General features: G+C 64.4%; 36 protein-coding genes. 17 read left to right on the forward strand and 19 right to left on the reverse strand.

Annotated elements, in window-relative coordinates:
* Positions 1–225 precede the first annotated feature (225 nt).
* Positions 226–1596: a TIGR03808 family TAT-translocated repetitive protein gene (locus tag JQ632_RS30575; RefSeq protein WP_212406372.1), complete on the forward strand. Its 1371-nt coding sequence runs from the start codon at positions 226–228 to the stop codon at positions 1594–1596.
* Between the two features lie 87 nt (positions 1597–1683).
* Complete coding sequence (locus tag JQ632_RS30580) at positions 1684–1998, forward strand: GIY-YIG nuclease family protein (RefSeq protein ID WP_212406373.1); 315 nt, start codon at positions 1684–1686, stop codon at positions 1996–1998.
* 151 nt (positions 1999–2149) lie between these two features.
* Here JQ632_RS30580 and JQ632_RS30585 read toward each other — a convergent pair whose 3' ends face one another.
* From JQ632_RS30585 to JQ632_RS30600, 4 genes are all read right to left on the reverse strand, one after another.
* On the reverse strand, positions 2150–2626 hold the full coding sequence (locus JQ632_RS30585) for a TIGR03809 family protein (protein ID WP_212406374.1): 477 nt from the start codon (positions 2624–2626) through the stop codon (positions 2150–2152).
* Between the two features lie 599 nt (positions 2627–3225).
* Positions 3226–4944: a S8 family serine peptidase gene (locus tag JQ632_RS30590; RefSeq protein ID WP_212406375.1), complete on the reverse strand. Its 1719-nt coding sequence runs from the start codon at positions 4942–4944 to the stop codon at positions 3226–3228.
* A gap of 14 nt (positions 4945–4958) precedes the next feature.
* Entirely contained in the window at positions 4959–5666 is a 708-nt protein-coding gene (locus JQ632_RS30595; protein WP_212406376.1) for a hypothetical protein, read from the reverse strand.
* Positions 5663–6232: a sigma-70 family RNA polymerase sigma factor gene (locus JQ632_RS30600; RefSeq protein WP_212406377.1), complete on the reverse strand. Its 570-nt coding sequence runs from the start codon at positions 6230–6232 to the stop codon at positions 5663–5665. The genes JQ632_RS30595 and JQ632_RS30600 overlap by 4 nt, the downstream gene beginning before the upstream one ends.
* 430 nt (positions 6233–6662) lie before the next feature.
* Here JQ632_RS30600 and JQ632_RS30605 point away from each other — a divergent pair, with 430 nt between their 5' ends.
* Both JQ632_RS30605 and JQ632_RS30610 read left to right on the forward strand, forming a co-directional pair.
* A complete protein-coding gene (locus JQ632_RS30605; protein WP_212406378.1) occupies positions 6663–7820 on the forward strand; it encodes a GGDEF domain-containing protein in 1158 nt (385 codons plus the stop codon).
* A 62-nt stretch (positions 7821–7882) separates the two neighbouring features.
* Complete coding sequence (locus tag JQ632_RS30610) at positions 7883–9007, forward strand: DUF2336 domain-containing protein (RefSeq protein ID WP_212406379.1); 1125 nt, start codon at positions 7883–7885, stop codon at positions 9005–9007.
* Positions 9008–9014: 7 nt separating this feature from the next.
* Here the strand turns inward: JQ632_RS30610 and JQ632_RS30615 are convergent, their stop codons facing one another.
* Together JQ632_RS30615 and JQ632_RS30620 are read right to left on the reverse strand one after the other, a co-directional pair.
* Entirely contained in the window at positions 9015–9653 is a 639-nt protein-coding gene (locus JQ632_RS30615; protein WP_212406380.1) for an NrsF family protein, read from the reverse strand.
* Between the two features lie 2 nt (positions 9654–9655).
* Entirely contained in the window at positions 9656–10201 is a 546-nt protein-coding gene (locus JQ632_RS30620; RefSeq protein ID WP_212406381.1) for a sigma-70 family RNA polymerase sigma factor, read from the reverse strand.
* Between the two features lie 288 nt (positions 10202–10489).
* On the opposite strand from JQ632_RS30620, the gene JQ632_RS30625 reads away from it, so the two are divergent.
* Complete coding sequence (locus JQ632_RS30625; protein WP_212406382.1) at positions 10490–11140, forward strand: hypothetical protein; 651 nt, start codon at positions 10490–10492, stop codon at positions 11138–11140.
* 111 nt (positions 11141–11251) lie between these two features.
* Positions 11252–12031: an enoyl-CoA hydratase gene (locus tag JQ632_RS30630; RefSeq protein ID WP_212406383.1), complete on the forward strand. Its 780-nt coding sequence runs from the start codon at positions 11252–11254 to the stop codon at positions 12029–12031.
* A gap of 4 nt (positions 12032–12035) precedes the next feature.
* Here JQ632_RS30630 and JQ632_RS30635 read toward each other — a convergent pair whose 3' ends face one another.
* Positions 12036–13892 (reverse strand): acetyl-CoA hydrolase/transferase C-terminal domain-containing protein, encoded by a 1857-nt coding sequence (locus JQ632_RS30635; RefSeq protein ID WP_212406405.1) that lies wholly within the window; start codon positions 13890–13892, stop codon positions 12036–12038.
* 231 nt (positions 13893–14123) lie between these two features.
* On the opposite strand from JQ632_RS30635, the gene JQ632_RS30640 reads away from it, so the two are divergent.
* The 6 genes from JQ632_RS30640 to JQ632_RS30665 all read left to right on the forward strand — a co-directional run bounded on the left by JQ632_RS30640 (position 14124) and on the right by JQ632_RS30665 (position 20727).
* Positions 14124–15554 (forward strand): TolC family outer membrane protein, encoded by a 1431-nt coding sequence (locus tag JQ632_RS30640; RefSeq protein WP_212406384.1) that lies wholly within the window; start codon positions 14124–14126, stop codon positions 15552–15554.
* A 366-nt stretch (positions 15555–15920) separates the two neighbouring features.
* Positions 15921–16889, forward strand: a complete 969-nt coding sequence (locus JQ632_RS30645) for an alpha/beta fold hydrolase (protein WP_212406385.1) — start codon at positions 15921–15923, stop codon at positions 16887–16889.
* Between the two features lie 132 nt (positions 16890–17021).
* Complete coding sequence (locus JQ632_RS30650) at positions 17022–17441, forward strand: hypothetical protein (RefSeq protein WP_249152647.1); 420 nt, start codon at positions 17022–17024, stop codon at positions 17439–17441.
* Entirely contained in the window at positions 17434–18534 is a 1101-nt protein-coding gene (locus JQ632_RS30655; RefSeq protein ID WP_212406386.1) for a hypothetical protein, read from the forward strand. Before JQ632_RS30650 ends, JQ632_RS30655 begins: the two co-directional genes overlap by 8 nt.
* Positions 18535–18759: 225 nt before the next feature.
* Positions 18760–19107 carry a hypothetical protein gene (locus JQ632_RS30660; RefSeq protein ID WP_212406387.1) on the forward strand — a complete coding sequence of 116 codons (348 nt, stop codon included), beginning with the start codon at positions 18760–18762 and terminating at the stop codon, positions 19105–19107.
* A 72-nt stretch (positions 19108–19179) separates the two neighbouring features.
* On the forward strand, positions 19180–20727 hold the full coding sequence (locus tag JQ632_RS30665) for a winged helix-turn-helix domain-containing tetratricopeptide repeat protein (RefSeq protein WP_212406388.1): 1548 nt from the start codon (positions 19180–19182) through the stop codon (positions 20725–20727).
* A 114-nt stretch (positions 20728–20841) separates the two neighbouring features.
* Here the strand turns inward: JQ632_RS30665 and JQ632_RS30670 are convergent, their stop codons facing one another.
* The 4 genes from JQ632_RS30670 to JQ632_RS30685 all read right to left on the reverse strand — a co-directional run bounded on the left by JQ632_RS30670 (position 20842) and on the right by JQ632_RS30685 (position 24118).
* Entirely contained in the window at positions 20842–21465 is a 624-nt protein-coding gene (locus tag JQ632_RS30670) for a TerC family protein (protein ID WP_212406389.1), read from the reverse strand.
* Positions 21466–21601: 136 nt separating this feature from the next.
* Positions 21602–21955, reverse strand: a complete 354-nt coding sequence (locus tag JQ632_RS30675) for a hypothetical protein (RefSeq protein ID WP_249152648.1) — start codon at positions 21953–21955, stop codon at positions 21602–21604.
* Between the two features lie 93 nt (positions 21956–22048).
* A complete protein-coding gene (locus JQ632_RS30680) occupies positions 22049–22315 on the reverse strand; it encodes a hypothetical protein (protein WP_212406390.1) in 267 nt (88 codons plus the stop codon).
* Between the two features lie 207 nt (positions 22316–22522).
* Positions 22523–24118 carry an FAD-binding oxidoreductase gene (locus tag JQ632_RS30685; protein WP_212406391.1) on the reverse strand — a complete coding sequence of 532 codons (1596 nt, stop codon included), beginning with the start codon at positions 24116–24118 and terminating at the stop codon, positions 22523–22525.
* A gap of 260 nt (positions 24119–24378) precedes the next feature.
* Between JQ632_RS30685 and JQ632_RS30690 the strand changes: the two genes are divergently transcribed.
* Positions 24379–25344 carry an amidohydrolase family protein gene (locus JQ632_RS30690; RefSeq protein WP_212406392.1) on the forward strand — a complete coding sequence of 322 codons (966 nt, stop codon included), beginning with the start codon at positions 24379–24381 and terminating at the stop codon, positions 25342–25344.
* On the opposite strand, the gene JQ632_RS30695 is transcribed toward JQ632_RS30690, so the two are convergent.
* The 5 genes from JQ632_RS30695 to JQ632_RS30715 all read right to left on the reverse strand — a co-directional run bounded on the left by JQ632_RS30695 (position 25332) and on the right by JQ632_RS30715 (position 33773).
* Positions 25332–26213, reverse strand: coding sequence for a hypothetical protein (locus JQ632_RS30695; RefSeq protein ID WP_212406393.1), 882 nt, complete (start codon positions 26211–26213; stop codon positions 25332–25334). The two genes, JQ632_RS30690 and JQ632_RS30695, sit on opposite strands and share 13 nt — an antisense overlap.
* Before the next feature lie 13 nt (positions 26214–26226).
* Positions 26227–27651: a hypothetical protein gene (locus tag JQ632_RS30700; protein ID WP_212406394.1), complete on the reverse strand. Its 1425-nt coding sequence runs from the start codon at positions 27649–27651 to the stop codon at positions 26227–26229.
* Between the two features lie 120 nt (positions 27652–27771).
* On the reverse strand, positions 27772–30888 hold the full coding sequence (locus JQ632_RS30705) for an efflux RND transporter permease subunit (protein ID WP_212406395.1): 3117 nt from the start codon (positions 30886–30888) through the stop codon (positions 27772–27774).
* 87 nt (positions 30889–30975) lie between these two features.
* On the reverse strand, positions 30976–32223 hold the full coding sequence (locus JQ632_RS30710) for an efflux RND transporter periplasmic adaptor subunit (protein WP_212406396.1): 1248 nt from the start codon (positions 32221–32223) through the stop codon (positions 30976–30978).
* A 152-nt stretch (positions 32224–32375) separates the two neighbouring features.
* The gene (locus JQ632_RS30715; RefSeq protein ID WP_212406397.1) at positions 32376–33773 is read right to left on the reverse strand and encodes a CoA transferase; all 1398 of its coding nucleotides are present in this window, start codon (positions 33771–33773) and stop codon (positions 32376–32378) included.
* Between the two features lie 133 nt (positions 33774–33906).
* Here JQ632_RS30715 and JQ632_RS30720 point away from each other — a divergent pair, with 133 nt between their 5' ends.
* Together JQ632_RS30720 and JQ632_RS30725 are read left to right on the forward strand one after the other, a co-directional pair.
* The gene (locus JQ632_RS30720) at positions 33907–34194 is read left to right on the forward strand and encodes a hypothetical protein (protein ID WP_212406398.1); all 288 of its coding nucleotides are present in this window, start codon (positions 33907–33909) and stop codon (positions 34192–34194) included.
* A gap of 203 nt (positions 34195–34397) precedes the next feature.
* A complete protein-coding gene (locus JQ632_RS30725; RefSeq protein WP_212406399.1) occupies positions 34398–35168 on the forward strand; it encodes an SDR family NAD(P)-dependent oxidoreductase in 771 nt (256 codons plus the stop codon).
* A 207-nt stretch (positions 35169–35375) separates the two neighbouring features.
* Here the strand turns inward: JQ632_RS30725 and JQ632_RS30730 are convergent, their stop codons facing one another.
* The 3 genes from JQ632_RS30730 to JQ632_RS30740 are packed head-to-tail and all read right to left on the reverse strand — an operon-like array spanning position 35376 to position 41210.
* On the reverse strand, positions 35376–38930 hold the full coding sequence (locus JQ632_RS30730) for an error-prone DNA polymerase (RefSeq protein WP_212406400.1): 3555 nt from the start codon (positions 38928–38930) through the stop codon (positions 35376–35378).
* Complete coding sequence (locus JQ632_RS30735; protein WP_212406401.1) at positions 38927–40528, reverse strand: DNA polymerase Y family protein; 1602 nt, start codon at positions 40526–40528, stop codon at positions 38927–38929. Before JQ632_RS30735 ends, JQ632_RS30730 begins: the two co-directional genes overlap by 4 nt.
* Positions 40419–41210, reverse strand: coding sequence for an ImuA family protein (locus JQ632_RS30740; RefSeq protein ID WP_212406402.1), 792 nt, complete (start codon positions 41208–41210; stop codon positions 40419–40421). Before JQ632_RS30740 ends, JQ632_RS30735 begins: the two co-directional genes overlap by 110 nt.
* Before the next feature lie 165 nt (positions 41211–41375).
* Between JQ632_RS30740 and JQ632_RS30745 the strand changes: the two genes are divergently transcribed.
* Positions 41376–42770: a UdgX family uracil-DNA binding protein gene (locus JQ632_RS30745; RefSeq protein ID WP_212406403.1), complete on the forward strand. Its 1395-nt coding sequence runs from the start codon at positions 41376–41378 to the stop codon at positions 42768–42770.
* 97 nt (positions 42771–42867) lie between these two features.
* Positions 42868–44496, forward strand: coding sequence for an inorganic phosphate transporter (locus JQ632_RS30750; RefSeq protein ID WP_212406404.1), 1629 nt, complete (start codon positions 42868–42870; stop codon positions 44494–44496).
* Positions 44497–44601: the final 105 nt, after the last annotated feature.

Here is a 44601-nt window from a genome sequence, read left to right on the forward strand (position 1 = left end):
CTCCCTGGAACACTGAAGCTTCGCAACCTCAGCTTCCTCGGTTCAGACCAGATGGACAACCTCCTGAGAGACCAAAGCTAACCCACCCTACGGCACCTCTCGTGGGGTAAACATTTAACCCTACCGGCAACTATCACCCCTCTCCCTCCTCGCCTCCGGCCGCCCTGCCCCATTTCTGCGCTACCTAACGCTCGCGGACGCCCCGCGTCCGCCGGAGGACGCGCCATGAACGTCAATCGCCGCCATCTCATCGGAGCCACGGCCGCCGGCGTCGCCGGGGCGGTCGCCATGCCCACTGACGCCGCACGCGCGGCACCGCTGACGTCGCTGCTTGGCCGCGACGCGACGCAATACGGCGTGCGTCCCGGCAGCAACGAGGATCAGACGCGCCCCCTGCAACGCGCCATCGACGAGGCCGCGCGTGCGCAAGTCCCGCTGGCGCTGCCGCCCGGTGTCTACCGCACCGGGCTCTTGCGCCTGCCGAGCGGCGCGCAACTGATCGGGGTGCGCGGTGCGACCAAACTGGTGTTCACCGGCGGCCCCTCAATCATTCTCAGCGAAGGCGCCGACAGCATCGGTCTCACCGGGATCACCTTCGACGGCGGCGCCATTCCGCTGCCGACGCGACGCGGGCTGATCCATTGCCTCGGCGGACGCGACGTCCGCATCACCGATTGCGAGATCAAGGGCAGCGGCGGCAGCGGCATCTGGCTCGAGCAGATCTTTGGCGACATCTCCAGCAACATTTTTAGCAACATCGCGGTAACGGCGGTGGTGTCGTTCGACGCCAAGGGCCTGAGTGTGTCGCGCAACACGATTCAAGGCACCAACGACAACGGCATCGAGATCCTGCGCACCGCCATCGGCGACGACGGCACGCTGGTGGCCGACAACCGCATCGAGGACATCAAGGCGGGCCCCGGCGGCTCCGGCCAGTACGGCAATGCCATCAACGCGTTCCGCGCCGGCAACGTGATCGTGCGCGGGAATCGCATCAAGAATTGCGACTATTCCGCCGTGCGCGGCAATTCGGCCTCGAACATCCACATCACTGGCAACAGCGTCAGCGACGTGCGCGAGGTCGCGCTCTATTCGGAATTCGCCTTCGAGGCCGCCGTGATCGCCAACAACACGGTCGATGGTGCGGCAGTCGGCGTCTCCGTCTGCAATTTCAACGAAGGCGGCCGCATCGCGGTGGTCCAGGGCAACATCATCCGCAACCTGATCCCGAAACGGCCGATCGGCACCGCGCCCGACGACGACGCCGGGGTCGGGATCTATGTCGAGGCGGACAGTTCCGTCACCGGCAACGTGGTCGAGAACGCGCCGTCCTACGGCATCGTCGCGGGTTGGGGCAAATATCTCCGGGACGTCGTGATATCAGGCAACGTCGTCCGGAAGGCGCTGGCAGGCATCGGCGTGTCCGTCGTGTCGGGCGCCGGCACCGCGCTCGTCAACAACAACATGATCTCGGAGACGCCGCTCGGCGCGGTCGTCGGCCTCGACCACGCCCGCACCGTCACGACGGATCTCTCCGCCGACGGCGCACAGCGCTTTGCGCAAGTGGTAGTCGGCGGAAATGTGGTGCGGCGCTAGGCGTTGACAACACGCATGCTGCCGTCATCCTGAGGTGCGAGCCGTGCGGTGCGCAGCACCGCGCGGGGAGCCTCGAAGGCTGACGTTGTGGGCATCTATGTCTACATGTTGCGATGCGCGGACGGCTCTTTCTACATTGGAAGCGCTACCGGCGATGACGTTTCCAAGCGGGTCGACGAGCACAACGCGGGTGCGTATCCGGGATATACCCACTCGAGACGTCCGGTCGTCCTGGTGTGGTCGGAGCACTTCGACCGAATTACCGACGGCATTGCCGCAGAGCGGCAGCTCAAGGGCTGGAGCCGCGCCAAGAAGGAGGCGCTCATTCGCTCGGATTGGAAAACCGTGAGCCAACTCGCGCGACGGCGAGCAGGTGCACCCAGACCGAGGAAGCAATGTTGAGCGCTGTTGTTGCTGACGGGCCGTTCATCCTTCGAGGCTCGCCCTGCGGTGCCCTGCACCGCAGGGCTCGCACCTCCAGCGACAACGGCTTCGCCGTTGCGCGGGGATGACGGGACCGGAGAGGACGCCTGAAGCCTTGATGAGCTGCCCCTCAGAACGCGTTCCTGAGCAGCGGGTACCTTGCCTCGATGCCGTCGAGGTTGAAGGTGAATTCGACCACGCTCTCCGGGATCGGCGGCGGCTCGATGGCTGGCGCGATCGGCGCTTCGGCAATTTCGGCCAGACGATGGGCCATGCTGTCCAGTTCGACCGGCACCGCCTTGTCCGGCTCGATATGGATGGCCTTCGGCTGCACGGTATGCGCTTGCTCCAGCGGCTGGGCCAAGCGCGAGGTCGCCGCCGGGAACCACCCCAGCGAGACTGGCCCGGGCGGCGGGGGCACCTCCTCGCCCGTGGCAAGGGCACGCCAGGTCTGCACCGCGCGCTTGGCTTCCTGGATGTTTTCGAGAAAGGCGAGTTCGGAATGGTAGCGACGCCAGCGTCCGGTCTCGAACATTTCGGTGAGATGTTCCAGTCGCTGTTCGGCGAGCGCGCACCAGCGCGCGGCGACAGCGCGGCCGCGAGCCACGTCTTGGCGATGTGTCATGAGTCAGCCCGTGAGGAGAGAACTACGGACGCGAGACGCAACGCACACGAATCACTTTGGACGCGACGGGATTATTTTGTGGAAAAGTTTTGACTTGTCCAGCAAGGACGCAATTTGCGTCACCGAAAACCGTAGTCGTGCGGAGTTTTCAGGATCTTACGAGTCAAGCCACCCACAGGCATGGAAGCGTTGCGGCGCGGCACGCGCGGCGGCGGGCAAGGCCTTCGCGCGTACGGATCAACTTTGGGCTGAAAAGCGAATTGAACCCTCTCCGTTCCGATGGGACCGGAGCGGGGCTCTAGATTCTTTTTGACGCGTTTTCTTGACGCGAACCGGAGTCAACTTCGCTCGAAAACGCTCTCGCTCTGAAAGGCAGCCCCAAAAAGAAAAGACCCGTCCGGGGGGACAACCGGACGGGTCGAGCCATATGGGCGCTTGGGGTGGATGGGCGCTCGCGCCTAATATGACTGATGGGGAGGGATGACCGCTCCCACATTATTTGGTCGTGGCACTGAGCCGAACGTTCAACGGCGTGGTGGGATTTCTTAAGACTTCGCGGCGCGCGCAGACGCTTGCGGCGACTATCGTGTCGCAGGCCTATCCGCCTGAGAAACCGTGGATTTATCGGACGCCATGGTCGGCGACGGCTGTTCCAGCGCGCGCGTTCCCGGCTCTTCGCGACGTTCCGACGCATCTTCACGTTTAGTTGTACCGGGTGCTGCCGCCATCGGTGTTGCACCGTCGACCGGAACGGCCATCACGGCGGCGTAAGCATCGGCCTGGCCGTCGCCGAACAGATCATCACGCCCCGGTGTTCCCAGGTCGCGGGCCGTCTTCGCAAGCGTCATGCGCAGCGCTTCCGGCTTCAGCGCATAATTGCGTTCCAGGAGAAGCGCCGCGACGCCACTGACATAGGCGGCCGAGAACGAGGTGCCCGAAGTCATCTGATATTTGCCATCAGGTGCCGGCAGGAAGATATCGACGCCGGGAGCCGCGAGCGCGATGTAGTTGCCGCGATTCGACGCCGTGAACAGTTTGTCCTGCGCGTCGGTCGCGCTCACCGCGATCACGTTCGGATTGGCGGCCGGATAGAGCGGCGGCGATTTTGCGCCGGCGTTACCGGCGGCCGCAATCAGCACCAGCCCGCGCGCAGCGGTTGCTGCGATCGCGCGCTCGATCACCGCGTCCTTCGGACCGGCGAAGCTCATGTTGACGATCTGCGCGCCGTGCTCGGCGGCGTAGTTCAACGATTTCAGGATCACGTAGGAGCTGCTTTCCGCGCCTCCCGTGGTGCCGCCGAAAGCACGGATCGCGATGATGCGCGCCTCAGGCGCACTGCCCATCAGCCGCCCATGCGCGACGATCGCCCCGGCAATGCCGGTGCCATGAATATGGGGGCCTTCCTGGCTTCCCAGCGCGTCGAAATTGTCGGAAATCGAATTGGCGAGCTCGGGATGCCTGGCATCGACGCCGGAATCGATCACCGCAACCGTCACATTGGCGCCATGCACCAGCATATGCGCCTGCGGCAGGCGGAGTTTTGCCAGCGCATATTGCGCCGGATCGCCCTCGGTCGGGACGCCCGCCTTCTGGTCCTGCAGCACGTAGCGGAAATTTTCCTGCAGCGACCGCACACTGCCGTCCGCCACGATCTCGCGGCGCACGGTGTCGTAAGGCCGGCCGTCGGCGATGCGGAACAGACCGAAGGTCGCGCCGATCAGCGGAAAGTTCTCCAGCGCAAGCCGCGTCAGGCCGTGGCGGCGCGCAAACTCGTCGGCATCGGCCGGCGACGTGCGCACGTCCATCTCGGCCACGAATTCGTTGGCAAAGGTCCTGAGATTGACCGCGGCCTGCGTGGTGTTGTTGCGGCGTCCGTTGCCCGCGCTCTTCTTGCCGGTCTTGCCGGACCCGCCGTCGCCACCCGCATTCGGCTGGTCGATGCATTCGCCGTTGGCGTCGCGGTAAGGCGCGGTGCAGGATGGATAGAGGTTGGGCGAATAGCGCGCATAGGGCATGGTGGGCCGCGCGGCATTGATCGCGCTGAGCCCGCCCGGTCGCAGCGCGATACCGGGACCACGGTCGACACTCGTGACCACCCTGCCCGCGATGTTCGGCGTGACGCGCGGAGCGATGTTGGTGGTGACGGTGGGCGTCCGGGACGGAATGTTGATCGTCGGCGTGCGCATGATCGCCTGCGCATGGGCGACCTCGATACCGAGGCAGGCGCCGAGCAGAAGCGCCGCGCCGACCGACGAAGCGCAGACCCCCGCTCTCAAGCCTCTCTCGGACCTCTGCGTCATAAGCTCAGGGCGCCTCAGGGCGCCGCCACGGCCAGGTTGACGATCTTCTCGCGCTGCATCTTGCCAAGCAGCCCGTTCAGCTCGTCCTGGCTCATCGCCTTGGCGAATTGCAGGCGAAACATGCCGCCCTTGGCCCCGTCGACGATCGAGGCCTGATAGCTGTCGAGCAGCGCGGTGATGTCGGCGACGCGGGCATCCGGCGTGAAGCGCACCAAAGCGTGCGCAGCGGCCGGCGCGGCCGCTTGCGGCCCGAGCGCGCGCGTGACGGACTCGCTGGTGCTCAGCGACGCGGTCTGGAACGTGGACGACTGGTTCTTCACCAGCACGGCGCCGATGATACCGGCCTGCAACACCAGCGCGAACGCGCCCAGGCTTGCCGACCAGGCGAGCGTGCGCGGCGACAGGCTGGAGAAAAACGCTGCAATCCGCGCCGACAGGCTAACGGTCGCGTTTCCCACGCGTGCCGGTTCGGCGTCGATCGCCGCAAACAGCTTCTGCATGGCGCGCCCCGACGGCGCTCCCAGGCTTTCGTTCAAATGAATGGTCTCGGCGAGTTCCTCGCGGATGGCGGCATATTGCTTCGCGAGCTCCGGATCCCGGGCGAGCGCTTCCTCGACGCGGCGGGCGTCGCGGGCGTTCAGCGTGCCGGCAGCATGCCAAGGCAGCAGAACTTCAATCTCACTGGGCTCTTGGTCCAGCATTCTCTTGCTCAAAGCCATCATGGCCAGCCTCGCTCAACGCCGGCTGCCTTCAGCAGTTCGGCCAGTTTCTTGCGCGCATAGAACAAGCGCGTCTTCACAGTGTTCTCCGGTATCCCGACGATTTCGGCCACCTCCTCCACGGACTTCTCGTGGTAGTAGACAAGATCGACGATTTCCCGATGTTCCGGCGAAAGTCCCGTCAGGCACTCCCGCAACGCTTCACTGGTATCCTTCTTCTGAACCGCCGTTTCCGGATCATCGGACGAATCCTCGATCGCGTTGGCGGCCTCGTCGTCCAATTCGAGGTCCTTCCTGCGCCGGAGCGCAGAGAGAGCCTTGAACCGGGTGATTGCCAGCAGCCAGGTGGAAACAGCGGATCGGCCTTCGAACTTGCCGGCCTGACGCCAAACGTCGAGAAACACCTCGCTGATGAGGTCTTCCGCCGTCTGCTCGTCCCGCACGAGCCTCAGCCCGAAGCGATACACCCTGACATGATGCCGCCCGTACAGCACCTGCATAGCGAGCCGGTCGCCTTGGGCGATCCGGGCGATCAGGACCTCGTCCGTAGCCGCCTGTGTCACGCTCAAAGGCCGTCTCGCAAAGTTGGTCGGGAGGAAACCGCGGACGGTTCGACGGGTGCCGCAAGATTCTTCAATCTACCGCAATCATGCGGTCGCCTGTGTGACCTACCCCACACAAGCCCATTTTCTTGCGATCGTGAAAGGCGCCGGCCGGCGCCCATCCCAGAAATCGGTAACATGATACTGAAACATTTCCCTGCGGCGCGCCCGGCAAGCCCGGGTGACCTTACCAAGCCTCGATCCATAGCACAGCCTTGTGCAGCGCTTCCGGCGGACGGGTCCGGCCGGATTGCCGGCCGATACCTAACCGCTCGCTAATTCCCGTTGCCGATCAAGGCCATTGCCTGTGCGGCAGGACCGGATTCGGCGCCAAAGGATACCAAACCTAAAGGCTTCCCACGTAGATTTTTGATCTCCGTTCATCAGCAGCGAGACCATGGGCACTCCCGCGTCGTTCTCCCCGGACCGTACGGCCGCCGAGGTCGCCGAGATCACGCTCGGCGCGAGCGCCGTGACGCCCGAGGTGAGTGCGCGCCGCGTCCGGCAGCGCCGGCAGATGTATGCGACCCAGGTCGTCAGCTACTCCTTCGGCGCCTCCGTCCTGCTGCTCTACGCCTATGACGGGGCGATCGCGATGATCGTGCCGTCCCTGTTCTGGCTCGGCGGACTGATGATCATCGGCGCCTTCACCGTGCTGTCCGAGAGCGGCTTCGAGGACCGGTTCACCGATCACTATCTCACGGTCTACCAGATCACCGCGCACATGACGCTGCAGCTCGTGTTCCTGCTGTCGGTGCCGACGATCGGAATCTGCTTCATCAGCGTCCTGTTCCTGATCTTCGCATTCGGCACGCTGCGCATGACGTCGCGCCAGGCGATGACGACGTGGGCACTTGCCACCGCCGGTCTCGTGACGGTGTTCGTGTTCACGGACCTGCCGATCGGGCTGCCGGTCGCGACACGCCTCGAGCGGGTCGCCTCGATGCTGTGTTTCGTCCTGGTGATCGGCCAGTGCTCATTCCTCGGACTGTTCGGCAGTACGCTGCGCAAGATCCTCTACACGCGCAGCATCGAGCTCAAGGCGGCCTACCAGCGCATCGAGGAGCTCGCCGAGCTCGACGAGCTGACCGGCTCCTATAATCGCCGCTGCATCATGCGCCTGCTCGACGAGCAGATCGCGCACGCACGCAACGCGGAAACGCCCTGCGCGATCGCGCTGATCGACCTCGACTGGTTCAAGCGCATCAACGACGCCCACGGCCATCCGATCGGCGACGAGGTGTTGCGCACCTTCGCCATCACCGTCTTCGCCAACATCCGCCCGGTCGACCGTTTCGGCCGCTATGGCGGCGAGGAATTCCTGCTGCTCCTGCCCGACACGGCAGGCGACGCCGCCGCCCGCATCCTCGACCGGCTGCGCACGATCGTCGCCGATCTCGACTGGAGCGCGTTCTCGCCCGACATGCGCGTGACGATTTCCGCCGGGGTCGCGGCGCTGCGCGAAAACGATAATGCCGATACATTTCTCGCGCGCGCCGACAGCGCGCTGTATTCCGCCAAGGCGCGAGGACGCAACCGTATTGCCGCTAGTTGACTGATTGATCTGTTCCCGGGCGCGGAGGAGCGCGGCCGGGTCGAACGCTCCAGGATAGGGCTATGAAATTCAAGTCTGCGAATAAAGCTGCCAAGCCGACCGACAACCTTCTTGACGAGCTCCAGGCCACATTGTCCCACGGTACGGTCGCCCGTCGCGTGGAGACGCTGCGCCGCGTCACCGATCTCTTCATCAACGGTGCGGTGGATTATTCCGACGAGCAGATCGGCCTGTTCGACGACGTCTTCCAGTGCCTCGTCGAGCACATCGAGACCGAGGCCAAGGCGCTGCTTTCCGTTCGGCTGGCGCCGATGCATATGGCGCCGCCAAGGATCGTCCGCACGCTCGCGCTCGAGGACGTCATCGAGGTCGCAGGTCCCGTGCTGACGAAGTCGGAGCGGCTCGACGAGGCCACGCTGATCGAGATCGCGCGCAGCAAGAGCCAGGCGCATTTGAAGGCGATTTCGATGCGGCGCGTGCTGTCCGACGCGCTCACCGACGTGCTGGTCGCGCGTGGCAACGATGAGGTCGTCCAGTCCACCGTCAGCAATCCGGGCGCGCATTTCTCCGAAGGCAGCCTCACCGAACTGGTCACGCGCGCCGAACGCGACGACGATCTCGCGACCTGCGTGGGCCTGCGCCCCGACCTGCCACGCCATCATTACCTGAAGCTGGTCGCAAAAGCGTCACTGAGCGTGCGCCGGAAGCTGGAGGCGGCAAATCCCGGCCAGGCCGACGCGATCTCCAGTGCGGTCCAGGAAGCGAGCCAGCGCATCCGCGCGGCAGCCATGACCCGGCAGACCGAGATGGCGCGCGCGCTGGTGCGATCGCTGTTCGAGGACGGCCGGCTCAACGAGCACCAGGTCACGACCTTCGCCGAACAGGGCAAGTTCGACGAGACCAATGCCGCGCTCGCCGCACTTGCCGGTGTCGCGGTCGGGGTCGCCGAGAACATGATGATCGAGAGCCGCACCGAGGGCGTGATGATCCTTGCCAAGGTCGCGGGCATGTCGTGGTCAAGCGTGCGCGCGGTCATCACGATGCGCGACAAGCTGTCCGGCGGCTCGCCGACGGATATGCTGGCGGCGCGCGACACCTATGACGCGCTGCGCAGCTCGACGGCGCAACAAGTGCTGCGCTTCCACCGCATGCAGCAGAATACGGAAAGCCCGGCGCCGGTGGCGTAAGCGGCGCCTAGTATCTGAGAACTCTCGAACCCGCGAGCGCACCGATCGCCGCCACGAGCGCGGTGGCGAGCGTGTACCAGGTCGCCACGAACAGGGGCGAATCGTCGGTGCAGTGCGAGGCGTAGAGCGTCGCCGCCAGTCCCGCCGACAACAATCCGGCGAGCGCGCCGGCGAGCGCAGGCCGCGACGGCGCACCATGGCGCAGCCCGAACAGCGCGCCAGCCAGCAGCGGCAGCGACATCGCGGGGATCGCAAGCAGGCAGACTCTCGAATTCTTGCCCACCAGCCGCATCGACATCGGCATGGCCGGCGCCATCATCGCCTCGCCGCCGATTGCGACCGCGAGCAGCCCGACGGGCAGCAACAGCAGCCAGCCCCAGCCACGCATCAGCGCCTCGGGCCGCGACAGATGCAGGCTGACGATGATCGCGGGGATCGCCAGCGACAGCGTGACCGCGAACTTCATGTCGAAGAACGGATTGTGCATCGCGCTCATGACATCCGGCCGCATGCCGAGGAAGGTCGCGAAGATCAGGATCGACAGCGGCGCGGCCACAAGAAGCGCCAGCGTCAGCACGGCGCCCACGCGCGGCGCGCGATGGGCGTTGTCGGCGGCGAGCGTGCGGATGAGTTGATCGGTATCCATGGCTAGCGGTCCCGCAATTTGGCGGTGAGCGCGGCAAGTCCCCGGTGCAGGGCCACCCGCACCGCGCCTTCGCTCATCGCGAATTTGGCGGCCGTGTCCTTGATCGAGGCGCTATCGACCGCGATCGACTGGAGCACGTCGCGCTGGCGCTGCGGCAGCGTGCTGAGCTGGGCCGCAACCTCGCTCGCCGATGCCGTCTCCTCTGGCGCTTCGCCCGGCAGGATCTCGGTGAAATCGTCGATGTTGACGAAGACGCGCTTGCCGCGCTTGCGGAGCGCGTCGATCAGCTTGTTGCGGGCGATCGCGAACAGCCACGGCGCGAAGGGCGCTTCGCTGTCCCAGGTGTGCCGCTTCAGATGGACCGCCAACAGAATGTCCTGCACGATATCCTCGGATTGATCGACCGGCTGCCCGGCCCGCGCCAGACCGCGCCTGGCGGCAGCCCGCAGCACCGGCGTGACCGCCTTCAGCAGGCGATGATACACTGCATCATCCCCCGCCATGGCCGACCGCATCAGGCCGGTCCACTCGTCATCACGTCCGCGCACGCGCGCTCCCACCTAGCAATTCGGCCGCTTGATCAATTTGTTACGCCCGGCTCCGCAGATCACGAACTCGTGATCAACGGGCCCGCCCCGAAGCCTGCCGGGCCTAAAGGCCGGGAGGCTCATAACACCGTTCGGTCGACCTGGCACCCGTCGCGCTGGGTGTGTCGGTGGCGATTGCCCCGCTTTTGCCCGCTCAAGCCCGAAGATTCCCTTTTTTTGCCCCGCTGTCGTCATGCCCCAGGGTCTCTGTTCGCAACCGGGACGGGCGGATTTGGGGAGATCATCAAGATGAGCGTAGCCAGTGGGCGTACGGCATTGATCCTACTCACCGGGCTTTTCGTGGCTCTCGGGGGCGCGCTGCACGCGGCTCCCGCTGCTCCGGCCAGCACCAAAGAGGACGGCGCCAGCAAGTCGACCGACGCGGTCAGGTACACCAAACACCGGCGTCACTACGCCCGCACCCGGACCAGCAAGTCGGCCCAGAAATCGGACGACGACAAGGCCGGCAAGACCGACAAGAAGGACACGGCGAGCACGGCGGCCACCGACGCCGTCGCGGCGTCGAGCATGATGCCTGCATCCATTGCCAACGCGAATGCGCAGCTCGCCGCCGCCGATACGCCGCTTGCGGCCAGCGCGACGGCGATGACCGCGCAGGCCAATGACAACGTCCAGGCCGCAGCCGCCGATAAGGCCGCCGGCCAGCCCGTTGCATCCGACCAGCTCAGCGAGGCCGATCGCGCCCTGCTCCAGGACAATCCGCCGGCCCAGAAGACGGCGGTTGCCGCCGTCGAGGCGCAGCCGCGCCCCGCACCGGTCATGGCGTCAGCGAGCAGCGACAGCTCGACCTGGGACCAGACCTCCCTGATCGGCAAGATCTTCATCGGTTTCGGTGCGCTTTTGACGCTGGCTTCGGCCGCGCGCATGTTCATGGCGTAGGTTTTTGGCCTGACAGCTAGTACCGGGCCGCGCGGCTCGCGCGTCCCGCCCTCTTGAAGCCCACCGCGCCAGGAGGCAAATTGCCCGCCCAATCAAAAGCGTGGGTGGAGCATGAGCACGTTCGAACACATCATCGTCGAAAGCCAGGGCGCGGTCGGCATCGTCAAGCTGAACCGTCCAAAGATGCTCAATGCGCTCTCGTTCGGCGTGTTCCGCGAGATCGCGGCCGCCGTCGACGATCTCGAGGCCGATGACGCGATCGGCTGTATCGTCATCACCGGCAGCGAAAAGGCCTTTGCCGCCGGCGCCGACATCAAGGAGATGCAGCCAAAAGGCTTCATCGACATGTTCTCCGAGGATTTTGCCGCGATCGGCGGCGACCGCGTCGCGCGCTGCCGCAAGCCGACCATTGCGGCGGTTGCCGGCTATGCGCTCGGCGGCGGCTGCGAGCTGGCGATGATGTGCGACATCATCATCGCCGCCGACACCGCAAAGTTCGGCCAGCCCGAGATCACGCTCGGCACCATCCCCGGCATCGGCGGCACGCAGCGCCTGACGCGCGCGATCGGCAAATCCAAGGCGATGGACCTCTGCCTCACCGGCCGCATGATGGATGCGGCGGAGGCCGAGCGCAGCGGCCTCGTCAGCCGCATCGTGCCGGCCGACAAGCTGATGGACGAGGTGATGGCGGCGGCCGAGAAGATCGCATCGATGTCGCGCCCGGCAACCGCAATGGCCAAGGAGGCCGTCAACCGCGCCTTCGAGACCACGCTCGCCGAAGGCATGAGCGTCGAGCGCAACCTGTTCCACGCGACCTTCGCGCTGGAAGACCGTTCCGAGGGCATGGCGGCCTTCATCGAGAAGCGCAAGCCGGTGAACAAGAACCGATAGACAGTTAGACGGCGCGGCTGCGCACCAAAGCCGCGCTCACCAGCGCGCGGTAGCCGCGCTCGGGCCACGTCTTGGGGCGATCGAGGCCAAGGCGTGCGAGGGCCTCGTGGTCGGCCGCATCAGGCGTGTGCATCAGTCCCTGCCACAACAGGACAGCGAGCTCGCGCGGCGATCGCTGCGCGGCCTGCAAGACCTGCAGCGCCGGGATCAGGCGCTGCTCGACATCCGTGAAGTCGGAGCCGAACGGAAACGACGGCAGGAGGCCTGACTCGCGCGCAGGCTTCAGCGCACGCGCGATCCGCTCCGGATTATTGTCGCGATGGATGGCTGGAATCTCGTAAGCCCGCGGCAGCTTGCCGGCGTCCTTCGCGGTTCGCATCAGCTCGTCCTGAAAACGCGAGTCTGATATCGCGAGCATTGCCGCGATCACATCGGCATCCGACTGCCCCCTGACATCGGCGACGCCGTATTCGGTGACGAAGACGTCGCGCAGATGCCGCGGGATGGTTTGGTGGCCGTAGCGCCAGAGGATGTTGGACTGCACTTTGCGGCCCTGCCGCGTCGCCTCGAGCGTCAGCACGGAGCGCGCGTCCCGGAGCGCAAAAGCCTGCGCGACGAAATTGTATTGCCCGCCGACGCCGCTCACCACCTCGCCGTCCTCGAGGCCGTCGGACACGGCCGCACCCAGTAGCGTCGCCATCATCGCATTGTTGATGAAGCGCGCATCGACGCGCGCGCGGCGCTTGGCTTCCTCATCGCCATAGAGCGCGTTGGTGAACGACACCGGCATCATCTGGATGCGCGCAATCTGCTCGGCCGGCATCTCGCGCAATGCGCGATAGAAGGATTTTGGGCCGAGAAAGAAGGCGCCGTGCAGCACGACGCCATCGACCGCACGCTTGAGAATGCCACCGTCGAACAGACCGATGAACGCCTCGGTCAGCATTTCGCTGACGCCGTAGAGGCCGATATCGAAGGCCCCGCTCTCCCGCGCGATGGCCGGACGCGCGGGCGAAAGCCGCGTCAGGATCTCGTGAAAGGCAGCGCCCTCGCGGTGACGCAGGATCAAGCCCTGCGCCAGCGCGTCACCGATCTGCCCGATGCCGATCTGCAGCGTGCCGCCGTCGCGCACCAGCGCGGCCGCGTTCAGGCCGATGGCGTATTTGGTGTCCGAGATCGGCTCGGAGGGTGGCGCAAACAACGGAAAATCGGTAGCGGGGCTGTCGAGCACCGCGCTGAACTCGTCCGCTGCGAGATCGCCTGCCCCCGGCATGAACGGCAACTCGGAATTCACCTGGGCGATCAGCCGGAACGAGGCGCGGCCGGCGCGGCGCTCGCGCAGCACGTCCAGCGTGGTGTCGGTGTTGCAGGACAGGCTGTAGCGCGGCACGCCGTCGACGATACGCTTGGCCACGAGTTGCGTGACGACGTTCATTCCGCGCGCCAGCAGATAGGACGCTGCGTGGGTGTAGTTGGCCGAGATGTAGTTCTGCTGTGCCGCTGGCACGTGCAGCCAGCGCCCGGCGAGGAAGAAGAACTCGATGACGGAGACGTTGGACGGCAGGCTGCCGTTGCGCAGCGCACCGGCATAGGCGAGATCGGGATAGCCACCGAACAGGCGGTCGATCACGGGCGCAATGAAGCGGCGCTCGATCAGGCCTTTCGGCTTCGGCTTTTCCAGCGTCAACGCCGAGAGCAGTGTCAGCTTGATGTAAGGATCCGCGCTGGCACGTGCATAGAGCGCATTGACGACGTGATTGGCCTTGCCGAGACCAAGCGGCAGCCCGACCACGAGGTCAGACCCGACATCGCGAATGATGTCCTCCGCAAGAGCGTCGGCGTCGGAGAACTGCTTTGGCATCATCCGCGGGGCCCGGACCAAGGTGGCAGTATGGCGGTCCTCGGAATCGGGAGGTACCGGCTGCCTCCTATAACGTATCTGCCTGAGAGATTCGTCTGTGACGAACCTGCAACAAGCACGGATTTCATGGGGGTTTCATCTGCGGCAGTTTGCCTGCGGGACCGGTGACCGCTAAACAGGTAACAGGGCCGCCATCGGCGGGGGCGGACAGCCGGGGTTTTGCGGGATTTGATGAACAGGCATGCCGCCAGGACTGGTCGCGTGAGCACGCGGCGGCGATCGGGCGTGGGTCTTGTCTTTGCTGCATGGACCGCGCTCGCGATGTCATGCGCCCTGCCGGTCACCGCATCCGCCGAGGCGCTGCCCGAAGCCCTGGCCAAGGCCTACCAGACCAATCCGGCGCTCAATGCCGAGCGGGCCCGCCAGCGCGCGACCGACGAGAACGTGCCACAGGCACTCGCCGGCTACCGGCCGCAGATCGTGGCCAGCCTGAGCGCCGGCCTCCAGGCAGTCCGCGACCTGCTCCCCAACAATACCGTTCAGACTGCGACACTAAAGCCCTGGGTGATCGGCGTCACCGTGACGCAGAACCTATTCAACGGCTTCCGGACCGCCAACAGCGTGCGGGTGGCGGAACTCCAGGTGCAGTCCGGCCGCGAGGCGCTGCGCAATGTCGGCCAGGGCGTGCTGCTCGATGCGGTGACCGCCTACACCAACGTGCTGGCCAACCAGTCGCTGGTCGAGGCGCAACGCTCCAACGTCGCGTTCCTGCGCGAGACGCTCGCCGTGACCCAGCGCCGGCTCAATGCCGGCGACGTTACCCCGACCGACTCCGCGCAGGCCGAGGCGCGCCTCAACCGCGGCCTTGCCGATCTCAACGCCGCCGAGGTCGCGCTCGCCGTCAGCCAGGCGACCTACGCCCAGGTGATCGGCAATGCGCCCTCGCAGCTCCGGCCCGCCGAGGTCGTCGATCGCTATCTGCCGCGCAGCCGCGAGGATGCCATGTCGATGGCGATCCGCGAGCATCCGGCCGTCATGGCCGCAAGCTTCGATGTCGATGTCGCCTCCACCAACATCCGCGTCGCCGAGGGCGCCCTGCTGCCGAGCGCCGGCGTGCAAGGCAGCGTCAGCAAGAGCCGCGACAACGACCCGACGCTGGGCACCTTCGGCACCGACCAGGCCTCCATCGTCGCCAATGTCACCGCGCCGATCTATGACGGCGGCCAGGCGGCCTCGCAAACCCGGCAAGCCAAGGAAACCGCCGCGCAAAGCCGTCTGGTGCTCGACCAGGTGCGCAACCAGGCGCGCACGGCGGCGACCAGCGCGTGGGTCGCCAATGAAGGCGCCAAGGTCGCGGTCCAGGCGTCCGAATCCGAGGTCAAGGCCGCGACCGTCGCGTTGCAGGGCGTCCAGCGCGAGGCCGCCGGCGGCCAGCGCACCACCGTCGATGTCCTCAACTCGCAGGCCGATCTGATCCAGGCCAAGGCGCGGCTGATCGGCGCGCTGCGCGACCGCGTGATCGCGTCCTACACGCTGCTCAGCGCCGTCGGCCATCTCGACGTCAAGACGCTGAACCTGAACACGCCGGACTATTTGCCTGAGGTGCACTATCACCAGGTCCGCGACGCCTGGCACGGCCTGCGCACGCCGTCGGGACAGTGATTTAGATCGGCTTCGGCCCGAGGTTTTGGCGGCCGTCGACAAAAATGTCGAAAACAACCCCATGCAAAGTAGCCGGTGAGGTCGGCGCGACGCACTACGGATTTTACGAATTTTCTTGACGCGTCGGGCAAATCGGGGGTATTATGGCATCATTGGATAGTCCGCCTGAGGCCGCGTTCGTCACGCTCCAAGTCCTGGCCCGGGTTATTTTCCAGACCGATCATTATTGACGGACCGCCCTTTGGCCTACGCCATCGGGAGTTCATTAACCGCACGATCAGCACACTCGCTTTTTGCGGCTGGCTCGCTGCTCTACCTTGGCTAGAGTAGCGGCCGATTCTTTGCGTCGATTTGCCTGAGGGCCATTTGATTTCGAAAATTCTCCGCATCACCCTCAAGGCTTGCCTGGCGCTGCTCTTGCTGGTCGTTGTCGTGCTCGTCGGATTCCGGCTGGCGGCATCGGTTCGCGAGACCGCCGCGCGCGGCGATCTCGCGCCAGCAACCGGGCGATGGGTGGCGACGCGCTCGGGCGAGGTGTTCATTCAGGAGAAGGGGCCGGCCACCGGAACCCCGGTCGTGCTGTTCCACGGCACGGCAGCCTGGAGCGAGCTGTGGCGACGGACGATCGATGCGCTCGCGAGCGCGGGCTATCGCGTCATCGCGCTCGACCTGCCACCGTTCGGGTTCTCCGACCGGCCCGGCAGCTACACGCGGCAGGATCAGGCGCAGCGCATCAACGACGTGCTGGAACGGCTCAACGCACAGCCGGCGATCATCGTCGGCCATTCCTTTGGCGCGGGTGCCGCGACCGAGCTGGTGATGCGTTTCCCCGCGCGGGCGCGGAGCCTCGTGCTGGTCGATGCCGCCCTTGGACTAACCACCGAGCCTTCGGATCCGCCATCGATCCTGAAGCCAAAGTGGCTGCGCGAAATGCTGGTGTCGCTCACGGTCACCAACCCGCTGGCGACCAAGACGCTCCTGAAGTCGCTGATCGCGAAGAAGGATTGCGCGCTGCCGGAATATGTCGAGATCCTGCAGAGGCCGCTGACGCGACAGAACAGCACGCAAGACATCGCCGACTGGATGTACTATTTCGTCGGCTCCGACCGGGGCGCACAAAGCGCGGACCGCGCCGCCTATGCGCGGCTCAAGCAGCCCGTCGCCTTGCTCTGGGGCGACATGGACGACGTGACACCGCTTGAGCAGGGGCGCGATTTGAACGTTCTGTTGCCGCAAGCACACCTGACCCTGTTGCCCGGCCTCGGTCACATTCCGCAGATCGAGGCGCCCGATCAATTCAACGACGCCCTGCTCAAGGCGCTCACAACCCTCTAGAGCTCCGTTCCGATAGAATCGGAACGGAGCTCTAGATTCTTGTTTTGACGCGTTTTCTTAACGCGAACCGGTATCCACTTCGCTTGAAAACGCTCTAGACTCAACCAGGATTCGAGCTTCACCGGAGGACTCATGGACATCATCAGACTATGCGCCTGGGGCTACGCCGCGCTGCTCGGGTTCGTGATCCTCACCGGCTACATTCCTGCCTTCATCGACCAGAACGACATGATCTTCGGCCTGTTCCGCCGCACCTGGTACGCCGACGGGCTGCACCTCGTCTCCGCACTATGGGCATTGACCGCGGCACTGACGTCCCGCCGCGCCTCCGAACTGTTCTTCCAGCTTTTTGGCGTGTTCTATTTCGCCGACGGCGTGCTCGGGCTTCTCACCGGCAGCGGCTACCTCGACTTCGGCATCCTCATCAACGGCGTGCTCAACCTGCCGCTCCAGACCCGCATCTTTGCCAACGCCCCGCATCTCGGCCTGGGCGGCGTGGCTATCCTGATCGGCTATGTACTGGCCCCGCGGACGCGGCCAGCCCATGCTTAGGCGCCTGCGTCGCTTCTTGCTTGCGGCTCTCATCCTGATCGCGCTCGCGATCCTGCTGCCGCTCGCCTATATCGAAGGGACCTGCCAGCCCGCATCGCAAGCGGCGGCATCGACGACATCAGCGATCGCCCTGCCCGCGATCGACGAAATCGGCTACCGACGGCCGCTGGACAACACCTATTTCACCTTCCCCGAATGGTACATCGTCTATTCCTTCGAGGACTTCGGCCGCTTCCTCGACCATTCCAGCGAAAGCCAGTTCGGCTATATCAGGCACATCTTCGGCTTCTGGAAAAGCTTCTGCACCATCAACCGCGCGGTGCCGCCGGCGGCGCAGTCGCGCTTCGACGTCAAGATGATGATCTACGTCATCGGCATCAGCTATTCGGCCGAATACGCGATCAAGGGTCTTTACGAGAACACGATCGGCCGCGTCTTTGAGTGGATCAGGGGACCAAAGCTCACACCGCAGGATGAATTTGCGCGCGCGGTGCTGCAGGACTACGCCGCGTTCCTCTACACCATTCCCTGGTACAAATATCCGTTCCGCGACACGCTGAACGGCCTGACGGCGATCTCTGCACCGACGCCGAGCACCTTGCGCACCTGGGAGCGCGATTTTGCGCTCGGCACCGAGTATTTCCTCAAGATCGGCTACGCCAAGGCGATCCAGAAAGCGCTCGATGCCTCCAGCGACGACGAGCCGCGCGACATCATGTTCGTGGTCGCAGCGCTACCGCCGGACGTGCTCGCCGCCGAGCCTCGCATCAAACCGATCCGCGCGCTCTCGCCGGATTGGCAACTCGTACAGGCGCCGCGCTACAAAGCGCTCACCGAGATCCTGAGCGGACTTCTCGACCGCGGACATCGCGTGGCCGAGATCGCCGGCAATCACGACATCCTCGTCACGGTGATCGCACCAGCGTCGGCGCGGCTCGACGTCGTCGACACGAAAGAGCTGTTTTCGCTCGACCTCGACGCCAAGCCCGGCTTCCGCCGGGCCGGCCTAAAGGCTAGGATCGACCGGCTGGTCGAGATCAAGCGCGAGCTTTCCGCGCGAGGTGTGAGCCTTGAGCATTTTTATGATTATTGACCTATGAATCATGATCGAGATGCCGCGGCAGGGATGATTACCTCTCCCGTAGGGAGAGGTCGGATCGCATCGCCAGATGCGATCCGGGTGAGGGCTTCCGCTTTCTCAGGGGACCTGAACCCCCTCACCCGATTTGCTCTCGACGATGCTGCGCATCGCGAGGAGCAAATCGACCTCTCCCCGCTGGGGAGAGGTGATCCCCGCCGAACTGATCGAGCAAATCAAGTGGCATCGCCCTATTGCGAGCAAGCCAAGCCTCCGCGGCGGCTGCGCGCGCTCGGCAAGATCGCCGCGGCGTTTGCCCTCGTCGTCACCGGCTGGCTCGCCCTCGTCATCGTGCTCACCTTCGGGACATCGCCGGGCCGCTCGATGGCCGTGATCGGCCCGCAAGCGCAAGCGCTTGCGGCCATCGCGAAAGCCGACGGCCTTGTGCTGTCCTCGAACGCTTATGTCACCGTCGCGCGTTCCAACGCGGCGGACTTCGTCAGCCGGCTCTACGCTTCAGGCGCCCTGCTCGTGCTCGACGCCGAGCAGGCCGGCGGCTGCAACGGTCTGGCGACGAAGCGAAGCTGAGCGCGCTTGGAAGCGCGACGAGTTCTGGTTTTGGCGGCCCGCTCATCGGAGCCGCGTCAGAGGGTCCGCAGTTTGCGCTATCTCTTCGAGGAGTATGCGTTCGACACCGCCCGCCGCGAACTCCGTCGCGGAACGGATGTGATTGCTGTCGCCCCACAGGTGTTTGATCTCCTTGATTATCTGATCCGTCACCGGGAACGTGTCGTCACCAAGGACGATCTCATCGGCGCCATCTGGAATGGACGCGCCGTGTCCGATGCGGCACTGACGACCCGCCTGAACGCCGCCCGCAGCGCCATCGGCGATTCCGGCGAGGAGCAGCGGCTGATCAAGACGTTGCCGCGAAAGGGATTTCGCTTCGTCGGACAGGTGCGGGAGGAGCGGGAGGTGGCAGGCCCGGACGATGCGCTCGAGAGCGCTCCTGCATTACCCGACAGGCCCTCCATCGCCGTGCTGCCGTTCGCGAACATGTCTGGCGATCCCGAGCAGGAGTACTTCGCGGACGGGATGGTTGAGGAGATCACGACCGCGCTTTCGCGGTTCAAAAGCTTGTTCGTGATCGCGCGCAATTCGAGTTTCACCTTCAAGGGCCAAGCGGTCGACATCAAGGAAGTCGGACGCAGGCTTGGCGTGCGCTATGTCCTCGAGGGGGAGGTGCGCAAGGCGTCGGGGAAAGTTCGCATCACGGGCCGGTTGATTGAAGCAGCTACGGGCACCCACATCTGGGCGGACAGGTTCGAACGCGACATGACGGACATTTTCGCGCTGCAGGACGACGTCACGCTCGCCGTTGTCTCGGCTATTCAGCCAAAGTTGTTTCAAGCAGAACTTGCACTGGCGTCGCGGCGGCGCCCGGAAGACCTCACCGCCTATGATCTTCTTCTCCGGGCTGTACAGCAGGTGCGGCCAGCGACGCGCGAAGGGTTGGCCGAGGGACTCCGACTGGTCCAGCGCGCCCTGGAGCTCGCCCCCCGCTTTGCTGCCGCCGCCGCTCTGGCAGGTGCCTGTCACGTGGAAAACGTGGTCAGAAACTACGCCGTTGATCCTCAATTCGAACGCAGGGAAGCCGTTCGGCTCATGCGCCTGGCATTGAGCCTCGACGATGGTGATCCAGACACGTTAGCAAGTGCTGCCTTGATCTCGGCACTTTTGGTCGGCGATTGTGAGACCGAGATCGAGATGTCCGACCGGGCGGTTAAGCTCAACCCGAATTTATATCGCGCGTGGAACTGCAGAGGCTGGGTCTACAAGATTGCGGGGCAACCAGAGGAAGCGATCCGGAGCTTTGAACGCGCCATGCGAATGAGCCCGGTAGACCCGCAAACATTCTCAGTGCTGACCGGGATTGGATTTGCCCTTATCGAGCTTCGTCGCTTTGACGAGGCCATCATTGCAGCGAAGAAAGCCCAGCGTCTAAACCCGTGCTATCCAGGACCATACCGCTGCCTCGTATCCGCTTTCGCTCATCTCGGACGCGACGCCGAGGCCCATGAGGCGGCGGCTCGCATGCTTGAGATCGATCCCGCTTTCACGATATCGGCGTGGATCACCCGGAGCCAGGTATCAAAAACTGCGAAGCTGATGATCGAGGGTTTTCGGAAAGCGGGATTGACCGAATGAGCCGTGCTCGATGCCGAGCAGGCCGGTGGCCGCAACGGCCTAGCGCCGAAGCGGCGCTGAGCTGCCTTAGGAGGGCCATGAGTTCTGGTTGAATCGGTGCGAGCCGAGACGGTGTCATGTCGACGCAACCTTCATGATGTCCAAGGTCCCGCGATAGGTCATCTCGATTGCGACATAGAAAATGACACCTAGTCCGACGTAAGCAATCCAGCGATGATCTTGCAGAAGGCGCGCAATGAAGGACGCTGCAGCGCCCATCATCGCAATCGAAAGTATCAGGCCGAAAATCAGAACTATCGGATGCTCGCGTGCTGCCCCTGCGACGGCCAAGACGTTGTCGAGCGACATCGAAACGTCAGCCACGATGATTTGCGAGGTTGCCTGGACGAGCGTTTTCCGAGGCTTGCGTTCGGTCTTCGTTCCTGCAACTGCCTTGGTCGACTCTGCCGAGGAGGCACGCAGCTCGCGCCACATTTTCCAGCACACCCACAACAACAGGATCCCGCCCGCGAGGAGGAGGCCGATGATCTGTAAAATTTCGGTCGCCAGCGCAGCGAACAGAATGCGCACCATCGTCGCGGCGACAATGCCGAACAGAATCGCTTTGCCTCGTTGCGCCTCAGGCAAGCCAGCGGCTGCAAGTCCGATGACGATGGCGTTGTCGCCGGCGAGCACGAGGTCGATCAGAACGACCTGCAAGAGCGCGGTCAGGACATCTACGCCGAGAAATTCAAACACGGGTCACGCTCCCTGTCTTGCCGGGGGGAATGGCCGGTCGTTCGACGCGCGTATCTGGGCAGCCCAAGCGTGCAATGGGGTTCACACGAAACGTGTCGCAATCTTGCGCCGCACATAGGCCTGGCCTGGCTGTCTCCTACAGCGGTTCATCCTGATGTTGTTCGACCAGTTGCTCAAAAAACAGCGCCACTTGATCAGGTTCGCTAAGGATCGCGGCGGCGCAACCCATGAGGGTGAATGCGCCGGCAATGTCCCGTGACGTCACATTTTCGGAATTTGAGCGGGCCATGATGGCGGTGATCGCGGCATCGAAGAAAAGCAAAATGCTCAGCGCAGGCAGGACGAGCTCGGGCTCCAGCAAGCGGATCATCAAGAATGCGGGGGCAGCGATCAGCACGCTCAACAGCGCGAGTATGCAGAATGAATTCCTCGAAGGAGCATTTCTCTTCATCCAGCTTGCATTGGAAGCGATCATTTGCTCGCCTTGCATTGGGGGCATCCTGACCGAGCCCGCGCCGTTGATTTACCGACGGATTTCTTCGTATGCTGGTCCAAATGACCGGTTTGCCGGTGTCTCCCCAAATCAATCCTTTGTCGGTTTATGCCGCCGACCTTCCACCAGCGTAACAACGCCAGCAGCCACCACGGCAAACACGATGAGCGTGGCAAGCGCCTCCACCGAGACCAGGGTCCCGGACCAATTGTTCCAAAGCTCACGCATGCGCTGACCTCCATCGAGAGCGCGCATAAAGTCCGCACTGAGAAACGACGTGCTGAGAAAGGACGTACCTTTGCGACCAAAAGTACAATGCTGCGGATCGTCGCGCGCGTTTTGATCGCGCGGCAACATGACTTATGCCGTCCGGAATTGAGGCGGGACCCGGTCCCGCCGCAGTGAGTTGGCCGGACTGACAACGTGATTGGTCTTGACCTAAATCCCGACGACCAGTCGGGACTGCTATCGGCCCGGACCTCAGGCCATGTTCGCTCCTTCGCCGCCGTTGGCGGCCTGGGGACATCGCAGATTTATGAGTACACCGCCTGGTCTCTTGCCGCTCTACGACGCGTATTTCTGGTACATCGTGTTGGTGAACAGCCCGGCCGGGTCGTACTTTCGTTTGGCGGCGAAGAAGTCGTCGATTTGCGGATAGGACTTCTTGAGCTGGTCGCGTGAGTAATAGAGCTGGTACGGCAGGAAGAAGCGGCCCTGATTGGCGATGGTGAGGTCGATCAGCTCTTCCGTCACCTTCTTCATGCGCGCGTTGCCCTCATCATCCGTGGGCTGGTTGATGTAGAGCACCAAAGAGAACGCGGGCTCCGGCGAGTAGGTCAGAAAGTTGTCTTCCTTGTGCACGACGCGGACCGAGGCGTTGAGCAGATTGGTCTTGTTGTCGAGCATGATCCTGCGCATGCCGTCCACGAAGGCGACGAAGTTTTTGCGTGGGATGAAATACTCGTGCAGGATATCGGTCTCCTCCTGCAGGGCGTTGCGCAGGTAAGGCACGGAATCGTGCATGGGGTCGTTGCGGCTGACCAGGCATGCCTCGCCCGAGGCGATCGCCTGGGCGCGCGTCACCGTGCAGTTTTCCATGCGGTGCTCGATGTGCTTCTCCGAGAGCCATTTCAGCTCCTGGAAGAACGGCCCCTGCTTCGACAAATTGATCGTGAGCCGCCGCAGCTTCGTGCTGCTGACCTCGCCGAGCGGCTGGCGCTGGAAGTCGGCGCCGTCGGCCTTGGTGTAGGTGTAGAGCAGCATTTCCTGCAGGAAGGTCGACGGCGCGGTCGAGAGATGGCCGTACATCAGGCCTATATTGGTGTCCTTCTCGATCTCGCCGGAGAACAGCGCAGGAAAGGCCTTGTAGTCGAGCACGCGCCGGCCGGTCTGATAGACCGTGTTGTCGGCGATATCGAGCTCGGCCTCTACGATGACGCCGAACAGGCCGTAGCCGCCGACCACGAGGTTGAACAGCTCCGAGTTCTGGGTCGCCGACACGTTGCGGATCGTTCCGTCCGCCAGCATCACCTTCATCGACTTGATCGAGCGCGCCAGCGCGCCGGCCTGGTGGTCCATGCCGTGGGCATTGACCGAGATCGAGCCGCCGACGCTGAAAATGTCGGTGGACTGCATGGCGCGGACGGCGAAGCGCGGATGCAGCGCGATCTGGATGTCGTGCCAGGTCGCGCCCGGCTGCACGGTCACCGTGCGCGCTGTATCGTTCAGGGTAATGCGGTTGAAGGTCCGCATATCAAGCACGATCCCGCCCTTGCGGAACGCTTGCCCGCCCATGGAGTGGCGCACGCCGGCCGTCGTCACCGGCAGCTTGTTGTCGCGCGCAAAGGCAAGGGTCTTGGCGATGTCGTCGACGCTGTGCACCTCGACGACGCCAAAAATCTCGGTGCGGTTGAGGCAGCTCGCATCGTTGATGCTGCCGCCGAGCTGCGACCACTTTACCCCCTGGAGCGGCGCAATCGCCCTCACCTTGTCCAGATCAATCTTGCCCTGCTCGCCGAGGTCGGCCGCGGGCCGGCAATCCTTCGGCCCGGTCGGATCGGCCGCCAGCGCCTGCAATTTGCGAAAGCCATAGACGCCGAACAACGCGACGAGGACAGCGACCGCCGAGACGCCCGCCTTGAACTTTCCAAAGTTTTTCATGCAGTGATTCCGGTGGGAGAAGCGATGATCCGGGAGTGCGGAACATTAGAGCGCGATGGCCTTGGGCTGAAGCTCCATCGCGCCTTAACTCCTTTTTGAGCATGATCTTTTCGGAAAACTGCTACGCACTTTTCCGGATCATGCTTTAGTCAAACCGGCGCGCGGCCGGTTCAATTCCACGTTGAATTTGCGCAGCGGTCCCTGAAGAATGTGCTAATGAGACCGCCCAACCAAGAACAACCATACCAGGGGGATAATCCATGCTCAGCCGACGCAGCGTCCTGCTTGCCTCCCTCGCGGCCGGAGTCACGATGACCAGCAAACACGCCCAAGCGGCGGCAGCACAGCCGGCGACGCCGGTCAATTTCGACGTCCCGCTGCACGCCTGCGACTGCCACACCCATATTCACGGCGATGTCGAGAAATTCCCGTTCTTTGCCGGCCGCGTGTATACGCCCGAGCCGGCAAGCCCGGAGGAGCAGGCCGCACTGCACAGGGCGCTGCGAATGGAGCGCGTGGTGGTGGTGACGCCGAGCGTCTACGGCACCGACAACTCCTCCAGCCTGTTCGGCATGAAGGCCCGCGGTGCGAATGCGCGTGGCGTTGCAGTGATCGACGACAAGACGTCGGAAAGCGCGCTCGACACGATGCACCAGGATGGTTTCCGCGGCATCCGCCTCAATCTCGCGACCGGCGGCGTCAACGACCCCAATGTCGGCCGTCCCCGCTTCACCGCCGCGGTCGAACGGATGAAGGCGCGCGGCTGGCATGTCCAGCTCTACACCACGCTTGCGATGATCTCGGCGATCAAGGACCTCGTCGAGACCGCGCCGGTGCCGGTCGTGTTCGACCATTTCGGCGGCGCGCAGGCCACCCTTGGGCTGGAGCAGCCCGGCTTCTCCGATCTCGTCGCGCTGGTGAAGTCCGGCAAGGCCTATGTGAAGATCTCCGGCGGCTACCGCTCGTCGAAGCTTGCGCCCGATTATCAGGACATGGTGCCGTTCGCGCAGGCCCTGATCGCGGCCAACCCGGAGCGCATTGTCTGGGGCACCGACTGGCCGCATCCGGACTCAGTGATACCGCCCGGCAAGAAGCCGACGGACGTGACGCCCCTCCTCCAGATCGACGACGGCCGCCTGCTCAACCAGCTTCCGGTGTGGGCGCCGGACGCCGCGATCCGCCAGAAGATTTTGGTGGACAATCCGGCGCGGCTCTACGGGTTCTGAGAACCGCCCTCCTTCGCATGGTCGCGCAGCCAGCGCGCGGCCTTGCGAAGCCCGCCGAACGGGAACAGGTGAAAGCCCCTGATTTGCGAGGTCATGGCATCAGGCGCGGCTGTGATGCCCCGCACGATCTCGTCCGGTCCGGTCTCGGTGAGCAGCCGGCCATAGCGGCCGATCTGGTTGCGCACCGCGCGGATCGAGTTGCCGATGCCGCAGCGGAGCGCGAATTTCATCAGCGTCGCCGGGCTTGCGGGGCCCGCAAGGCCTATGATCACCGGCAGGTCGACGGCTGCGAGCTTGAGCTCGCCGAGCCAGTTGAGGATCGGCGCCGTCTCGAAGCAGAACTGCGTGACGACATCGAGACCGATCTGTCGCTCATCGGCCCAGTCGCGCCAGGCCGCAAAAGCCTTCACCACCTGTGCCGGATCGAGATAGGGATGGCCCTCGGGATGGCCGGCGACGCTGACGCAGGAAAAGCCGTGCGCCTCGATCAGGCCGCTCGTCGCGATATCGCGGCTGGATTTGAACGGACCCTTGGCAATCGCGACGTCGCCGGCAATGAGCAGGATGCGCGCAACGTCCGCCTCGCCGCGCAGCCGGCGGAAGAAATCATCTAGCGCCGCCCGGGAATGAATCTCGCGCGCGGCGATGTGCGGGACGGGGTTGAAACAGGCGCGGCGCAGCGCCGCCGCGGTCTCGACATTGTGCAGATAGTTGTCACCGGGCAGGAAGGTGATGCTGACGTCGATGCCTTGCGCGAAATGATCGCAGAGGTCGGCGAGTTGCTGGCCGCTGGAGGAGATTTCGACCGAGGCCGATTCCAGCATCGCCGCGAGATCGCCTGAGACTGCCTGTTCGAGCGCCGTTGTCATGGCCGGCTCCACCTCAGGCCGGCGCGCGACGGCGCGAGATCACATAGGTCTCGTCGTTGAACCAGAGACCGCCGTGCTTTCTGACCACCCGGTCGGTCGCCTCGAGATAGCGGCCGTCGCGCACGACCTCGGAGAGCCGGTCGTCCTCGATCTGCGCGACATAGATCGCGGCGTTCCAGGCGGCGAACAAGGTCGAGGTGCCGATCGGGCCGGACACCTCGTCCGGCAGCGTGTGCATGCGGTAGCGAAAAATCGCCCGCGCGTCCGACGAGGCGTTGAAATTGTAGTGTCGCGCCGCCGAGCCGAGTTCGTGCTTGACCTGGCGCAGGATCGCATAGCGGTCGGTGCCGAAGGGATCATCGCCCGGCCAGACCTGATCGATGATCTCCATGCCGGGATCGTGGCCGTGGGAGTGGATGCCGATCAGCCGCCCGCCGGGCCGCAAGGCGCGGACCAGCGGCGTCACGACCTTTGACGCCTTGAATTCGACGCTGGCCCGCGCCCGATAGGGCTGCGAGGCGATGACGAGGTCGTAGTCGGCCATCACGCGGCCCGGGCGCGGCATGATCGGATCGAGCAGGAAGGAATGATCCTCGCGCCGCAACGTCAAGATCACCGGCCGCGTGTAGACGGGATTGCCGGTCTTATGACTGATGCCGGCGCGCCAGTTCTCGGCGAGGAAGGGTTCGAGCTCGCCGATCTGCTCGGCAAAGCCATGCGCGGTGTTGCCGGACAGCGCGACATCCTTCCAGAGCAGGCCTTGCGCCGCAGTCGCCGAGCGCGGCGTCAGCCAGGGCGCTTCGCCGTAATAGAGGTTGGTGACCACGAGCACGGTTGCGGGATGCTCGAACAGGCGGTCCGCCATCTTCTCCAGCATCATGCGGACGTCTTCGTAGGAGATCTCCTTGGCGACGACGTACAGCGGCATCGCGGGAAAGCGCGCATGCAGCGCCCGCATCACCCGCGACAGCACCGTGCCGTCGCCGGAGCCGGCATCGAACAGCCGCAGCGCCGGCGGCGACGGCTGGAGGTTGGAGATCTCCAGCGAGATGCGGTTGGCGACCTCGGTCTTCTCGCTGCAGGTCGAGACGAACAGCAAATATTTTTGCCGGTTGTCGAAGAAGCGGAAGCCGGGCGGTGCGTGCTCGACAGCAGGTGCCGCGCCATTCGCCGCCTTCAGCGCCGCGGGAGCCGCATTGTGCAGCTGGGACGGCGCGTGTTCGGAGAGATAGGCCCGCACCTTGTCGAGCGTGCCGGTCGTGATCCTGGCGCCGTCGCGCAGCCGCGAGACCAGCTTGCCGTCGTTGACGACGAGCCGGCCGAAGGTCGATTCCGCCGTCTGCGTCGCGCGGCAAAAATCCCTGATCTCGCCGAGAATCTGGTCCGAGGTCGCGCCCCGCCCCTCGGCATCCCTGCCCTCACGCTCCTCAAGCCGCATGGTTGATCTCCTGCGGTGGATCCCTCGATCAAATCAAGGGGCAAGCGCGGGGGAGCGTCAACCACAAACCGAGTGGGCAGATTTTGTGGGCATATGCCCACAAAAGTACAATCTTAGCGATCAGCGGGCGCGGCGTGAGAAGAAGGAGATCAGGACCGGCAGGGTCACGAGGATCACGACCGGCGCCAGCATCATGCCGGTGACCACCACGACCGCGAGCGGCTTCTGCACCTGGGAGCCGATGCCCTCCGACAGGGCGGCGGGCAGAAGGCCGACACCGGCGACCACGCAGGTCATCAGCACGGGCCGGAGCTGCAGCTCGCCGGTGCGCACCACCGCGCTCATGCGGTCCATCCCCTCCTCGATCAGCGTGTTGAACTGCGACAGGATGATGATGCCGTCCATCACGGCGATGCCGAACAGCGCGATGAAGCCGATCGCCGCGGAGACGCTGAACGGCGTGCCTGTGATGACGAGGCCGAGCACGCCGCCAAAAATCGCCATCGGGATCACGCTCATGGCGAGCAGCGTGTCGGTCATCGAGCCGAAATTGAGCCAGAGCAGGATGCCGATCAGCCCCAGCGAGATCGGCACCACGATCGACAGCCGGCGGATCGCGTCCTGCAAATTGCCGAACTCGCCGACCCATTCCATGTGCGAACCGGGCGGCAACTGCACCTGCTCGGCGATCTTGTCCTGCGCCTCGCGGATCGCGCTGCCGAGGTCGCGCTCGCGCACCGAGAACTTGATCGGCAGATAGCGCTCCTGCTGCTCGCGATAGATATAGGCCGCGCCGGACACCAGGCTGATGGTGGCGACCTCGCTGAGCGGGACCTGGGTGATGGTGCCGTTGGGACCCGGCGCGCCGATCCGCAGGTTGTGGATCGCCTCCGCGCTCTTGCGGTATTCCGGCGCGAGACGAACGATGATCGGGAAATGGCGGTCGGAACCCGGCTCGTAGAGGTCGCCCGCGCTGTCGCCGCCGATCGCGACCTTGATGGTGGCATTGATGTCGCCGGGCGCAAGCCCGTAGCGCGCGGCCTTGGCGCGGTTGATGTCGATCTGGATGGTCGGCTGCCCGAGCGAGGTGAACACCGCAAGGTCGGTGACGCCCTGCACGGTCGACAGCACCGACTTGATCTTGGCGGCGGTGTCGGTGAGCGCCTGGAGATCGCTGCCGAACAGCTTGATCGAGTTCTCGCCCTTCACGCCGGAGACGGCTTCCGAGACGTTGTCCTGGAGATATTGCGAGAAGTTGAACTCGACGCCGGGGAAGCGATCGTCGAGCTGCTTGAGGAGTTGCGCGGTCAGCTCTTCCTTGCTGCGGGTGTTCGGCCAGGTGCTCGCGGGCTTCAGCGGCGCGAAGAACTCGGCATTGAAGAAACCGGCGGCGTCGGTGCCGTCGTCGGGACGACCGTGCTGCGACACCACGGACTCGACCTCGGGCCGCGCGGCGATCACCTTGCGCATCTCGTTGACGTAGGTGTTGCCCTCCTGGAGCGAGATCGTCGGCGGCAGCGTGGCGCGGATCCAGAGATTGCCTTCTTCCAGCTTGGGCAGGAACTCGAGACCGAGCATCCGGCCGATCGCGATCGTCATCAACACGAGACCGATTGCGCCGCCGAGAACCATGTTGCGGTTGGTGACCGCCCAATTCAGCACCGGCATGTAGATCCGGTGCAGGAACAGCATGATCCTGGTCTCGGTCTCCTCGACATGCGCAGGCAGGATGATCGCGGAGAGAGCCGGCGTCACCGTGAAGGTCGCGAGCAAACCGCCCGCGAGCGCATAGGCGTAGGTGCGTGCCATCGGGCCAAAAATGTTGCCCTCCACGCCCGAGAGCGTGAACAGCGGCAAGAACGCCGCGATGATGATGGCGGCGGCAAAGAAGATCGAGCGCGACACGTCGGCGGCCGCGCTCAGGATGGCATGGCTCTTCATGCCCATGATGGTTTCGGGCGAGATGTGCTCGTATTCGGTGAGCGGCGTCGTTTGTGTCAGGCGTCGGAAGATCGCCTCCACCATGATGACGGTGGCGTCCACGATCAGGCCGAAGTCGATCGCGCCGACCGACAGCAGGTTCGCCGACTCCCCGCGCAGCACCAGGATGATGACAGCGAAGAACAGCGCGAACGGAATGGTGGCGCCGACGATCAAGGCGCTGCGCATATTCCCCAAGAATAACCATTGCAGCAGCACGATCAGGACGATGCCGACCACCATGTTGTGCAGCACGGTGTGGGTGGTCAGATCGATCAGGTCCTTGCGGTCGTAGATGCGCTCGATGCGCACGCCGGGCGGCAGGATGGACGAGTTGTTGATGGTGTGGACGAGCTGCTCGACGCGCTTGATGGTCGGCGTGCTCTGCTCGCCGCGCCGCATCAGCACGATGCCCTGCACGATGTCGTCGTCGTCGTCGAGGCCGGCGATGCCGAGCCGTGGCTTCTCGCCCACGGTGACGGTCGCAACGTCCTTTACCAGCACCGGGTTGCCGCCAGTTTGCGCGACCATGGTGTTGGCGAGATCATCGATCGAGCGGATCAGGCCGACGCCGCGCACCACGGCCGATTGCGAGCCGATATTGATGGTGTTGCCGCCGACATTGACGTTTGAGTTACTCACCGCCTGCAGCATCTGCGGCAGCGTCAGGCCGTTGGCGATCAGCTTGTTGAAGTCGACCTGGAGCTCGTAGGTCTTGGTCTTGCCGCCCCAGCCGGTAACGTCGATCACGCCCGGCACGGCGCGGAAGCGGCGCTGCAGGATCCAGTCCTGGATCGTCTTGAGATCAAGCACGCTGTAGTTCGGCGGGCCGACGAGGCGATAGCGGAAAATCTCGCCGATCGGACTGAGCGGCGATATCTGCGGCTGCACGTTGCCGGGGAGCGGTGCGAGCTGCGCCAGGCGGTTCAGCACCTGCTGCAGCGCCTCGTCATAGGTATAGGCGAAGGAGAACTGCAGCTTGATGTCGGAGAGGCCGTAGAGCGAGATGGTGCGGATGGTCGTGAGGTTCTTCAACCCCGCGACCTGTGTCTCGATCGGGATGGTGATGTAGCGCTCGATCTCTTCGGCCGAGAGGCCCGGGCTTTGCGTCACCACGTCGACCATCGGCGGCGTCGGATCGGGATAGGCCTCGATGTTGAGCTGGTTGAACGCGATCAGGCCGCCGATCAGCACGGCGACGAACATGCCGACCATGAGGTAACGGCGATTGACGGCAAGGGCGACGAGGCGGTCCATTCAGCTCAGTTTTTTCTTTGCGCGCGCGGCAGTCCTGACGGCGCATGATCTTGTCGAAAACCGCTACTTGCCTTCCCGGATCATGCTTTAGCTGCCGGAGGCCGCGCGGTCGATGAACAGGCTGCCCTTGGTTACAATCTGTTCGCCCGGTTTCAGATTGCTTGTGACTTCGACGAGGTCGCCGTTGACGAGGCCGATCTTGATGTGGCGCAGCTCGACCGACTTGTCCTCGCGCGCGACCCAGATGCGGACCTGGTCGCCTTCGTAGATCAAGGCCTGCTTCGGCACGGCGGGCGCCGCACGATCGCCGGCGGAATAGATCGTCACATTGGCGAACATTTCCGGCTTGAGCAGGCCTTCCTTGTTGTCGATGGTGGCGCGGACCAGAAGGCGGCGGGTGCTGGGATCGATCGCGGCGGCGACGTAGTTGATCTTGGCGGTGAGCGGACGGCCGGGCAGCGCCATCACGTTGACGGTGATGTCCTGCCCCACGCAGACGGAGGCGGCATCGCTCTCGCGTACGAAGGCGGTCAGCCAGACGGTGGAGAGATCGCCGATCACGAAGACGGGATCGCTGGCGCCGGAATTGACGTACTGGCCGGGGCCGATCTTGCGCTGCACGACCGTGCCTGCGATCGGCGAATAGATCGTGACCTCCGGATTGATGGCGCCCTTGTCGCCAAAAGCTTTGATCGCCTCGTCGGTGAAGCCGAGGATGCGCAGCTTGTTGCGCGCGGCCTCCAGCGCTGTCATCGACGAGCGCATGTCGTTCTGAGCCTGGACCTGGGTGGTCTCGGCCTGCTGATAATCCTTGAGCGGGATAGCGCGGCCTTCGTAGAGGTCCTTGGCGCGCTTGAACTGGATGTCGGCGAGCTCGAGCGCCGACTTCGCCTTGTTCTGCGAGCTCATCGCCGCGATGAAATCGTTCTGGGCCTGCACGGTGTCGGCGGCCTCGATCGTGAACAGCGGTTGTCCCTGCTTCAGGCTCTCTCCGGGCTTGGCGAGCAGCTTGGTCACCCGGCCGGCATAGGGCGAGAACACCGGGGTCGAGCGATCCTCGTCGACGGCGACCTTGCCTTCGGTGACGTACTCGGCCCGGAAGGCCTTCTTCTTCACGGGCTCGATGGTCAGCGTCGCCCATTCGGACGCGGTCGGCGTGAAGTTCTGGGCGTTCCTGCGCGACTGGCTGGAGATCTCGGAGTGGTTCTTCTCCTTGCCGTTGCCGGCAAAGAGGAAGCCATAGGCAGCACCACCGGCAAGCGCCAGTAGAACTACGGATGCAATCATCCGTTGCTTCGTAAATACCTGCGATTGCTTGGTATTTTCAGCTACCATGGGCCCCGGTCATGTCTGCGATGATTGCGGCAAAATGACTGCCTCATCGGTCGCGCTAATAGTGCTGAATTGATAGTTCAAACAACCCTTAAAACGCGAGCCCCTTCTCGCATTGTGTTAAAATTTTGACACATGCCGCAGTGCACGCGCGATTAACGGACGGGCCATTGCGGCGGGTGACTGCCGAGCGGCATCGCCGGACGCGCCCATCGCGCTGGCGTCTTCGACAATATCGCTGAATGCGTGACCGCCCTCAACGCCCCGAAGCCTGATGGCATGCGCTCGATGAACGAGAGATGTACAGCCTCGCTCGTCAGCTCTTCGGCGTTCAACCCGTCAGCGAGACGCCCCAGACTCCACAACCACCGGCCTGTCTGCGCCAGTGATACACGCACATGCCAACTGCCGCCCTCGCGAGCCTGGCGCGCCTTCGCCATCATGGCGCCGAACGCCATCAGATAGCCGGTGGCGTGGTCGAGCATCTGCGCCGGCAATTCCTTGGGCCCGTCGATGCCGGCGGCTTGTCCCTCCGCGTGATTGAATCCGGTCGCGGTCTGCACCAGCGAGTCAAAACCGCGCCGCTCCGCCCAGGGGCCGGCATGGCCATAGGCCGAGAGCGTGACGTAGACGATGCCGGGATTGATCCTTGCGGCATCCTCCGGCGCGAAGCCGAGGGCGGCGAGCGAACGTGGACGATAGCCTTGCGAAAAAATGTCGGCGCTTGCGAGCAGCTCGCGCAATTGCCTGCGTCCCTCCCCCTGCTTGAGCTCGATGAAGGTCGTGAGCTTGCCGCGCCCGGTGTCGATCGTGAACCAGGGAATGGCCGGAAGCTCGGGACCCGACACGAGCAGGACGTCCGCGCCGTGGACCGCAAGCGTGCGGCCGGCGACGGGCCCGGCGATCACGCGCGAGAGATCGAGCACGCGCAGGCCTGCGAGCGGACGATCACCTTTGGGCCACGGTTTTGGCGGAGCGTCGCCGATCTTCTCGATCGAGACCAGCGGCAGCTTTGCGAGCGCCTGCGCCTGCGGCAACGCCGACCATTCGTCATGCGAACGCATCAGGGCAACGACGCCGCCGGCTGCATAGGCCGCGGCCTCGAAATCCTCGCCCTTCCACTGCATCAAGGCGGCCTGCACCTGCTCGCGCTCGGGCTTGCAGTTCAGCACGTTGCAGACGGCGTCGCGATGATGGGGGAAGTTGGTGTGACAGCGCACGAAGCGGTTGTCGCCGGTCTTGTAAACGCCGGCGATCGCATCCCATGCCGGGGGCGGCGGCTTGTCGTCGACGCGCAGATAGCGCTCCGAGCGGCACTCGGCCGCGGCATGACGCATGTCGACGGCGACGTCCTGCGTCTCACCGCTGCGCAGCTTCCAGATTTCGGCCGCGGCCAGGCCTGCGGCCGCGACGCTGACCTGGGCGGCAACGGCAACACGAAACGAGGACGGCAGTTGCGGCTCCTCGCCGGTCAGCGTGACGTGCTCGAGCGCGGCCGGCTCGCCGCCTGCAGCCGTCCAGATCGCCTCCAGGATCGCAGCGGCACTTTGCATTGCCATTTTCCTCCCGCTAAAGCGCGATGGCGCTTTAGCTTTTTGTTTGCGCATGATCTCTTCGGAAAACCGCTTCACACTTTTCCGGATCATGCTCTAGCCTGCCGCGTTCCATAGCATGGAAAGGAAGGCAATGGCTGCCATCGATCCCCTCACCGCGGGTGGCGTGCTGCTCGCAACCGCGCTGACCGACGCCGTCTATGTCATGTTCACCTCGGCCGTGGTGGCACGAAAGCGCGTGCCGGCGGCGACCTGGAGCAGCATCTGGTATGTGCTGTCATCCTATGCAGTGATCAGCTACACCGAGAACTGGATCTACGTGGCGTTTGCCGCGCTCGGCTCGTGGCTCGGCGCCTTCTTCACCATCACCTTCCTGCACCGCCCACCCGGCGGCCCGCCGGTGGGTGCGGCGCCGGAGTGAGAGTGTGCCGTGCTTTGGTGATCTTGCACGCTGTCATCATCCGCGAAGGCGGATGATCCAGTATTCCAGAGACGCCTGTGATTGAACCGACAAGCCGCAGCGTACTGGATACCCCGCCTGCGCGGGGTATGACATCGAGAACTAATTCGACATTGTCGGGTTCGCGGCTACACTCGCAACATCAACAAGAAAAGGAATTCAAAATGGATCTCGGTCTCAAGCGACGAAACGCAGTCATCCTGGGCGGCACGCGCGGCATCGGGCGGGCGATTGCGGCGACGCTGGCGGGTGAAGGCGCCAATGTCGCGGTCTGCGCGCGCAATGCGGATCAGGTGGCGGCTACGGTTGCCGAGTTGAAGGCGAGCGGTATCCGCGCCACCGGCGCCTCGGTCGACGTCACCGATGGCGCGGTGCTGAAGTCATGGATCGACGGCGTCGCCAGGGAACTGGGCGGCGTCGACATGCTGTTCTCCAATGCCGGCGCGATGGCGCAAGGCGGCGATCCCGCATCATGGGAGCAGAACTTTCGGCTCGACGTGCTCGGCGCGGTGCATGCGTTCGAAGCCGCGCGCCCGTTCCTCGAGACGAGCGGCGAGAAGACCGGCGATGCCGCCTTCGTCATCATCTCGTCGATATCAGCGGCGCAGGCCGATGCGGCCAGCTCCTACGGCCCGATCAAGGCGGCGCTGATCCACATGGCCAAGGGATTGGCGCGACAATATGCGTCCAAGAAGATCCGCGTCAACGTGGTGTCGCCCGGCACCGTCTATTTCAAGGGCGGCGTCTGGAACATGGTCGAGCAGAACATGCCCAAACGCTACGAGGATGCGATGCGCCGCAATCCATTGGGCCGCATGGCGACGCCGCAGGAGATTGCGAATGCCGCGGTGTTCCTGGCAAGCCCGGTGTCGTCGTTCACGACGGGGTCGAATCTCGTCGTGGACGGTGCGATCTCGAACCGGGTGAATTTTTAGGGGCGCGATCATCGTCAGTCCCGTCATCCTGAGGTGCGAGTGCGCGGCGCAAAAGCGCCGTGCGCGAGCCTCGAAGGATGAACGGCCCGCTGCAGCCAGCCGGGCCGTCGCCCTTCGAGGCCTCCGCTACGCTCCGGCACCTCCAGCGACAATGGCTTCGCCATTGCGCGGGGGTGACGGTGAGAGATTTGCGTTTTGCCGACCGCCTCAATGAAAATCCCGTGACGGCGGCAGGATGCGGACGTTGCGGGGGTGGCGGATTTTTTGGGCTGGCGTATCCGCATGGTCGCGGCGGTCGTCGTTGAGCGGCTCGATCAGCGCGGGACCTGATGGCACCTGATGCTTGCGGGTGAGCGCGTCATTGGCGAGGCCGATGAGATCGTGGGAGCGGTCGATCATGCGCTGGGCCACCAGATGCGTCACCTCTTCGGGGCTGCTCTGGATATAGCCTTCGACCAGCACCAGGCGCGCGCCCATCACCTCCTTGCGGTACTGCTCCATCACCTTCGGCCACACCACGACATTGGCGATTCCGGTTTCGTCCTCCAGCGTCATGAACACGACGCCCTTGGCGCTGCCCGGCCGCTGCCGCACCAGCACCACGCCGGCGCAGCTGACGCGACGACGGTCGTTTTTGTGCGACACGTCCGTGCAGGGGACTACGCGCTCGCGCGAAAACATCTCGCGCAAAAATTCCATCGGGTGGCCCTTCAGCGACAGGCGGATGGTCTGGTAGTCGGCGACCACCTGCTCGGGCCGCGGCATCACCGGCAGCGGCTGTGCGTGCTCGTCCGGCTGCTCGCGGGCGGTGGCGGCTTCGAACAGCGGCAGTGGCACATCGTCGGGCAGGCGCCGCACCTGCCACAGCGCCTCGCGGCGATCGAGCCCGAGCGAGCGGAACGCATCGGCATCCGCAAGCAGGATCAGCGCGCGCTTGGGCAGGCCGGTGTCGCGGGCGAACTCCTCCAGCGAGGTGAAGGGACGGCGGTTGCGGGCGGCGACGATGCGGTCGGCCCAGTCGAGCTCAGCTTCTTCAACGCGCATCTGGTCCAAGGCCGTACGGGAGGTGGATGGGTTCCCTCCCCCCTTGCGGGGGAGGGTTAGGGAGAGGGGTGAGCCGCCCGGGCGGTGGTCGTGGCTTACCCCTCTCTCCAACTCTCCCCCGCAAGGGGGGAGAGAGCCCAACCGTTCGTGCGTCCCTGACTCATGTCCATCCACGCTTCGCTTGCGCAGCGCCTGATACCTCTTCAGCCGCTCCTCATCCTCGTCCAGCCAGTGAAACCCATCGATCTGGCGGAAACCTAGCCGCACCGCGCAATATTTGCCGTCCGTGTTCTCCAGCGTGTTCTGCGCAAAGCTGTGGGAGACGTCGATCTCGCGCACCTCGACGCCGTTCTTGCGGGCGTCGCCGACGATCTGCGCCGGGGCGTAAAAGCCCATCGGCTGCGAATTGAGCAAGCCGCAGCAGAACGCATCGGGGTGATAATGCTTCAGCCAGGACGAGATATAGACGAGCTGGGCAAAGCTCGCGGCATGGCTCTCAGGAAAGCCGTAGGAACCAAAACCCTTGATCTGCTCAAAACAGTTCTTTGCGAATTCCGGCGCATAGCCGCGTGCGATCATGTTGCCGATCATCTTGTCTTCAAACTTGCCGATGGTGCCGACATTGCGGAACGTCGCCATCGAGCGGCGCAGGCCATTGGCTTCTTCCGGCGTAAAGTGTGCGGCTTCGATCGCGATGCGCATCGCCTGCTCCTGGAACAGGGGCACGCCGAGGGTCTTGTGGAGGACCTTGTAGAGCTCGTCCGGCGCGCCGTGCTCGGGCGACGGCGCCGGATAATTCTCCTTCTCGACCCCGTTCCGCCGCCGCAGATACGGATGCACCATATCGCCCTGGATCGGCCCGGGACGCACGATCGCGACCTCGATGACGAGATCGTAAAAGGTCCGCGGCTTCAGGCGCGGCAGCATGTTCATCTGCGCACGGCTCTCGACCTGGAACACGCCGAGCGATTCCCCGCGGCACAGCATGTCGTAGACTTTTGGGTCGTCCTGCGGGACGCTCGCCAGCACCCAGCGCTCGCCCTTGTGCTCGTCGATCAGGTCAAAGCATTTGCGGATGCAGGTCAGCATGCCCAGCGCCAGCACGTCGACCTTCATCATGTTGAGCGCGTCGACGTCGTCCTTGTCCCATTCGATGAAGGTGCGGTCCTCCATCGCGGCATTGCCGATCGGCACATAGGTGTCGAGCCGATCCTGCGTCAGCACATAGCCGCCGACATGCTGCGAAAGATGGCGCGGGAATTCGATCAGCTCGGCCGCAAGCTCGACCGCAAGGCTGATCATGGGATTTTTGGGATCGAGCCCGGCCTGCCTGACCTGCATGTCGTTGAGGCCCTTGCCCCAGCTTCCCCAGACGGTGTCGGCGAGCGCGGCGGTGACGTCTTCCGTCAAGCCCAACGCCTTGCCGACGTCGCGGATGGCACTGCGCGGGCGATAATGGATGATGGTGGCAATGATCGCGGCGCGATGGCGGCCGTAGCGGCGATAGACATATTGCATCACCTCCTCGCGCCGCGAATGCTCGAAATCGACGTCGATGTCGGGCGGCTCCAGCCGCTCCTTGGAGATGAAGCGCTCGAACAGCAGATCGACCTTGGTCGGATCGACCGATGTGATGCCGAGCACGTAGCAGACGGCGGAATTCGCCGCCGAGCCGCGGCCCTGGCACAGGATGTTCTGGCTGCGCGCATAGTGCACGATGTCGTGCACGGTGAGGAAGTAATGCGCGTATTTCAGCTCTGATATCAGCGCGAGCTCTTTCTTCAGCGTGGCGCGCAGCGTGTCCGATATCTCTCCGCCAAAATATTTCTGCACACCCGCCCAGGTCAGATCTTCCAGATGACCTTGCGCGGTCTTGCCCGGCGGCACCGGCTCGTCCGGATACTGGTATTTGAGCTGGTCGAGCGAGAAGACGATCTTATCGGCAAAGCGCATGGTCTCCGCGATCGCCTCGGGCAGGTCGCGAAACAGCCGCGCCATTTCCTGCGGGGGCTTGAGGAATCGCTCGGCATTGGCTTCCAGCTTTCGACCGACCGCCTCGATCGTGGTCTTTTCCCGGATGCAGGTCAGCACGTCCTGCAACGGGCGGCGTGCCGGATCGTGGTAGAGTACCTCGTTGGTCGCGAGCAGCGGCACGCCGGCCTTGGTCGCGAGCGCATGGAGCCGCGCCAGACGTCGCTTGTCGTCACCGCGATAGAGCAGGCTCGCCGCCAGCCACACGCCCTTGGCCCTGCTCTCCTTCAACCTGGCGAGAACATCCAGCGCCTTCGCAGCATCAAAGCGATGCGGCAGCGTCAGGACCAGAAGCTGTCCCTCGGCAAATTCCAGGAGATCGTCGAAGGCGAGATGACACTCGCCCTTTTCGATCCGTTCGATGTCGTCGCCGCGCTTGCCTTTCGTGAGAAGCTGGCACAACCGACCATAGGCCGCGCGATCGCGGGGATAAACTAGGATATCGGGCGTGCCGTCGATGAAGACGATGCGCGCGCCGATCAGGAGCTTTGGCTTGTAAGGAAGCTCCGTGTTGTCGAGCTCCTTGTAGGCGCGCACGATTCCGGCGAGCGTGTTGTGATCGGCAATGCCGATCGCGGGCAGCCCCAGAAGACTGGCCTGATGCACATAGGCGCGCGGATCCGAGCCGCCGCGCAGGAACGAGAAGTTTGTGGTGACGCCGATCTCGGCATAAGCGTGCGCACTCATGCGAACAGCCCATGTACATACCAACCGGGAGACATCGGCTTGCCTTCGTCGTCGAACACTTCACCCTCGTAAAGACCGTCGCGAAAAATCCAGAACCGCAGGCCTTCGGCATCCTCGACGCGGAAATAGTCCCGTGTCAGCGCCTTGCCGTCCTGCCGCCACCATTCCATGGCGATGCGTTCGGGCCCTTCCACCCGCACCACGGCATGCAGTGCGCGGCGCCAGGTGAACTGGTGCGGCGGACCATCAGGCACGGTTGCGAACGGCACCTTGATCGGCTCGGGCCGTTCGAACAGCCGCAAAGGGCGTAGCGGCGGCTCGCTCTCGGTGCGCGCGGGCCATTCGACTTGCGTGGCGGCGGCGAGATGATGCTGCGCCGATACGGCCAGCACCGCGCGCTCCGGAATGTGCGTGTCCTGCGGCAGGTGCATGACGACGCGTTTTCCGCCGATGCGCGCGGCGATGCGGTCGATCAGCGCGGCCAACTCGTCATTGTCATGGACATGGGAATCGAGATCGCGCTGCTCCTGCACCACGATCTCTGTGCGGCTCGCCGACAGGCGGACCATGTCGAAACCGAAGCCGGGATCGAGGGGATCGGCGAGCGCATCGAGGCGCTCGCGGAACAGGCGGTCGATGATCGCGCTTTTCGTCACGGGCCGCCCGGTCTCGACCATGATCGACCGCACAGCGCCGTCGGTGCGGAAGAACGAGGCCTCCAGCCGCCGCGCGCCCTTGCCCTGCTTCTCCATGGAGGTAACAAGCGTGTCGGCCAGCCGCGACAGCGTCATCGCGATCATGGTGTCGGTCGCGATCGGCTCGGCAAAGCGCTTCTCGACGATGTAGTCGGGCAGCGGTTTTCGCGGATTGATCGGCGCATCGCCCTGCCCCAGCGCATGCCTGAGCAGCGTGGAGAAGCGCGCGCCGAAACGCGCGGTGATCTCATGGGGTTCGCGCGAAGCAACATCGCCGATGGTTTTTAGCCCGGCGCGACGCAGGCCCGTCGTGATCGCCTCGTCCGCGTCGAGCATGGAGACGGGCAGCGCACCGATCGCCTCCGCCTCCGCGCCGTCGGCGACGATGGTGCCGGAGGCATGGCGCGTCAGCGTGCGCGCGCACACCGAGGTGCCGGCAATCGCCGCGCTGACGGCAAAACCCTGCCGCGCCAGCGCACGGACGAGCACCTGCAACAGCGCGGCTTCACCGCCGAACAGATGCGCGCAGCCGGTGATGTCCAAGAACAGCCCGTGCGGCGGATCGAGCGCCACCAGCGGGGTGAAGCGGTCGCACCAGTCGGCGATATCGTCGAGCGTCCTGGCATCCGCCACGACATCGGCATCGAACACTCTGATGTCGGGCCACATGGCGCGGGCGTTCGCCAGCGGCAGGCCGATATGCAGGCCAAGGCGCGAGGCCGCCTCGTCGAGCCCATGGATCACCAGCGCATTGTTTTCTTTTGCGACGACAATGCTCGGCTCGTTGCTTGCGTTATCCTGCCTTTCGCTGCTCGCCGACAAAACCCGCTTGATGCGGTCGATGGGCAGGCGCGGCAGCCACAGGCTGAGGATACGCCGACGGTTCACTGAACTGGCACTCATCACATTTCCATTCCATGATCCACCGCCCGACCGGGCCATGACGATTGCGGACGAGCTCGGCATCGAAGCTGGGCGCGCCCCAGGCACTCCACAGCGCCCCCGGCGGCGAATGTGCCGCGCGCAGCAGCCATCGTGTCTCGGCAGTCGACGGCGACGGGTTTGCCGCCATCCGCAGCAGCAGCCCGGTTGCTCCTGAAGCCTGTGCGGCGAGCGTCAGCTTGCGGCTCGCCACGAGATCGAACTGCCTCGTCTCGCCCCAGAACTCGAGCACGACGGCGCCGAGCGCGTCGCAGGCGAGCGCGTCGGCCGTGGTGCGCAGGGCTGCCTCCGCATCGGCAGCACGCACCATCACCAGACGGCGCGGATCGAGGCCGAGCTCGGCGAGCCCGCTCATCGACAGCGCGCCCGCTTCCCGTTCCGAAAAATCCTGCCGTACCCACAACAGCGGCCGGCGTGCCGACACGCGCCCGGCAAGTCCCGTCACAAACCCCGTCGCGGCGGTGCCGTAGCGTCCCTCGCAAAACACCTCGTGGATCGCCGCGCGGGCGATCCCGCCCTTCAGCGCGCTATCAGCCCCGCTGTGGCCGAGCGCCACGCGATCGTGATGATGCGCGGCATCCGACGTCTCGATGCGCTCGATCTGGCCGCGCAAAGCCGCAAGCGCGCTCCCGCGTGCGCTCATGCTCGCCGCTCCTTCAGGGATGGTTCGCCGGGGCTCAAAAAGCAGAACCACCGGCTGGCTCATTTGTTCATGATATGTTCTAATATAAAGCTAACAGGCCCATAAGAGTCAATCGAATTGGCGCCTCTGCGGATTCATGAGCGGAATCAAAGGGATTCAAACGCCATGCAGCTCATCATCCTGACCAGCGAGACGGATTTCGATGGCTGGCGCACAGCCGCACGCGCACTTGCGCTTCATCGCGTCGATCCGGCGGACGTGACGTGGACGGTGCAAGGTCAAAACCAGGTGCCATCAGGCCTGTCCGAAGCATCACACCTTCCACCGATCGAGACGGAAAGCACGTTCAGCGTGCCGGTCCATTTCATCGAGCTCGCGCGGGTCGCGATCCTGCATCGCGACGAAGACCGCTTCGCGCTGCTCTATCGCCTGCTGTGGCGATTGAAGGCCGACCACGATCTGCTCGCAACGATGACCGATCCCGACGTCGCGCAGGTCAACGCGATGGTCAATGCCGTGCGGCGCGATGCGCAGCGGATGCGCGACGTCGTCCGCTTCCGCGAGATCGGACGCGAGCAGAAGGCGCATTACGCCGCCTGGTTCGCGCCGGAGCATCACATCGTCGAATTCACCGCGCCATTTTTCACGCGGCGTTTTGCCGACATGCCCTGGTCGATCCTCACGCCCGATGTCTGCGCCCATTGGGACGGTCACGCGGTCTCCTTCACGCCAGGCATCAACCAGGTCGAGATGCCGGCCCCGAACAAATTGGAAGAGACCTGGCGCCGTCACTTCCAGCCGGACCGGCCGCTAACGCTGCAAGACGAGCCCAGGAAACGACGGAGGAACTTGCCCGAAGCTTCGATACTTGAACCGTTGCTCTCTGACGCCGAACGCTGGACCGGCGGAAGGATGAACCCACGCGCGGAGATATCCATGGCACGCAAGCCCGCCGCTGACGATCTGGAAGCACTCCGCGAGGAAGCTGCCCACTGCCGCGCCTGCCCGCTCTGGAAGGACGCCACCCAGACGGTGTTCGGCGAAGGCCCGCGAAACGCCACCATCATGCTGGTCGGTGAGCAGCCGGGTGACAAGGAGGACCTTGCCGGCCATCCCTTCGTCGGACCGGCCGGCCAGATGCTCGACCGCGCGCTGGAAGAGGCCGGCGTCGATCGCAAGAAGGTCTACGTCACCAATGCGGTCAAGCACTTCAAGTTCGTGCCGCGCGGAAAGATCCGCCTGCACCAGAAGCCGAATACGCTGGAGATCAGGGCCTGTCGTCCATGGTATGAGCGGGAAGTTTCGGCAATCGATCCTGCGCTCGTCGTCGCGATGGGCGCGACCGCGGCACAAAGCGTGTTCGGCAAGATCACCCCGATCGGCAAATCGCGCGGCCGGCTGATCGATCTTCCCGACGGCCGCAAGGCGCTGGTCACCGTGCACCCGTCCTATCTGCTGCGGCTGCCGGACGAGGAGGCGAAAAAGCTGGAATATCGGCGCTTCGTCGATGACCTCAAAATCGCCGCCGGCTTGCAGGCGAAAACCCCGCGCGCCGCCTGAGGGCAGGGGGAAACCGCCCCTCGGGCGCCCCCTGTCATCCCACCTTCAAATCCGTCGGTGAAAATAGCGCCCATCAGAAAAGTAAGGGGCGTTTGACATGACCGACATAGCATTGAATCCAGGCATGGTGGATCCGGCACCGGTACAGCCGGCCTCGCGACCCAATCTCGACAAGGGTTTCAACCCGCTCACGCTCATCCTGTTCATGGGCATCCTCGCCGCCGGGCTGCTGTTCGTCGCCTACAGCATCTATGCCGACGTCGACGCGACAGGTGTGCGGGTGACGACCTACCTTCCCTACATCCTCCTGCTCGTCGCGCTGCTGATTGCGCTCGGCTTCGAATTCGTCAACGGCTTCCACGACACCGCCAACGCGGTCGCGACCGTGATCTACACCCATTCGCTGCCGGCCGAAGTTGCCGTGATGTGGTCGGGCTTCTTCAATTTCCTCGGCGTGCTCCTGTCCTCCGGCGCGGTCGCCTTCGGCATCGTCTCGCTGCTGCCGGTCGAGCTGATCCTCCAGGTCGGCTCCAGCGCCGGCTTTGCCATGGTGTTCGCGCTGCTGATCGCCGCCATCGTGTGGAATCTCGGCACCTGGTTCTTCGGCCTGCCCGCCTCCTCCTCCCACACGCTGATCGGCTCGATCATCGGCGTCGGTATCGCCAACGCGGTCATGCGCGGCCGCGACGGCACCTCGGGCGTGGACTGGACCAAGGCGACCGAGATCGGCTACGCGCTGCTGCTGTCGCCGCTGTTCGGCTTCATCTGCGCCGCCGTGCTGCTGCTGCTGCTCAAGTTCATCGTGCGCAACCCGTCACTCTACGCCGCGCCCGAAGGCAACAAGGCGCCGCCGCTCTGGATCCGCGGCCTGCTGATTGCGACCTGCACCGGCGTCAGCTTCGCGCATGGGTCGAACGACGGCCAGAAGGGCATGGGCCTGATCATGCTGATCCTGATCGGCACCGTGCCGACGGCTTACGCGCTCAACCGCGCACTGCCGGAATCCCAGGTCGCGCAGTTCCAGAAGACGTCCGAGGCCGCCTCCAGGGTGATCGCGGCGAAGGGCGCCGGCCACAGCATCATCGGCGATCCCCGTCCCGCAGTGACGCAGTACATCGCGCTGCGCCACATCAACGAGGGCACCTATCCCTCGCTCGCGGTGCTGGTGAAGGACGTCGGCGAGCAGGTCGCGAAGTACGGCGCGCTCAACAAGGTGCCGGCCGAAGCCGTCGGCAACACCCGCAACGACATGTACCTGACGTCGGAAGCGATCCGCTTCCTGATGAAGGACAAGGAGAACGACCTGAGCAAGGAAGAGGTCGCGACCCTGAACGCCTATAAGGGCTCGCTCGACAGCGCCACAAAATTCATCCCGACCTGGGTGAAGATTGCGGTCGCGATCGCGCTCGGCCTGGGCACCATGATCGGCTGGAAGCGCATCGTCATCACCGTCGGCGAGAAGATCGGCAAGAGCCATCTCACCTACGCGCAAGGCGCCTCCGCCGAGCTCGTCGCCGCCGCCACAATCGGCGCCGCCGACGTGTTCGGCCTGCCGGTCTCGACCACGCATGTGCTGTCGTCGGGTGTCGCCGGCACCATGGCGGCCAACGGCTCGGGCCTGCAATGGTCGACGATCCGAAACCTGCTGATGGCCTGGGTGTTGACGCTGCCCTGCGCGATCATGCTATCGGCCAGCCTCTACGTGCTGTTCTCGAAGATCTTCTGACCGAGGACTTCTCCCTCTCCCCGCAAGCGGCAGGGGAATCGCATATGGGTTTTCGCTAGCTATTGCATTGTAAGGCAAGACGGATTCTGAAGACGACTCCCGGGT

It is taken from the genome of Bradyrhizobium liaoningense (genome assembly GCF_018130955.1).
Lineage (GTDB): Bacteria > Pseudomonadota > Alphaproteobacteria > Rhizobiales > Xanthobacteraceae > Bradyrhizobium > Bradyrhizobium liaoningense_C.

What these genes read in the sequence shown, in the direction of transcription:
- JQ632_RS30575 (WP_212406372.1), top strand. Translation starts at nt 226, where the DNA reads ATGAACGTCAATCGCCGCCATCTCATCGGAGCCACGGCCGCCGGCGTC.
- JQ632_RS30590 (WP_212406375.1), bottom strand. Translation starts at nt 4,944, where the DNA reads ATGACGCAGAGGTCCGAGAGAGGCTTGAGAGCGGGGGTCTGCGCTTCG.
- JQ632_RS30595 (WP_212406376.1), bottom strand. Translation starts at nt 5,666, where the DNA reads ATGATGGCTTTGAGCAAGAGAATGCTGGACCAAGAGCCCAGTGAGATT.
- JQ632_RS30605 (WP_212406378.1), top strand. Translation starts at nt 6,663, where the DNA reads ATGGGCACTCCCGCGTCGTTCTCCCCGGACCGTACGGCCGCCGAGGTC.
- JQ632_RS30610 (WP_212406379.1), top strand. Translation starts at nt 7,883, where the DNA reads ATGAAATTCAAGTCTGCGAATAAAGCTGCCAAGCCGACCGACAACCTT.
- JQ632_RS30615 (WP_212406380.1), bottom strand. Translation starts at nt 9,653, where the DNA reads ATGGATACCGATCAACTCATCCGCACGCTCGCCGCCGACAACGCCCAT.
- JQ632_RS30625 (WP_212406382.1), top strand. Translation starts at nt 10,490, where the DNA reads ATGAGCGTAGCCAGTGGGCGTACGGCATTGATCCTACTCACCGGGCTT.
- JQ632_RS30630 (WP_212406383.1), top strand. Translation starts at nt 11,252, where the DNA reads ATGAGCACGTTCGAACACATCATCGTCGAAAGCCAGGGCGCGGTCGGC.
- JQ632_RS30635 (WP_212406405.1), bottom strand. Translation starts at nt 13,892, where the DNA reads ATGCCAAAGCAGTTCTCCGACGCCGACGCTCTTGCGGAGGACATCATT.
- JQ632_RS30640 (WP_212406384.1), top strand. Translation starts at nt 14,124, where the DNA reads ATGAACAGGCATGCCGCCAGGACTGGTCGCGTGAGCACGCGGCGGCGA.
- JQ632_RS30650 (WP_249152647.1), top strand. Translation starts at nt 17,022, where the DNA reads ATGGACATCATCAGACTATGCGCCTGGGGCTACGCCGCGCTGCTCGGG.
- JQ632_RS30655 (WP_212406386.1), top strand. Translation starts at nt 17,434, where the DNA reads ATGCTTAGGCGCCTGCGTCGCTTCTTGCTTGCGGCTCTCATCCTGATC.
- JQ632_RS30675 (WP_249152648.1), bottom strand. Translation starts at nt 21,955, where the DNA reads ATGCAAGGCGAGCAAATGATCGCTTCCAATGCAAGCTGGATGAAGAGA.
- JQ632_RS30680 (WP_212406390.1), bottom strand. Translation starts at nt 22,315, where the DNA reads ATGTTGCCGCGCGATCAAAACGCGCGCGACGATCCGCAGCATTGTACT.
- JQ632_RS30685 (WP_212406391.1), bottom strand. Translation starts at nt 24,118, where the DNA reads ATGAAAAACTTTGGAAAGTTCAAGGCGGGCGTCTCGGCGGTCGCTGTC.
- JQ632_RS30690 (WP_212406392.1), top strand. Translation starts at nt 24,379, where the DNA reads ATGCTCAGCCGACGCAGCGTCCTGCTTGCCTCCCTCGCGGCCGGAGTC.
- JQ632_RS30695 (WP_212406393.1), bottom strand. Translation starts at nt 26,213, where the DNA reads ATGACAACGGCGCTCGAACAGGCAGTCTCAGGCGATCTCGCGGCGATG.
- JQ632_RS30700 (WP_212406394.1), bottom strand. Translation starts at nt 27,651, where the DNA reads ATGCGGCTTGAGGAGCGTGAGGGCAGGGATGCCGAGGGGCGGGGCGCG.
- JQ632_RS30705 (WP_212406395.1), bottom strand. Translation starts at nt 30,888, where the DNA reads ATGGACCGCCTCGTCGCCCTTGCCGTCAATCGCCGTTACCTCATGGTC.
- JQ632_RS30710 (WP_212406396.1), bottom strand. Translation starts at nt 32,223, where the DNA reads ATGGTAGCTGAAAATACCAAGCAATCGCAGGTATTTACGAAGCAACGG.
- JQ632_RS30715 (WP_212406397.1), bottom strand. Translation starts at nt 33,773, where the DNA reads ATGCAAAGTGCCGCTGCGATCCTGGAGGCGATCTGGACGGCTGCAGGC.
- JQ632_RS30720 (WP_212406398.1), top strand. Translation starts at nt 33,907, where the DNA reads ATGGCTGCCATCGATCCCCTCACCGCGGGTGGCGTGCTGCTCGCAACC.
- JQ632_RS30725 (WP_212406399.1), top strand. Translation starts at nt 34,398, where the DNA reads ATGGATCTCGGTCTCAAGCGACGAAACGCAGTCATCCTGGGCGGCACG.
- JQ632_RS30730 (WP_212406400.1), bottom strand. Translation starts at nt 38,930, where the DNA reads ATGAGTGCGCACGCTTATGCCGAGATCGGCGTCACCACAAACTTCTCG.
- JQ632_RS30735 (WP_212406401.1), bottom strand. Translation starts at nt 40,528, where the DNA reads ATGAGTGCCAGTTCAGTGAACCGTCGGCGTATCCTCAGCCTGTGGCTG.
- JQ632_RS30740 (WP_212406402.1), bottom strand. Translation starts at nt 41,210, where the DNA reads ATGAGCGCACGCGGGAGCGCGCTTGCGGCTTTGCGCGGCCAGATCGAG.
- JQ632_RS30745 (WP_212406403.1), top strand. Translation starts at nt 41,376, where the DNA reads ATGCAGCTCATCATCCTGACCAGCGAGACGGATTTCGATGGCTGGCGC.
- JQ632_RS30750 (WP_212406404.1), top strand. Translation starts at nt 42,868, where the DNA reads ATGACCGACATAGCATTGAATCCAGGCATGGTGGATCCGGCACCGGTA.